Raw genomic sequence first — 57671 nt, forward strand, 5'->3', positions numbered from 1 at the left:
CCAGGTTGTGGCGGATCCGTGGTAGCGCAGCCGAAACAGCGGCATGGTGGTGCCATCGGGTAGTTCGCCGGTGATGTAGGCGAAGGCGCCGTGGTAGCGCACATGGACCGCGGCGAGTTGCGGCCAGCGGTCGGCGGCGTGGGCGGCCAGTCGCTGCCGCAGCGAGGTCTTGGTCGATTCCGGCGGTGCAGCCATGCGTGTCACCCTGCCACGAACGAGCCTGCGGCGTGGCTGCCCGGTTCGGGGTGCCCGTTCGGGCAGAGTTTCTCGATCCGTAATCGTGTTGAGGGACAAGGGAATAACGTCGTGCCGCCGCGCAGTCCGTATGTTGTCATCCTGACCGCTGCGCAGCGGTCGCAGCTGGAAACGATCACCCGCCGATCCTCGGCGCCGTATCGGACGGTGCTGCGGGCACGAATCGTGCTCGCAGCCGCAGACGGAGAATCCAACACCGATATCGCCCGCGCCCTCGGCATCAACGCCGACACCGCGAGAAAATGGCGGAAACGGTTCTGCAGCAAAGGAATCGATGGATTGACCGAACTTCCTCGCAGCGGCCGGCCACGAATATTCACCGCCGAGCAGGTAGCGGAGGTCAAGGCCCTGGCCTGCGAGCTGCCGTCGGTGTCCGGGCTGCCGTTGGCCCGATGGAGCTGCCCAGGGCTGGCCCGCGAAGTGACCGCACGCGGGATCGCCGAGCAGATCTCGGCATCCTCGGTGCGGCGGATCCTGTCTCGGGACGCGATCAAGCCCTGGCAGCATCGCTCCTGGATCTTTCCCCGTGACCCGTATTTCGCACTCAAAGCCGCCCGGGTGCTGGACCTGTACGCCCGGATCTGGGACGGTGAACCGCTCGGCGCCGACGACTACGTGCTCAGCGTCGATGAGAAACCCGGCGTGCAGGCCCGCCACCGCATCTGTCGTAGCCTCCCACCCACCGCCCGGCGGGCGATGCGAGTGGAATCGGAATACCGACGCGGCGGCACTCTCGCCTATTTCGCCGCCTACGACGTGCACCGCGCCCACGTCATCGGCCGCTGCGAGCCCAGCACCGGCATCGAACGGTTCTCCCGGCTTACCGCCCAGGTCATGACCACCGAGCCGTACGCCAGCGCGCGGCGAGTGTTCTGGATCGTCGACAATGGTGCCTCCCACCGCAACTGGGCAGCAGCAGCGCGTCTCAACGACGCCTACCCGAATGCGCACATGGTGCACCTGCCGGTGCACGCGTCGTGGCTGAACCAAGTAGAGGTCTACTTCTCCGTCGTGCAACGAAAAGCGTTGTGCCCCGACGACTTCGCCGACCTCGCTACCGTCGCCGACCGACTGCTCACCTTCCAGCAGCATTACAACAACACCGCCCGACCGTTCGACTGGACCTTCACCCGCGACGACCTCAACCAGCTCCTGCACCGACTCGGACGCCACGACCTGCACGCACCCCGACCGCTCGCCGCATAACCCCCGACGAACTAACGGGCGCACCCACTAGCGTTGGCCCGGCGCCTAGTCGATGTGCTGTGGGCACTGCTGCGCGACAACCGCCCCTTCGACACCAAGCCCCCGAGCGTCAACGGAGTCCCGGCCGCGGCCTGACATCGTCATTGAGATTCCTTCTGGTGGAGCTGGTCTTGTGGTGAGAACTCATCTATCGGGGACTCCACGTCCATATCCAGCACCCAATCGGCGTGTCGCTCAAACACTTCCACCGCAGCGCACGAAAACGTTGCCTACCTTGGTGAGATCACCTCGCTGGGCCTTGGTGATTCAGCCGTCCACTGCGATGTTATCGAGTGGTGGACTCCGCGACGCGGTTATAGGCAACCAAGGTGATCGTCTTCAGCTGCCCGAATACCTTGAGTTGGATCCGTACAGCGCGGTGGTTGCGGATCGCGGTGGCCGAATAGGTGATGCCAACACTACTCCTGCCATTTCCAACATATAGCAGACCCTGGGGCTTGCGGCAAGGCCGGGGTGATGCCGCAGAATAGCCCGCTGAAGTCAGGACCTGTGGAAATGGGAGATGGAATGGCGTGTGCTGTTGTCGACGTACCAGCAATTCAGGGACGTCGAGCCGTTGGTTTGTGGCCGCTACGTCCGCGCCGATGGGGGGTGACCTGTGGCCCCGGGAAACGAAACTCACATCGGAGCTGATGACTTGAACTCCCTGACTGCCAGGGCGTTCGACCTTTCCGACCGCCTCTCCCGCAAGGCCGACCCGGCGCTCATCGCCGCCGACGAACAGCACTTCGCGGCCATCGCGGAAAGTCTCGAGCAGTCTATCGCCGACCTGAACAAACGCCTCGACGCCACCCGCAAGGCACCTGGTCGCTCAGGCCAGGAAGCCACGGAGCGGGACTTCGAGGTCCACTGGCTGACCGCGCGGCTGCGCTCGCTGCGCCGCTTCGGTTTGGACCTGTGCCTCGGACACATCGTCAGCGTAAACGACCCGGAGCCGGTGTACATCGGACGGCTCGGCCTCCTGGACTGCGCGGGAAATCAGCTGCTGATCGACTGGCGTTCCCCCGCGGCCGAACCGTTCTTCGGAGCGACCCACGCCAACCCGATGGGTCTGGCACGTCGCCGCAGGTATCGCTGGACCCGTGGCCGGATCAATGACTACTGGGACGAGGTGTTCACACCGGAAGGGGTCGAAGGGAACGCCGCGCTCGACGACCAATCCGCCTTCATCGCCAGCCTGGGCAGCAACCGGTCGGCCCGGATGCGAGACATACTCGGCACCATCCAGGCCGACCAGGACGCCATCATCCGCGCGGGATCGCGGGGTGCTCTCGTCGTCGACGGCGGACCGGGTACGGGCAAGACCGTCGTCGCGCTGCACCGTAGCGCTTACCTGCTCTACTCCGACCCTGCGCCCCGTCACGGCTTGCTGTTCGTCGGTCCGCACGAGCTCTACCTGGCCTATGTGGCCGATGTCTTGCCCAGCCTCGGCGAGGAGAGCGTGCAACTGTGTACCCTGCGCGACCTCGTTGCCGAGGGTGCGGCGGCAACAATCGAGACCGACCCAGATGTGGCTCGCTTGAAGTCGTCCGTGGAAATGGTGCAGGCGATCGAAACAGCTATCAGGTTCTACGAGGAACCACCCACCAAGGGAATGACGGTCGCGACCGAGTGGTCGGATATCTGGCTAAGCACCGACGACTGGGCCGAGGCGTTCGACGCACCGGAACCAGGGACTCCGCACAACGAAGCGCGCGAGCAGATCTGGGAGCTGCTGCTCACGATCCAGGTGGACAAAGTACGACGGCGATATTCCGGCCACCCAGCTCCGGAAGTCGCTGTTGCAGAACGACGAATTACGCACGACCCTCGACAACGCGTAGCCGATGATCGAAGCAGCGGACCTTGTCGGAGACCTGGGCTCGATTGTCGACGCCTGGCTCGCCGAGCATGCCGACGGGATCGCCTGCGTTATCGGTGATCCGGCGTTCGGCGCGACTCCCCGTGCCCGGTCGCTGACCCCCGAGCTGGCGAAGGGCCTTGAGTTCGACCTGGTCGTGGTCAACCCGGACGCGTTCGGCGAGGGTATCCAAGGAGCGGTCGACCGCTATGTCGCTATGACCCGAGCGACCCAGCAACTCGTCGTCCTCACGAGTTCCTGACGCTGTAGAACCGTCATGATCTTGCACGGTACAGGTGAATCGATGGCCAACTGCTGGTCACCTTCAAAGGGGCCGGTAGGCACTCGATGCCGGCTCGTGCTGTTGACTCCGTCCAATCCCGACCGATGATGAGGAGCGTCCGTGACCGATCTGAAGTCCTTCGCCGACCTGGTGTCACTTGACTACGGCCTGTGCGTCGCTGTCACCCTCCGAGGCGACGGCACGCCGCAGGCCACCGTTGTCAATGCCGGTGTGCTGCCGCATCCGGTAACAGGAACCGACACTGTCGGCTTCGTATCTCCCAGCGCCACCGTGAAACTCGCCAATCTACGCGCGAACCCCACCATCGCCCTCACCATTCGCGGCGGCTGGCAGTGGACCACCATTGAAGGATCGGCCCAGCTGATCGGCCCCGACGACCCCTATCCAGACATCGACGACGAACGACAGCGACTCCTGATCCGCGAAATCTTCGCTGCGGCCGGCGTCACCCATGACTGGGACACCTACGACCAGGTGATGCGAGACAAACGCGGGACTGCAGTTCTCCTCACGCCTAGCCGTATCTACTCGAATCCCGCCTAACTCGGCTTTCGTATTTCTGGCGGTCAAGCGGCTACTGCGGCCCAGGCCAGGTGGACGGTGGGTGATTTCGTGAGCCGTGAGCTGACCTGCGTGGTTGGGAGTAATCGGGCCGCGATGATGGTCCGGCGGAGCTTGACCAGCATGTCCTGGAAGGACGGGGTGGTCTTGGAGCCGTACCAGGGCGAGCGGGCACGATGCTCAGCAACATCGGCGGGGTGGTAGCCGTACAGGACGTACCAGGCGACCACGATGGTGTAGACGTACAAGCCGAACGGGATCGTCCGCTCGACCGCTGGGCGGGTACGGTTCTTGGCCTGGCCGACGCCCAAGGTGCTGGCGGGCTTGTGCGAAGGTGACCTCGATGCTCCATCGAGCCACGTACCGCTGCACCAGATCAGCCGCGCTCGCGTCCAGGTCCGTGGTGACCAACGCTATCTCCAGCCGGTCTCGGGCGTGGCGGACTAAGATCACCCAGACGGTCCGCGCATGGAAGGACCCGTACCACAGGCAGGTGAACTCGGCGATGTGCACGGTCTTCTCAACGCCGCGATCGTAGCGGCGCATCCGGCAGGCGGTGTAGACAGCGCGCATCAGCTCTTTCACGGTGCCGAGCTGCTGTCCTTTCAACCGTGGCCGACCGCGGCCGGTGTACGGCGGCGCCGGCTCGTACAACACCGCGTTGGTGAGGATGCGGCAGGTCCACGACCCGTTTCGGGAAGAGTGCGCAGCGGCTTGCCGTGGTAGGCGCCGTCAGCGACCACATCGATCCTCCGGTCAACGAAGGCGGCGGCCAGCAGCCCGACCAACTCGGCACCGAGCTGGACCTTGGTCGTCTCCTGCTCGGGTCGCCACAGGCGGGCCAGCACCGGCAACGCCACCGGCCGGGCCATGAACGGCAGATCCACCACGATGCACACGACCACGAAGCAGTGCCCCGAGCAACCGGCTTGGGGCCGGTGGCGGCGCCGTCGTACTGCCACGTCGCTCCGAAGAGCTTCTTCCCTGGAAGCGAGCCATTCTCGATACGTGTCGGCGAGTTGATCGTTGCGGGATTGGCCACGTTCGAGCCTGGACAGGGTGCCGGGCCAGACGCCGAGGTGTCGTGCGGCGGCGGTGAGGGTGATGTTGCGGTCTTGCCGGGTCGGGCGCAGGTCGCCGTAGTCGGGGATCCCGACGGCGCGGGTCAGCAACCGATAGACCTCGCGAGTGGTCGCGCGCTTGAGCAGTCGCAGGATTTCCGGTTTGGAGCACCCGGTCTGACTCTGTCGCATGGCAGAGGACCGTGTCTGTTCGTGTCTGGACATGCGGCACAGCGCGATACGGTGCAGCGCGTTGTTGGCGGCACGATCACCTCTGCGGGACAGACTGTGCCGCACGGTTTTTCCAGACGACGCCGGCACCAGCGCTGCTCCGCACAGGGCAGCGAACGATGCCTCGCTCCTGAGCCGTTGAGGGTTGTCACCTGCAGTGACCAGCAGCTGGGCGGCGGTATCGGGACCGATGCCGGAAGCCGACCGCAGTGCCGGGCACAAGACTGCGGTCAGCTCGTCGAGTTGCGGTGAGTGTCGCAACCTGCTGGTCGAGAAAGACAACTCGGTCGGCGAGAACTTTTGCAGCCAACAAAACTCCAGCCGACAACGGATCGCCCTGAGTTCCGGGACGCACTCGTGTCAGCGCGGGGAATCGAGGAGGATCGCATGACAGCTGCGCTGCATCGGGAACACACCGGCCATGATCACGTTGACGGTGAGGGGTGTGGGCATGTGGCGGTGGCGCACGGTGATCACGTCGATTACGTTCATGACGGCTGCCGTCACGCCGCTCAAGGGGCACTACAACGAGCACCGATCCATCGGCGCCGCCCGCCTGGCGCGGGCCCCGCAGCAAGGGGCTTTCAGGCAGGGGCGTGGGCGATGACGAGATCGTCATCGATGGTGACGGTGTCGGCACCGGCCTGACGTAGTTCGTCGGCGAGGTCGGAGGCCGACAGCGTCCACCAGTCGTATTCCGCGGTCGCACGTGCGATCTCGGCGCCGTCGAGCAGGGTGCGGTAGGTCATCGTCCAGCGCAACCGGTCCGCCGCAACAGGCTGGGCGTGCCCGCGGCCTTCGTAGTCCAGGCCACCGATGCGCACGCTGTAGGGGTCGACCTGCACCGGCTCGGTCGCGGTGGCCGGGGGTTGGACGTTGAACACAACCGGCGCGCCCGGCGCCAGCCGCGGCAGCAGTGCGTCGAACAAGCCTTGCCGCTGGGTGGGATCGAGGTGGCCGATCATGTGCATGCCCACGGCGGCGGCGATCCGCTCCGGCAGAACGAGCTCGGTGGCTGCGCACGGACGCACGGTGACCCGGTCGCCGTCGCGGCGGTCGTGCAGCCGCGCCAGCAGCACCGCCCGCAGGTGCGGTGAAGGCTCGGCCACGAGGATCGGCGCGGGTGCCAGGGCGTCGAGCAGCACGTCGGTGCCCAGGCCCGATCCCGCTCCGAACTCGACCACGACTCCGGCGGCGGCGGGGTCGGCGGCGGCCAGGGCCGCGGTCAGGCGGGGCCGCAGCTGCGGCCACATCGGTGCGGCGAGCAGGTGCAGGTACTCCGCGGCAGGGGAGTACTCGGTGTAGGTATCGATGACGCTGTTCCTCCGTGTAAACGCCGGGCTTCCGTGACGACGGCCGTTCGAGCGCGGCCTCGCGCCCAACCCCGGCAAGGTTCAACTGAGAGCCAACCATTGATGAACACAGTTTTCAATAGCCGTGGTGCGGGGACCGGCGGTTGGGTCTGGGCTGCTGCAGCCCACGTGTCTGTGGCATCTCCTCTGGACGTGTCGCGGTCGTGTCGGGTTCGACATCGCGCTAGATCTGTTCGATCGGGCTTGGGCGTTTCGGGGCGCGCCCACGTACTGACGGAAGTTGTGCCCGTGGTGCTGTTCGGGTGATTCGGTCGCGGGGAGGGATGTGCGCGGTTTCCGCGTTGCTGGCGTGATGGCATCGATTAATGTGAGGACGCTCGATCTGGAGTGTGCGACGATCCTGTTCATGTTGATGAACCAGCACCTGTTTGTGCTGTTCGCCGTGACCACGGCGATCGCGATGATCACCCCGGGGCCGGACATGCTGTTCGTCCTGGGCTGCGGAATGCAGGGTGGTCCGCGTGCGGGTCTGCTCGCGACCGCCGGTGTTGCCACCAGCGAGATCATCCATATCGCTGTGGCGGCTGCAGGGCTGGCTGCTCTGTTTGCTGCGGTGCCGATCGCCTTCACCGTGGTGCGTATTGTCGGAGCCGTTTATCTGGTGTATCTGGGTGTCCAGGTCATCCGTCATCGCAAGCGCAGCGAGGCGGACTCGTCGCTGACCGAAGCGAAAGTGTCGGGTCGCCGGGCCTATGTTCGTGGCTTGCTGACCAACCTGCTGAATCCCAAGATGGTCACCTTCACGATCGCTTTCCTTCCCCAGTTTGTGGATCCGCGACTGGGGCATGTTGGGTTGCAGTTCGCGGTTCTCGGTGCGGTTCTAGTCGTGATGGAGTTCCTGGTCGATGGCACGGTTGGTGTCTTGGCTGGACATATCGGCGGCTGGCTGCGGCGTCGGCATGCTGTCCGCCGTCGTATCGATGTCGCGACTGGCGGGATTTTCATCGGGCTCGGTGTCGGGTTGGCCGTCCAACACTGACGCGACCGAGCGTATTCCGGGCTACTCGCTTGTGTGTTCCGGCCTTCTGTTACCGCTTGAGGTGTTGCCATGTGACCGAATCATGGCGTTACCCTCCGATTTTACGCTGATGGATGGTCGCTGGTTTTGCGCTTCCCTCGGGGGTTGGTGAGTTCGTGGGTGGCGCAGCATAGGCCGTCGGGGGTGAGTTGGTGGTTGGTGCGGCGACGGCCAGGGCCGCAGCCTGGTGGAGCGCCGGCGAGCCACTGGTCTTCAGGTTCGGGGTGGTTGTGGCCGGGTTGCGGCGCGGTGAAACAGCTGCGCGCCGAGAGCCTTTCGAGCTGGTCGATTTGGTGAAACAACAATCCCGACGGCATGGCGAGGCAGTCCGATGCGGTGTTCAGTGTCGGCAAGGCCATCGCGATCTGAAATCGGTGCAGGTGTTGCCAGCCATGTGAGGTGTCCTCGACCGCAGCCCGATGTTCGCGGGATTGGTGTTGTCGAGGCTGGCGATCATCTCGGTGCGGCTGTGGACGTTTTGTGGGCGGATGGGGATGCCGAGTCGGGGTAGTGCGTTGTTGACGGTCGTCTGCGCGTGTTCGGGCAGTGCTCGCCGCTGTGGCGCGGTTCTGGTGGTGGCGAACGCGATGAACGGGTTGCGATCTGCGGGATTGTGGAAGACCAACGGGTGAGTGGGATTGTCAGGTCTGTCTCGGTGATCAGCTAGATGATTGATTCCCGGGGTCAGTGGTCGTAGCAGGTGAGAGATCGGTGGATTCGCTCGCCGATGGTGTCGTTGTGCCAAATGGCCGTGGTCATGGCGAGGATGCGTTGCAGTACCCGCACGACAACGCCGTCGGGGGTGCGTCCACCGTGTCGTTCCAGGTCGAGCTGTCCCTTGAAGGTCTGGTTGATCGATTCGATGATCTGGCGGAGCGGTTTGAACAGTCCGGCACCGGGCCGTTCGGGTTCGCCTTTGCGTGCTGGGCGCAGCAGGTGCATGCCCTTGTCGGCCAGTGCTGTCTCGAACTCCTTGCCGAAGTAGTTCTTGTCGCCGATCAGGGTCTGGCCCGGGCGGTGACCGGCAAGTTCGGGATCGACGGTGAGGATGTCGAGCAGTGTCTGACGTTCGTCGGCCTTGGCGCCGACCAACGCGAAGCCGACCGGCAGCTCACCAAGGGTACACACCAGGTGCAGCCGCAGGCCCCAGAAGAAACGGGAATGCGAAGCGCAGTAACCGTATTCGGCCCAGCCCGCCAGATCCGAGCGGCGCACCGTTTCCTTCGATCGGCCGCATTCGACCGGCGTGGAATCGATGACCCACACGTCGTCGGTCCACAGTGTGGTGTCAGCCGACAGCAGTCGGATCACCGACTTGAGCAGCGGCGACGCCTTCCGTAGGCGCTTGTTGTAGCCGGATTGCTGCGGCAGGTACTGGAATAGATGCCCCAGGTGCTTGCGGGCGTGCCGCAACCAGCGGCGCTCGGAGGTAAATCCCAGCAGTGCTTGTATCACCGCCAGGGTCACCAGTTCGGCGTCGGTCAGCTCCGGCTCGAAACCGACACGAGGCCGCCAGGGCGCCAACTCCGGGGAGGTCTTCAACAGATCATCGGTCCTGACATAGAGTGCAGTTGCGAGGGTGTCCAGGTCTTTCGTCACACATTGATCTTCGACACCCTCGCTTCACATCCGCCCCGCGCCATGCGCGAGCATGCCTGTGCGGCAGCGTGTTTCGTAGCATTCCACGCACTCACCCGCCGGTGATCGGTGTCCGTGACCGCGGTGAGCGTGCGTTGCGAATTGATCCCGGCACGGCCCGAGATCCACCGGCCCCTTGGAATCAAACATCTAGTGCAAGTGGCGTTGTGCCAGCAAGAGCCGTTGCGGCGATTGGAGTGGTTTTCCCCGGGATGGGCATCGACCGAGCAGGCCAGATCGCGCCAGGTCGGCCAGTCGATCGCCTCGGCGGGCAGCAGCTCGCGGCGGCGCTGATACTCGCCGGTTACCTGCTTGGTCGAGGTGATCGCTGATGCGGCAAGCAGGATCAGCACGTTGGAGTGCCGCGAGGGCGGCCCGAAACAGGCCGAAATGAAAACCATTGGCAGAAAACGTCTTCGCGCACAGGTCCGGCTAGAGTTGCTGAGGGACTATTCGGCTGCGGGCGCCGGGATCGGCTGTGGGGCGGGCCAGCGGGAGTCGGGTTTTTCATCCGGACCCGATCGGGGGTGACCAGCTGTGTGTCGACGGCTCTGCGATAGCGGCCCCAAACCGGGACGAGGTGGCAACCCAATGCCCGTGCGGTCCTTGGGCGGTGGAACTCGTTGCGAACCATCATGATTGGTCATCGTGGACGCGCAGGTGGGTGATCGCCACCGGTTCGTCGTGATGGAGGACGATGCGGCCGCGGGTCAGCGTGGCCGCTGTCAGTGCGGCATCGGGTGCGGCGGCGAGATCCCGGTGGGGTTCGTTTCCGCGCGGCGTCGCGGGTTGATTCGCTGCGCGCTTTCGATGGCAGCCCCGGATCCGGGCGTAACAGCCAGGTCGTCACAAACTTCAAATCGGCAAGGCTCGACTGGGCAACGGCTGGCTGAAATGGTGCTGCGCCGGCTGCCGCGGCCAGTGCGTCGACCCAGCGTTGCGCGGCGAGAATTTCCGTGCTCGCGCGTTCGGTCGCGACCGTGGTGAAGTCGGGGCCGCAGCGGCGCCAATGGCTCTCGCCGCTCGATCGCGCATGTTCCGGTGGAGATGGCCAACGGGCCACCAGCGGGGCACGCCGACTCGGTCGATCATCGCGCCGAACCTGACCTCGCTGGCCTCGAACGGCTCTGTCGGATCGAGTCCGTTCCTCCGGGTGAGAAGATACATCTGATCTTCGAAGCGTGTCCCGATGTGTTCTTCGAAGAGCGACTGCGGCAGCGTGACGCCACGTGTCCGCGTCTCGTCGCGTGTCGCGGTGTCGTGGACAGGCTCTAGTCGGCGAGTACAGCGTCGCAGTCGAACACCACGCCTTCGAGGCCCTGAGTGTGCGACGGTTCGGTCAAGGGGGAGGGCGTTGGCGCGCCCGATCTCTGATCGCTCGTTGGCGGCGGAGCTGCCGCCTGGACTGTGGTGCGCAGCCCCTCAAATCTGCGCCACAATCCAAGCGGCGGACCGCCGTCCGGACTCGATACGACCACGAATCCGGTGTGGCATGCACCACATCATCTGCTGCCAACACCATTGTGTCAAACGTGAGATGACAGTCACATATGTGACAGGCGCGTGATTACCTAAAGTTTGCTCGTAATCACATCCAGGTCTTGGCATGATCCAGATCACATGCTAGAAATTACAGGCAAACGTGATTGTCGTGAACGGATGTGAACATGACTGCAGAGCGGGACCGAGAGCAGTTGGTGAAAGCCGCAAGGATGTACTTCGTCGACGGTTCTTCGCAACAGGAGGTCGCCGACGCGTTGGGGACGAGTCGGTCGAATGTGTCGCGCATGTTGACCGCGGCGCGGCAGCTGGGGATCGTGCAAATTCGCATCGTTGACACCGCGCAGCGGCGCCCCGACTTGGAGGCCGAGTTGAAGAATCGGTTCGGCCTCCACGACTGTCTGGTCGCCGCCTACGCTCCCGGCGCGGTCCCTGCCGATGCTGTCGCAAAGCTGTCGTCGCAGTGGCTGCTCGACAATCTCAACGAAGGGGAGCGGCTGGCGGTGTCGTGGGGGACTGCGTTGCAGGCGATGGTGTGGGAGACCACCGCGTCACGTCGGTACGATGTCGAGGTCGTGCAACTCGTCGGCGGGCTGTCCTCGGTCAACAACGAGGTCACCGGGCAGGAACTCGTCCGGGAACTAGCCACGAGACTCGGGGCACGATACCGCTATCTCCATGCGCCGGCCCTGATCACCAATCAGGCAACCTTGGGCGCGTTCCTTAGTGAGAAGTCCGTCGCGTCGGCTTTGGATGCCGCGAAGACCGCTGATATCGCGCTCGTCGGTGTCGGCACATACGGCGATAGCTCCTCGGCCGCCGTCATCGATTCGATGGCACTCACGGCCGCGGAACGTGCCGAGTTCGATGCGCTGGCACCGGCTGGCGATATCTGCGCCAGATACTACGACATCAACGGAACGCCTATCCCCTCGGCTGCGGTTACCGACCGCGTTATCGCGGTCCGCCTCGAGGACCTCCGTCGGGTCCCAATGGTTGTGGGGGTGACCTCCGGTCGTGTCAAGGCGCCCGGACTGGTCGGCGCGCTTCGCGGCCGCCACCTCGATGTCCTTGTCTGTGACGAGAGCGCCGCGCGGGCGACTCTGGCGCTCGACTCCGCCACCTCCGCTGCCGGGGAGGATCTCGCCTGATGCTTACTTTCGCTCTAGTCTTCGCCGTCCTATGGGTCGCCCAGATGCTCCTCATGTGGAGGCAGGCCAACGTCTTTCGTCGTGCGGTTACCGCCATGAGCTCGAGGGGCCGCGTTGTGACCGGGATGAATCGACGCCATGGCCTTCGTACCTTCGTCGCCATCGCGGTCCGCGACGGGATCGTCACCGATGCGCGAATCCTGAAGGGTTTCACCGTCTTCGCCAAGCCCACGGCTGCACCCGTCCTGGTCGGAATAGCCGTCGTTGACCTCGCCGGTGGAACTCGCGCCGACGGCATCTCCCGACGTGTGTCCGCCGCCGCGGCTCATGCGTCCTCCCTCTATCTCGCGCACACCGCTCGGACGCGTCCGGTCTCGGTTACGCGCTGATCTGATCCATTCAAGTTAGACAGGAATTCCCCCGCCATGTACACCGCTCTCAACCTGTTGGCCGCAGACCCGCCGAAGCCTCCGGAACCATCCGGCGGGATCAACGGTGTGCTGGCCCGCGCCGCGGAAGCGTTCATTCACGTATTCCAAGAAGGCGCAACACAACTCACGACCATGGCATCTGGCATCCTGCCGCTCCTGGTGGTACTGCTCACTGCTGTCAATGCGCTCATCCGGCTGATTGGCGCACACCGCATCGAGAGATTGGGGGCCATCGCCGGCCGCGACGGTCTCATCTACCTCCCGCTGCGCTACCTGGTCCTTCCCGTGCTGTCGGTGTTCTTCCTGACCAACCCGATGGCGTACACGATGGGCCGGTTCCTTCCTGAACGCCGGAAGGCGGCGTTCTACGACTCGTCTGTCAGTTTCGTGCATCCGATCCTCGGGTTGTTCCCACATGCGAACCCCGGTGAGTTGTTCGTATACGCCGGCATCGCGGCAGGAATTACGAAACTGGATCTGTCGCTTCCGGATCTGGCGATCCGATACTTCTACGTCGGACTGATCGTCATCTTCATCCGCGGTGTCATCACCGATGTCGTCACAGGGATCCTGATGCGCCGGAAGGCCCGCACCGCCGCCGATTCCGAGTCCGCGCCCGCGGCGATCGCCTAGGAGTACCATCATGACCTCCACCTCCACCCCCGCCCCATTGCGGATGAGCGTTTTCGATCGGATCGCGGGTGCTCTGACCACGCTCGGTCGTAAAGTCGGCAGCGTCGTGAACGTCTTCTATCAGGCCGGCCGCGACACCATCGACACCGTCATCAAGAACGTCCTCCCGTTTCTGGCGTTCATCGCCTTCCTCATCGGCTTCATCCAGGCCACCGGTCTCGGCAATCTGATCGCCGAGCACCTCGCACCGATCGCGGGTTCGCTGCCTGGGCTTGTCCTCATATCGCTGATCTGCTGCTTGCCGTTCCTGTCGCCGGTGCTCGGCCCCGGCGCAGTCATCGCCCAGGTGATCGGCTCGCTGCTCGGAGTGCAGATTGGTCTTGGGGCGATTCCCCCGCAGTATGCGCTGCCAGCGTTGTTCGCGATCGACGGGCAGGTCGGCTGCGACTTCATCCCCGTCGGCCTTGCGCTCGGTGAGGCCGAGCCGGAAACCGTCGAGATCGGCGTCCCAGCGATCCTCTTCTCACGACTCCTGACGGGACCGCTCGCCGTCGTCATCGCCTACTTCTTCAGTTTCGGCCTCTACAGCTAGCGGTTGCTTCGGATACCCGTCACCACACACCCACTTGTCACCAGGAGCTTCACCATGACCATTTACAAACCCGTCACTGTCAGCAAGGGGTCCGGCGGTTGGGGCGGTCCACTCGTCATCAAGCCGACCGCCGAGCGTCCCCTTATCTACTCGGTCACCGGTGGCGGCATCCATCCGGTCGCGCAGAGGATCGCCGATCTCACAGGAGGAGAGCCGTTCGATGGGTTCAAGAGCAACGCTCCATTCGAACGGATCGCGGTCGCGGTGATCGACTGCGGTGGTACCGCGCGTGTCGGTGTCTACCCAATGAAGAAGGTGCTGACCGTCGACGTCAACGCCGCGACACCATCGGGTCCACTTGCGAACTTCATCACCGCCGAGCTCTTCGTGTCGGGAGTGGGCACGCAGAACATCGTGGAAGGTGCCTGATGAGCCAGCCGGACACCGCCGACAAGATCCGGTACGACGCCATCGTCACCCACGTGGGGGAGATGGTCCCCGGGTTCGTCGAGCAGGGCATCGTCATCCTTTTCGGTGACCAGGCGCCGCCGGAGCTGCATGAGATCAGCGTGTTGCACAGGCCGACGGTCACGGTCGGTGGCCTGACTGCCGGAGACGTCATCGAGATCGGCGGAGAGCGCTTTCCCGTCCTGGCGGTCGGACACGTCGCCGACCAGAACCTGGTCAACCTCGGCCACATCGATCTGAAGTTCAACGGCGAGGACACGCCGCAACTCCCCGGCGACGTGTGCCTGCCCAGAGCCACCCCACCAGTGCCATCCCCCGGCAGCGCATTCCGTGTCATCGCCGGACCCACCTCCGCATAGAAGCCCCAGGAGAGAAGAACCAGCATGAGCTACACCGCACGCCTGCTCGCTCGACAGAACGAGCTCGGCAGGCCGATCCGCGTCGGACTCGTCGGAGCCGGCCAGATGGGGCTCGGGTTCATCGCCCAGGTCGGCCGCATCCCCGGAATGCACATCGCCGCCGTGGCAGACGTCCTGCCCGGCAAGGCGGAGGGCGCCCTGCGCGAGGCCGGTATCGATCCTGTCACCGGCAGCGACGTCGCGTCCCTATCTCAGGCCATCGTGTCGGGAGCATCGGTCGCAGTCGAGGACGCCGGCCTGCTGAACTCGCTGCCTGTCGACATCATCGTCGACGCCAGCGGAGTCCCCGAGGTCGGCGCCCAGGTCGCCTTCAACGGTCTACTCGCGGGCAAGGACATCGCACTGCTCAACGTCGAGTGCGACGTGACAATCGGCTACGTCCTGACCACGATCGCCAAACAGACCGGGCGCATCTACACCGTCTGCCGCGGCGACGAGCCCGCCGAAGCCAAGCGCCTCGTCGACTTCGCCCGGGACCTGTCGTTCGAGGTCGTGTGCGCGGGTAAGGGGAAGAACAACCCGCTGAACCCGCATGCGACACCGGACAGCCTCGCAGAGGAGGCCGCGTCGAAGCGGATGAACCCAAAGATGCTGTGCAGCTTCGTCGACGGTTCGAAGGCCATGATCGAGATGGCGTCGCTCGCCAACACCACTGGGCTCGAGGTCAGTCGCCGCGGCATGTACGGTCCCGCCTCGACGGTCGAGACGTTGGCGGACACGTTCCGGCCCACCGCCGAGGGCGGCGTCCTCGATCGTCCGGGTGTGGTGGACTACTGCACGGGACCTGTCGCACCGGGCGTCTTCGCGATCGTCAAGACCGACGACCCGATCGTGGCGGAGGAGATGACCTACCTGAAGATGGGTGACGGTCCTTACTTCACGCTCTACCGCCCCTACCACCTGGCCAGCATCGAGGCCCCGCTGACCATCGCAGAGGCCGTCCTCGACGGCGTTCCCAGCCTCGCGCCGGAGTACTGGAACGCAGAGGTCGTCGCCGGAGCCAAGCGCGATCTCAAGGTTGGCGACACGATCGACGGCATTGGCGGCTCCACAGTGTATGGCGTCATCGAGTCCGCAACCGCAACCGAGGCCGAGAACCTGGTGCCCCTGGGCCTGCTGCAGGGCGCCAAGCTCATTCGCGACGTGGCCGCCGACGCGGTCATCACCGCGGACGACGTCGAGCTGCGCCCCGGCACGACCATCGCCGCCCTGCGCCAGCTGCAAGACAAGCTGCTCGCCGGTGCTCCGCTGCCCACCTTCGCGGGTGTCCGCAACGTTGCGTAACCGCCGGATTCGATCGAAGGGTCAGACACCCATGACAACCACCACCGCGACACGGAAGACAACCGTCCGGTTGGCCCAAGACGCCGCACGCGCACGCGAGGTCCTCACCACGATGTGGAAGATCCGCCGTTTCGAGGAGGCGGTCGACGACCTCTTCGCGCGCGGTCTCATGCACGGAACGATGCACCTGTCGATCGGACAGGAAGCCGTGCCCACCGGGGCATGCCTCTCGTTGACCCGCGACGATCTGATCACCTCCACCCACCGCGGCCACGGCCATTGCATTGCCAAGGGCGCCGACCTCAGCCGCATGATGGCCGAGCTTTTAGCCAAGGAAACCGGCTACTGCCGCGGCCGTGGCGGGTCGATGCACATCGCCGACGTCGAGACCGGAAATCTGGGGGCCAACGGAATCGTCGGCGGTGGCATCCCGATCGCCGCCGGTGCTGCGCTGGCACAGAAGATCAAGGGCACTACCGCGGTGGCCGTGAGCTTTTTCGGCGACGGCGCCACCAACGAGGGAGCCTTCCACGAAGGCGTCAACCTCGCCGCCATCTGGCGGCTTCCCGCGGTATTCATCTGCGAGAACAACCACTACGGCATGTCGATGTCGAGCTCGCTGTCCATGAACGTGGCGAGCGTCGCGGACCGCGCCGCCGCCTATGGCATTCCGGGCGCGTCTGTCGACGGGAACGACGTCCAGGCCGTCGCCGATGTCGTCGCAGAGGCCGTCGCCCGCGCGCGGGCCGGTGACGGTCCGACCCTCATCGAGGCCGTGACGTACCGCTACAAGGGCCACTCGAAGAGCGACCAGAACCTGTACCGCACCCGCGAGGAGATCGACGAGTGGCGGGGCAAAGATCCGATCATCCAATTCGAGCAGACGGTTCTCGAGGCCGGAACGCTGACAGAGACCGAGCTCGAGACCGTGCGCAACGATGTCCGAGACGCACTGCGCGCCGCTATCCGCGCCGGAAACGACGCGCCGCCGTCGCGTGCCGACGAACTGATGTCGGCCGTCTTCGCCCCCGTGGAGGTGACCGCGTGAGCGAGCGCAGCAAGCAAACAATCAACACAGCCGCCCCTGCGGTCATGCCGGAGCTCAGCGGCAGCGAGGTGGGGGCATGAGCGCACCCGTTCCCGTCCTGACCGATATGAGCTACTCCGACGCCGTGCGCGACGCGCTCACGATCGCGATGACCGAGGACGACCGGGTGTTCGTCCTCGGCGAGGACATCGGGATCTACGGTGGCGCATTCGGCGTGACGAAGGGTATGTACGAGAAGTTCGGTGCCGAGCGGATCCGGGACACTCCGATCTCCGAACTCGGGATCGTGGGTGCAGCTGTCGGCGCGGCTTTATGCGGGTTGCGGCCCGTCGTCGAGATTCAGTTCTCCGACTTCACCAACCAGGCGATGGATCAGATCGTCAATCAGGCCGCAAAGATCCACTTCATGCTCGGGGGGGCGCTCACGGTGCCGATGGTGCTGCGCGCCCCCTCGGGGTCGGGTACCGGCGCAGCTGCGCAACATTCACAGAGCTTGGAGGCCTGGTTCGCACACGTCCCTGGCCTCAAGGTCGTTCTGCCGGCGACGGCGGCGGATGCCAAGGGGTTGCTGCTGTCCGCGATCGACGATCCCAATCCGGTGATCGTCCTCGAGCACAAGCTGCTCTACCGGACCAATGGACCCGTGCCGGAGGGCAATATCCGCGTGCCCCTGGGCGAGGCCGCCGTGCACGGCGATGGCGGTGATCTGACCATCGTCGCCACCGGTGTCATGGTCGGCAAGGCGCTCGAGGCTGCGAAGTCTCTGAAAGAGCGAGGGATCGACGTCACCGTCGTCGATCCTCGCACCCTCGTGCCGCTCGATGAGAGGGCGATCCTCGACGCCGTGAAAGCAACCGGCCGCGTCCTGCTCGTACAGGAGGCCCCGCTGACCGGCGGATTCGCCTCCGAGATCGCCGCCAGGATCTCGGGCTCGGATGCCATCTACAGCCTGCTTGCCCCGATCAAGCGCCTGTGTGGTCTGGACGCACCGATTCCCTACGCCCCAGAACTGGAGCGGGCCAGCGTTCCCCAGATCGATGACATCATCTCCGCCGCAATCGAAATCGTGAGGAACAGCTGATGCGTGAAGTTCCTCTCGTGATGCCCAAGATGTCGATGACCATGACCGAGGGAACGTTCATCGTGTGGCACAAGGCTGCGGGTGACGTGGTCACATCGGGCGACGTGGTCTGTGAAGTGGCGAGCGACAAGGTCGATATGGAGGTCGAGTCACCCCTCGACGGCACGCTTGCCCGCCTGGTGGCCGAGCCGGACCAGGTGATCGCGGTCGGTGAGCCACTCGCCTTCATCGCCACCGATGCCGACGACATGCTGGAAGGGCTGTTCGATGGCGGCGCGGCACCGGATGCGGCCGACGCCGGACCCGCTGCCAACGCGGCGCAGGCAAACGACGCACCCACTGGTGCCACGCCGCCGTCCCGCCGCGGGCCGCGGCCTGCGGTGCCGCGAGCTCGGCGACGTGCCAGCGAACTGCGGGTCGACATCGACACGGTCACCGGGACCGGGCCCGACGGACTGATCACCGTCGCAGACGTCGAGGCCGCCGACGTCACCGAATCGAGCACTCCGGCTCCCGCAGCCCAGGTCCAGGCAGTGACCGTCGCCACTGCGACTCCCGCCCCTGCGGACTACCACGGATTCGAACGGTTCGGCGAGGTCGAACTGTCCCCGCTGAGCAGGATCAGTCGGATCTCGGGCCCGGCGCTGGCGAACTCCTGGGCGACGATTCCCCATGTGACGCAGCACGACGTCGCGGACATCACCGACCTCGACGTGTTCCGGAGGGAACTCGACGCCGACGCCAAGCGTGAGGGCTACCGGGTCACCCTGCTCGCCTTCGTCCTGAAGGCGGTCGTCTCTGCCTTGCAGGAGTACCCGCGAGTGAACAGCAGCCTGTCGGAGGACGGAAAGTCGTTGGTACTGAAGAGGTACTACCACTTGGGCGTGGCCGTAGACACGGACCAGGGGCTTGTCGTACCTGTGGTCCACGACGTCGACCGCAAGGGCATCTCTGTGCTCAGCCGCGAGCTCGGCGCGATCTCGGAGCGCGCGAGGTCCGGGAAACTCACCGGGGACGATGTCACGGGTGCCACGTTCACCGTCTCGAGCCTCGGCGGCATCGGTGGAACCGCGTTCACACCCATCGTCAACAGTCCGGAGGCAGCTATCCTCGGTGTCTCCAGAAGCCGCATCGAACCGGTGTGGGACGGAGAGACGTTTTGGCCGCGGCTGCAGCTCCCGATCAGCCTCTCGTACGATCACCGGATCATCGACGGGGCGCTCGGCGCACGATTCGCCGCTCGGGTGGCAAGCCTTCTCGGTGACGTCCGCCGGTTGATTCTGTAAATCCGCCGCTACCATCAGCGCCGAGGGTTCGCTGGGCGCGCCAGCCCGCCCGGCGAAACCCCCTCGCCAATCTTGACATTGGAGTCACATCATGATCGAACGCACGGTCATCATCGGATCCGAGCACGGTCTCCATGCACGCCCGGCCGCCAAGTTCGTCCAGCAGGTCAACGTGCTCGGCGTCCCGATTACTATTGCCAAGGACGGCGGTGACCCGGTCGACGCCCGGAGCATCATGGGGGTGCTGTCCCAGAATATCTGCCACGGCGACATGGTGACGCTCGCCTCCGAGGCTCCCGGTGCTGAGGCTGCGCTCGATGATCTGGTCGTGATGCTCACTACCAACCTCGACAACGACGCTCACGGCCATGTCTGACACGCGCAAGGGGTTCGGCGTCAGCCGCGGCGTAACGGTCGGACCGGTCGCCCGGATGGCCGCGCCCACCGTGGTCACCCCCGAGTCCGATCACTCCGGAGATGGCACGCCTGCCGAGCGATCTGCCGCGGCCGCGGCCGCGCTGTCCTCGGTGGCAGACATGCTCGACGAACGCGCCGGTCAGGCGGGCTCGGATTCCGCCGATGTGCTTGCGGCGCTCGCGATGATGGTTCGTGATCCCGCGCTGCTCTCCGCCGTCGATTCGGCGGTCGGCAGCGGAGCATCGGCCGCCGTCGCGATCACCACCGCCTTCGGATCCTTCCGGGCGATGCTCGAGGCGGCCGGGCCCTATTTCGCAGAGCGCGTCAGCGACCTCGACGACCTTCGAGACCGCGCCGTCGCGAAGGTCCTCGGGCTACCGATGCCGGGAATTCCCGACCCCGGCCATCCGTTCGTGCTCGTCGCACACGATCTGGCGCCCGCCGACACCGCCGTTCTCGATCCCGCCAAGGTGCTTGCGATTGTCACCGAAACGGGCGGTCCCAGTAGTCACACCGCCATTCTGGCCAAATCGCTCGGAATCCCCGCCGTCGTGTCTGTCGGTGAAGGCATCACTCTCACAGATGAGGACGTCGTCCTCGTCGACGGCACGGCGGGCACCGTGCAGATCTCCCCCTCCAACGACGAGATCGAGCGAGCCCTCACCCAATACCGCGCGGAGGTCGAGGTGGCGCGGCGCGCGAGTGGACCGGGTCGGACCACAGACGGGACACCGGTAAAGCTGATGGTGAACATCGGTGCGTCGCGTGACCTGGAGACGGCAGCCGCCGCCGATTCAGAGGGCGTCGGCCTGTTCCGCACTGAGTTCCTTTTCCTCGAGCGGGTGACCGCTCCGACCCAGGCGGAGCAGATCGCCGTCTACACGGAGGTGTTCAACGCGTTCGCCGGACGGCGGGTTGTGGTGCGGACCCTCGATGCCGGTGCCGACAAGCCGCTGGAGTTCGCGCAACACGGCCAAGAGCCGAACCCTGCGCTGGGTATCCGCGGGCTACGGACGTCGCGATTCAACCCTGGACTGCTCGGCGACCAGCTCGACGCCATCGCGGCGGCCGCATCGAAGTGCTCGGCGGACGTTTGGGTGATGGCTCCGATGGTGTCGGTCGCCGCCGAGATCCGCGAGTTCGCGGGCAAGGCCCATACAGCGGGGCTCCCGGTGGCCGGCGCGATGATCGAGGTCCCGGCTGCGGCACTTCGCGCATCGGCGATCCTCGAGCATGGGGATTTCGTGAGCATCGGTACCAACGATCTGGCGCAGTACACCTTCGCGGCCGACCGCATGCTCGGCGCCGTCGGCGACCTGCTCGATCCGTGGCATCCCGCATTGCTCGAACTGATCCGGATCACAGCATCAGCCGGACATGCCGTCGGCAAGCCTGTCGCCGTATGCGGTGAAGCCGCAAGTGACCCCGAACTGGCACCGGTTCTCGTCGGGCTCGGTGTGCGGAGCCTGAGCATGGCCCCGTCGGCGATCCCCGCAGTCCGAACCGCCCTCTTGCGGTATCCGATCGAAGCTCTCGAGGACGCGGCCGCACTGGCGTTGGGTGCCGAGGATGGCTCGTTAGCGCGGTCAGCCGCACTGAGCCGACTGGGCCGTGATCGAGCACCGATCGCCTGATCGCCGATTAGGGTGACAAGCATGGGTACGCATACTTCGAGTGGGGCCGCAGCCGTGGTACTGGCGGCCGGTACGGGCAGCCGAATGGGCACAGACGGCAACAAGGCGTACCTTCCTATCGCCGGTCTCGGAATGGTCTCGTGGACGCTGGAGGCGGTCCGCGCTGTCCCGGAGTTCACCCGTACTCTTCTGGTCACCCGCATAGTCGACCTGTCGAACGCAGCGAAGATACTCGATCGCGAGGTCCCGGACCTCGATGTCGAGGTGATCGAGGGCGGGGCGTCGCGGCACGAGTCCGAATACAACGCACTGCAGCACTTAGCACCTGCGATCGAGGCGGGCACGATCGACGTGGTCGTGATCCACGACGCCGCCCGACCGCTCGCAGGCGCGGAAATGATGCGGATGGCCGTGTCGACGGCGCGTAGATTCGGCGGCGCGGTCCCGGCACTCGCAGTCGATGACGTCGTCACAATCCACCCGGATGGCAATGTCACCGACCCCGGGTTCGCAGATCGACTCGTTCGGGTACAGACCCCCCAGGCATTCCACGCAAAGCCACTGCTCGAGGCATATCGGGCCGCCGAGCTTGCGGGATTCGAGGGCACCGATACGTCTGCCAGCGTCGAGCGGTTCACCGACCTGCGGGTGCGGATCTTCCCGGGCGACGAGCGCAACATCAAGGTGACGTACGCACACGACCTATTTCTCGCTGAACGGTTGCTCACCGAACAATTGCGCTAGTTCAATCGACCCAGGAGGTGGGGCAGCAATCGTGGAAGGGCACGAGCACGCGATTTTGACGTGCGATTCATGTGGACTCGACACCGAACATAAATTGACGTACGCAGGTCATGTCCTGGTCTCGACAGTCTGTGGGGCGTGCGGATACACGATCCACCACTCCGACCGCGAACTCAGGAGAGCATATGCGCACGACCTACGATGGCGCGCGGCGCACAAGCCGAGACAGTTGTACCTGCGCTTCCGGCGGCATCCGCTCGCCACGGCCGCTACATTCCCCTTGAAGGTGGCCCGCCTGCCGATCAAGCTTGTCCGTGAACTCATCACGGTTCTGAGGAATTGAACGCCCTCACGCGACCGGGGCTGTGAATGCGGACCGGTCGACCTCTACGAACCGGACACCGCGCTGGGCCCCCATGGCATAGGTCAGCTCGTCCACGTCGTCCGCCGCTGGATCGCTGACGGCTCGATGGAGTACCTCCACGCGAATCATTCTCGGAAACTCGATGGTGCGTAGAACCGCTCGGTCGATAGTGGCTCGGACTACTCCGTCCGCATCGACCAACTTGACGCTGTCGACCAATGTGGTCGTAGGTGCAGCCACATCCACCCCCGTTCCTGCAAACGCTGACAGCTGCCGCCAAACCGCCACCGATGCCACTGGTCGGGAGTTGCTGTCGTATACCAATACCGACTCAGCTGTTGCCCCGGTTTCCTTCAACCATGCGAGCCCCCGCGCGAGGCATTGCGATCGGGTCGCCGGCCCCGGACAGTCGATCACGGTCGCCCGGTGCTGGATCTGCTGGTCACGGAGCCCTCTCCGAACCTCGTGCAGGCGGTCGGCACCCACGACCACAACCGGCCGGATGCCTGCGTCGCTGGCGCGATTCACAGACTCGATAAGCTGCCCATGCGGTTCGACGACTGCGGTGTCGCGCCGAATTCCATAAGACGGTATCGGCATCAGGGCGAATCCTCCGTCTCGCTCCTTCACTGCGCGTGCGTCTCGCCGTAGATGAGGGTGACCACGTCGCCTCGATGCAGGGGTGTGAACCGCGTGTACATCGTCACGATGCTATCGGCCCGTCGGCGACTGACACATCCGCCCCCGACAGGGCCTGCGCTCCCCTTCACACCAGCGCTCCGCCGTGACATCATCTCCGCACACACGTGCAATACATGCACATATGTGATAGAGGAGTGAATGAATGGGTAACCCGCAATACGATCTCGTCCTGCTCGGCGGCGGCAGCGGCGGATACGCGGCCGCCTTGCGTGCCGCAGAACTCGGCAGTCGTGTGGCACTCGTGGAGAAGGACAAGCTCGGTGGGACCTGCCTGCACCGGGGCTGCATTCCGACCAAGGCGCTGCTGCGATCGGCCGAGGTCGCTGAGACGGTCAGGCACAGTGCCAAGTTCGGCGTCGCTTCGACGCTCGACGCGATCGACTTCGCGGGGGTCGACAAGCACAAGCAGAGCGTCGTCGATGGGCTGTTCCGTGGGCTCTCCGGGCTGGTTGCAAGCCGTGGCATTCACGTCGTCGCCGGCACGGGCCGCCTGACCTCGCCAACGCAGGTGACGGTCACCCCCGCAGACGGGCCCGAGACCGTCATCACCGGCGCGGCCGTGATCATCGCGACGGGTTCGGTTCCCAAGACGGTCGCCGGCATCGCTGTCGATCACGAGCGGATCATCGACAGCAACGACGCTCTCGGCTTCGACCACGCGCCCACCTCCGCGATCATCCTCGGTGGAGGCGCAATCGGGTGCGAGTTCGCGACCGCGTGGAACGCGTTCGGCACCAAGGTGACAATCGTCGAGGCCATGCCGAATCTCGTGCCGCTCGAGGACGCCGCGTCGAGTAGGGCTCTCGAGAAGGCTTTCAAGAAGGAGGGAATCTCCACTGCACTGGGCGCGGCAGTACAGCACGCGACGGCGAGAGACAACGGGGTGGAAGTGACGCTCGACGACGGAAGGGTGCTGACTGCCGAGGTACTCCTCGTTGCGATTGGCCGCGCACCTGCCACCGATGGCATCGGACTCGAGTCCGTTGGTGTGACCACCACCCGCGGCTACATCGACGTCGATCCCCTGTGTCGCACCGCGGTCCGGACGATCTATGCCGTCGGTGACGTCATCCCAACCCTTCAACTCGCCCACACCGGATTCGCAGAAGGCATTTTGGTAGCGGAGGCGCTGGCAGGGCTCCAGCCCGACGAGATCGACTACGCCCGGATTCCCCGCATCACGTACTCGCATCCGGAAGTCGCCTCGGTCGGTCTCTCGACTGAGGGCGCCGTTGCTGCCGGCTATGAGGTAGTGGACGTGACCTACGACCTCGCGGGCAACGGGAAGGCGCGGATCCTGGGCACGTCCGGCATCGTCAAGGTGGTCGCCGCGAAGGATGGCCCTGTCCTCGGCGTCCATATGGTGGGTGAGCGGGTCGGTGAATTGCTCGCGGAGGCGCAGCTCGTCGTCAACTGGGACGCCCGTCCCGAAGAGGTCGCGCAGCACATCCATCCCCACCCGACCCTTTCGGAAGCGATCGGCGAGGCGCACCTCGCGCTCGCTGGCAAGCCGCTTCATGCCCACTCGTGAATCCGACGACATGAGTGACGACTCTCAGCCCACCACCGATGGAACCCAGTCGTGCAGAACTTCCTACCACGAGCCTCAACATCCGGCGCAGTCGGCCCCGGAATCAGATAGTTGGACCAGCGTCCGACTTGCGACTAGGATGATTCGCTTGCCCGTCGTTCCAGAAGTCGTTCCACTGGACATCACCGGGATGTGTTCCGGAATCCGCGTGCGGAACCAGCTTCCGGTACGGTCATCGCCATGATGGTGGTGGATCAGCACCCGGCGAGTGGTTTGGATCTCGGCTATGCGCGGGTCAGCTCGACCAAGCAGAGCCTCAACCGCCAGCTGGTCGTCCTCGCAGAGGCTGGGATACTGGGTCCGCGGATCTATGTCGACAAGACTGGCGCGACCGTCGACCGGCCCGGACTCACCGAGTTGCTGGCTTACGCTCGTCCTGGGGATCGGATCGTGGTGCGCAATTTGCGGGAGGTGCTCAGCCTCATCCACGATCTGCGCGAGCAAGGTATTGGGGTGAAATCCCTTGCGGATCCGGTGCCGATCGATACCGCCGACGAGGGCCTGGGCCGGGTGGCGGTGCTACTGCTTGCGTTGTTCGCAGAGATGGAACGCACGTTCACCGCCGAGCGGGCTGCGCCCGCTCGCGCGGTCGCCGAAGCCGCCGGTCGCCGTGTCGGCCGCCCGGTCGCCCACCCAGAGGACAAGATCGAGTACGCGCGGTTGCGGCGGCGCGAGAACAAGTCGCTGGAGGAGATCGCGAAGAAGACTGGGATCCCGAAAACATCATTGCACCGCTATCTCCGATCAGCGGCGGCCGGCGCCGACGTTCCGACCGCTGGCTTGTCCATGGAATCTGCAGCGCAAGTGGTCCGCCTCCCCGACGAGGTGCATCCGGTAATGGTCACGATGGAATACGAGCATGCCGGTGGCGCGTTTCGGGTGTCAGTGATCGGGCGCGTCGCCCGCGCGGGCACCGACTCATGACGGGACAGCACGGTGTCACTTTCCCGAGCAGATGCCCCGAGCCTGCACTGATCGCAGTGGTGAGGCCCGCTTGAGCAACGGCATCACCAGGGCGTTGGTCAAGATCATGCACGATCTGACTCACGATCTGACTCGCCTGACCAGGAGAGGAGCCGAAGGCGCTGCGGACATCGACTGGGGCGCAGCTCGCTTTGTCAAGGGCGATGTCGATGAGAAGTTGCGCGCCGACCGCCGTGGCGGGCATGAGGTCGAACAGGCAGGAGTAGCGCTGACAGCGACGGAGCGCAGGCAGGTATCCGCTCCCGACCCCGCAGTTGGTCATAGTGGGCGAGTGGCCAGCAGCACGGACGAGTTGGCGGGCAATACGCCCGCTTCGCCGCGAGAGTCGGGTGGGATGTTCGGAGGACCTGGTGACCTGGAGGTGACGACAGGGCTGGGCGCGGAAGTCGACAGTATCGTCTCGTTGTCACCCAAATCTGTGAAGAGGATCAAAGACGTCCAAGACGCCGGCTGGACGATTCGCCTCGGTCCGGCCGGCGAGGGTACTCGCACCCACCGCGCGAGCAAGGTGATAGCGATCGCCGAGGATTCCAGCGCGGAGCACAGAGCATCCGCGATCCTTCATGAAGTGGGGCATGCGCATCCAGAAAGTGAGCGCCCGCCGACGGTTGTCACCTATAACGGGGAAGGGCGAGCCCGGTGGGCGGTCAAATGCGCGCAACCGCATTTCCGAGATGAAGGACAGGCGGTCTTCCATGAGGTCGAAGGTCTATACGAAATCGCTGATAACGGAGGGCCCAGAATACTGCCCGCGTCATCGAAACCGCAGGAGTATCTGAGTATTTATGACCAGCACGTGCGCGGCGAGATGACCAAGGAAACAGCGATTCATGAAATGGGACAGAAATATGCCGACGAAGCACAATCTGACGGACGCACCTACCGTAGCCGCTTCGTAGGGATATACGAGGACGTCTTCGATCAAAACCCCATGGACGAAGTCTTCGCGGAACACGGACCGATCAACGTCACGGTGAGCTGGCCCGGCGGAGCTCCGTAGCGTCGATCCAGGGATGGCCGGTGCGGATCCATAAGGCAGGCACCCGAACGGGCTCCAACGCGATCGGCAGGCACCGATGGACTGACTGCACTGCCTCACCCATGCGAACTGTCCGCGCGGCCAGGCCCCCGGCGCGTCCCAGAGGTTTCTCAGCCTGCGAGTCGTTCCAGGGTGAGGTCCAGGCGGGTGTTCATGTCGAGACGGCAGCGCCCGTTGGGGTTGATGTTGGACCAGAACAGCGGGCTCAGTGCGCGGCGTTCGGTGTCGCCGACCAGGTCGTGGAATTCCGGGGCTTCCAGGACGGCTTGCAGCAGAAGGGTATTGATGTGCACCATCGCCGATTGCAGTAGGTGCAAAGCGAGCATCGATACCTCGGCGTGCTCGCGGTCGGCGCCGGTGAGCTGGGAGTCCTTGCCGTAGAACACGACTGTGTTGGCTGAGTTCCAGTTCTCCACCACCTGCAACCCGCTGTTGATCTCTCTTCTGAGTTCTTCCGATGCCAGATAGTCGCAGGCGAAAATCGTTCGCACCGCTCGCCCCAGCTCCTCGAGGGCCTGGTAGGTGGGGTGTTTCGGGCCACCGCGGGTGGACCGCCGCAGGATCGACTCGCTCTCGGCGGTGCCCAGGCGCAGCGCGGTTGCGTATTTGACCATCTGGTCGTCCTGCTGGGCGATGAGTTCCCACCGGATCGGTCGTGTGAGCACCGGTCCCAGCTCCCCGTGCACTGCGGTGTCGTCGGGCCGGTACAACCGGATCGAACCGATGTTCTTCAACCGGGGCAGCAGCTTGAATCCCAGCAGCTCGGTGAACGCGAATCCGACGACCGACGCGCCGTGGGTGTCGACGTAGTTGGCTTCGGTGTCGGTGTCGGTGTCGGTGTCGGTGCGGCAGCAAGCCTTCGATCATCGCCGCGACCTCCGAGCTCGAACACGATTTGAGCTGGGAGTAGATGCAGACGCGGCTGCGTTCGACGTGCCAGTAGATCATCACCCCGGGGCCGCCGTAGCGCTGGTGGTATTGGGGCATCAGGTTCGACTCCCAGGAGCCGAACTTCTTCGAATCGCTGGCACAGGCGGTGCCCGCACCCCACCAGTTCGGATCTCGGGCGGCGAAGGTGGCGTTCACCAGCGTCCTGGTCGCGCCCGCCGCCCGGCGGGCGATGCGAGTGGAATCGGAATACCGACGCGGCGGCACTCTCGCCTATTTCCCCGCCGATGACGTGCACCGCGCCCACGTCATCGGCCGCTGCGAGCCCAGCACCGGCATCGAGCCATTCTCCCGGCTCACCGCCCAGGTCATGACAACCGAACCCCACGCCAGCCCGGGGCGAGTGTTCTGGATCGTCGACAACGCCGCCTCCCACCGCAACTGGGCAGCGGCGCGTCTCAACGACGCCTACCCGAACGCGCACATGGTGCACCTGCCGGTGCACGCGTCGTGGTTGAACCAAGGGGAGGTCTACTTCTCCGAAGGCCACGGTGTCGTGGCACTCACGGTGGCAGACACGAGGTACGGGGTGCCGAGCGGAATCATGGCTCGACTGAGGTAAACCCGGCATAGGTCAGATTCGGGCGCAGGGGGCCGGATGCAAGCGGGGCTCGCGAAAGTGTTCGACCCGTCCCCGGACTTTCCGATCAACCAGAGGAATAGCGCAGGGAACGAATACCTACCCTCCACCAAGCTGGCTGTCATCTTCCCGCCGCCTCCGTGACGCCATGATCAAGAATCCACCCCGGCACCCTGCCTGGAAGTGCTACAGGCCGCTGAGGGTGAGGCGGCTGCTCATGTTGAGTTTGACCTCTCCGTAGGGCAGGACGTGTATCGTCACCCCCCGCGCTTGTCGGCGGCGGTGACGAGGATGTCGCCGGTATCCGGGGTCGTCGATGAGATCTTGGATCATCAGGGTGTTGACGTAGACCAGCGTGCCGTGCCGGACCGCGCCCTCCACCATCGCGTGAACCTCGCTGGCGGAGCAGTTAATCCGCTGCGAGTGGGATCACCACCGAACCCTTCTCCACGCTCCAGTAGATCAGCGCGCCGCGCCCGCCGTAGCGGGAGTGCCACTCGGTGAAGATGTTCTGGTCCCACGACCCGAAATGCGTCGAGTCGCTGGCCACCGCAGTGGAGCCCTCGCCCCACACACTCACTCGGCGAACCCGGAACGTCGCGTTGGCGATCTCGATCGCGATCCGGTGCGCAGTCTCCGGTGTCAGATAGCGGCGGCGCACGTAGCGGATGCCCTCCTTGCTGTGGCCGTGGTCGCCACCGGCGACCGACCGGATGCCGGTGTTGCTGCCGTAGGCATAGAGCCAGAGCAGGAGGCGTTCGGCAAGAACGTCTTCAAGGACCCGGCCCGACCTCGCAACCTGCTCAGGCCCGCCGGCCCACACCGAAGCACCCGGGGTGCGTGATTCCGGGCCGACTGGTTCGGTGTGTGAAATTCGGGATGCGCCCCGAGTTCAACATTCTCGGTTTTCCGGTACCCATGCGCAGCCCCCGGAAGTAATGGCACCTGTAAGTCCGGCTTCCGGCAGGCTTTGGGCCGAGTTAACGTGCTACGCGACAAGCAAATTCGATGACAGGACAGATCATGAAGAAAACAGTTGTCGGTTGTGCGGCCGTGGTGGCGTTCGCCCTCGGGGGCGGTACGGCAATGGGTTCCGCTGCGGCGTCGCCCGGTATTGCGCTGGAACCGGCCCCGGCGAACACATCGGAGATTGCGGTTGCCACCGCCGCTGGTACAGGATCTGTCAATGCCGCGGTGCAGGTGCTCAAACTGCTGGGAATCACCTCAATGTGCACCTTCTCCGCCAACTATCAGGGGTGCAACGGGCAGATGTGGTGACCGCCGCGTAGCGACCGGCCCACCCTTGTAGCTAACCGTGTGCGGGAGAATCGAATACTGCCGCACCTTTCTCTCAGCGGGTGGGCTCGCCTAACTATTCGCGCTCGGCAAGGCCGCTGGTGGCAGCGACTGTCCAACTGCAAGATCATCGACAAGGCGTTGAGAACGCCGCCTGCCCTAGCGACACCGACCGCGCGCTCAACGACACGTTGCGCGGCATCAACTGTGCCGCCCTCAAAACTCCTAGCTCAGCATCGGTGTGCGGACCCGACATGCTCCACGAACGACACCCGGCCACGGTCCTTCCGAGTCATCTGCACATCCACCGCGTCAGACGCAGTCCGCACCCTCCGTGCATATGCCACGCGCCGGACCTTACCTGGCGAGTAACCCAACCCCCTCGCAGGCAGCAAACCACAGGTCAAAACGGTCATCGTCCGACTTCGCGACGAAAGACGTCCCTAGCCGGGCCAGGATGGGGCACCGAACCATCACAGCAGCGCTGCCCTTCTGTATCAGACGCGCTGCCGCACCATCTTTCAAGGGATGGCTTGCCACCACGCACCCGGCCCGGCCTCACTGGCCGGTCCCCGATGAGGCGACCACCTGGTATTGGAGTCCGGGGTCGATTCGATCCAGATTCAGTTGATGCTGCAGGCCACCGGGTGGTGGCTGTGCGTGCAGCGGGCAGCGTACTCGGCCGGAGTGAGATAGCCGAGCGCCGAGTGGCGGTGCCGTAGGTTGTGCTCGGTCTTGAAATCGCCGATCACGACCCGGGCTTCGAGCAGGCTGGTCCAGTGGTTGCGGTTGAGGCACTCGGTGCGCAGCCGACGGTTGAACGACTCGATGTAGCCGTTGTTCCATGGCGTGCCGGGTGGGATGTAGACCATCCCCACCTTGTTCGCGCAGAACTGTTGCAGCGCAATCGAAATCATTTCCGGCCCGTTGTCCATCCGCAGCATCCGCGGAGGGCCACCACTGCTGGTGAACACTTTCTCCAGCTCGGCGACCAGCCGCTCGGCGGTGATCGACCGCTCCACCAGGTGCAGCAGCGACTCCCGCGTGTGCTCATCGATCATCGACGCGATCTTCACCGCCCGCCCATCGACGGTGGAGTCGAACTGAAAGTCCAACGCCCACACCACCTTCGGCGCATCCGCATCAACCAGCGGTGCAGTCGAGCAGCCAGCCCGCTTACGCGGGTGATGAGCGCGCACCTGCAACCCTTCCTCGCGCCAGAGCCGGTGCACCCGTTTCTTATTCACCCCGCTGCCCTCGTCGAACCGTAGCGCCGCCCACGCCCGACGGAACCCGTGGCCCGGATATTTCACCGCGTAGGAACGCAGCCAGGCCCGCAAACCGGTGTCCGGATCGGCCTGTGTCTGCGCGGTCGGCAGCCGCCGATACGTGGACCGATGCAGCCCAACCACCTTGCACGCGAACCGCTCTGACATGCCCATCACCTGTGTGAGCATGTCCACCGCCCGCCGCCTGGCGGCCGGGCTCAGAATTTTCCCCGAGCGATCTCCCGCAGCGCGTCCTTCTCCAGCTCCGCGTCCGCCAACAGCCGCTTCAACCTCGCGTTCTGCTCACGCAGCTCCTTGAGCTCCTTCGCGGCATCGGTGTCCACCCCTCCGTACTGGCGGCGCCAGTTGTACAACGTCGCCGCCGACACCCCCAGATCAGCCGCGATCTGCTCACCGGTTTGCCCGGCAGCAGCCAGCTCGTCGGCACGGCGCAGCTTCCGCACGATGTCCTCCGCGGAATGCCGCTTACGTCCTGCCATGTCCCTCAGTGTCCCTTCCAGCCCTGACCAGGGCCAACAAGGACTCTAATACCGAGCGGTCTCATTCATTGGGAACAGGCCATCACAACCTGCTCACATCTGCCGTCGCTCACCGGTAGTTTTTCCGACGTCGCTGGCACAAATGCCCGCATCACCGATCTGAGTGTCTCCGTTGCCAATACCGACGGGAAACGGATGTTGTGGATCTGCTTGTTCTGGCACGCTTCCCTAACTCAGGCGCTGCTTAAATTTGGCTCAGTAGAGAATTCGACGAAGGATAGTTCTGTAATGCGTATTTCTCGCAATCCGGTATCTGCATCTTTGGCAGCCGGTTCATCTGCACCACCGACACACTCGTCGGCTGTGAACACATCTCGGCCAACGGCCCCTGAAGCGAGTAGCACAACTGCGCATCAACTGGGGTGTGCGCTCGTTGATCTACTTTCCCACCCGGGTGATGCTGGTCGCACCTTCTGGACACCTGCAGCTATGGAGGCTATGCGATTCCCCTCATATCGTGGAGGCCGGACCATAGAGGAAGGCCAGATGGCGGAGAAGAGACGCAAGTTCGATGCGGACTTCCGCGAGGGAGCGGTGCGGATCGTGCGGGAGACGGGGCGCCCGGTCGCGCAGGTCGCCCGTGAGCTGGGGATCAACGAGGGCACGCTGACGACCTGGATGGCGCGGGACCGGCAGCAGCGTGACGGTGCGGCCGGTGACCGGTTCAGTGAGTCCGAGCGTGAAGAGCTGCTGCGGTTGCGGCGCGAGAACGCCGAGCTGGCGATGGAGCGCGATGTGCTCAAGCGATCGGTGGTCCTGTGGGTGAAGGAGGCGACCAAGTGAGCGTGGCCCGGTTCATCGCCTCCCAGAGGACCGAACACGGTGTGCCGCACGCCGTTTGCTGCCGCGCTCTCGATGTGTCCGAGTCGTGGTTCTATAAGTGGCACGACCGGCCGCCGACACCGCGGCAGCAGCGGCGTGCGCAGCTGACCGAGGCGATCCGCGTGATCTTCGATGCCTCGGGCAAACCTACGGCAGTCCCCGTATCGGCGACGAGCTGCGTGAGAATGGCTGGCAGGTGTCCGACAACACCATCGCGCAGATCATGGCCGAAAGCGGCTGGGTTGCAAGGAAAGTCAAACGTAGACACAGCCTGACCAGGCCGGGGAAACGGGCGGTGGCGCCGGATCTGGTGCGCCGGCAATTCACCGCCGTCGCGCCGAACGTGCTGTGGTGCGGTGATGTGACCGAAATACCGACCGAGGAGGGAAAACTGTATGTGGCGTCGGTGGAAGAACGGTTCTCCGGCCGCCTGCTCGGCTACGCCACCAGCGCCCATCACGATGCCGAATTAACCTGTGCCGCACTGCAAATAGCTGCAACCATCCGCGGCGGGGACATCGACGGAGTGATCTTCCACTCCGATAGAGGCAGCGAATACACCGCTGCGGCGTTCAACCGGCTCTGCCGCGCCCTGGGCGTCGTGCAATCGATGGGCCGGGTCGGATCGGCCCTGGACAACAGCCCCGCCGAGGCGTTCAACTCCACCCTGAAAGTCGAGTTCGCCCACCGGCACCGGTTTCGCACCCGCGCCGAGGCCCGGTTGAAGATCGTCACCTGGATCACCGGGTTCTACAACCCAGCCCGCCGTCACTCGCTGTGTGGCGGGAGATCGCCGATCGACTACGAGACCCACATGGCCACCGTCCGAGCGGAGGCCGCAGCAGCCCTGTCACGAGACGAGGCCGCATAAAGGAACTCTCCACACTTCGAGGGGATTGACAGCTACGACGGCAAGAAACGATCTTGAGACTGTGAATTGTTCGGTTGCATTGACTACAAGGCGGTAAAAGTATGAAATCCATTCTGCTGGTGTTTGCGGTTGCAGGTGTTTCGTTGGCTGGAACAGGTCAGGCATCAGCGGCGCAGGAGGAAGTCGCCCATTCATCGACCGGAACCAGTACTGAGAGTTTTCTGCATCAGTTTGTAAGTGGTCTGAGCAATACGGGCAGCAGCAATTCGGGCAGCAACTGCATACCCCCGCTCTGCGACGGACCGAGTGTACCAGTGCGATGAGCGCGGTCTACCGCGCGAGTCAGTTCCGTTCCTCAACCACGACGGTGAGATACGTCGAATTATCCATTCCGCCAGCGCAATTAATTCAGCGAGCGTTTCTGGATGGTTGGCCTGTCGGAAGATATTGACGTGCACTGAGGTGATCTCAGCAACGTAGGCAACGGTTTTCGTGCTCGGCGACGGAAGTTCTTGGGCGACACGCCGTTTGGGATGCTGGAGTTGAAGGTGGAGTCCCCGGTAGATGGGTTCTCACCACAAGATCCGCCCGCCAGAAGGACTCCACGTGATCGCCTATCCTGCCATGCTCGACGTTCCCCGGGAACTGGTCGGGTACGGTGTCGCGGCTGCTGGCCGCCGAACGCCGGGCGCGGGCTACCCGGCGGGGCAGCCGGGCGCTGACCTGCTGGAAGCAGGCGCTTTTCCTGGTGGTGTGGTTCCGCAAGCAGGAAGACCTCGCGGTGCTGGGCGCGGGATTCGGCATCAGCCGGGCCACGGCCTACCGGTATCACGACGAAGGGATCACCGTGCTCGCCGAGCAAACCCCGGACCTGCATGAAGTGCTGACCCACGCGCACGAGGAGGGCTTCGCGTACGTGATCCTCGACGGGAAGGTGTTCGACGCCGATCGCTGCAGCGAGCAGACCACCAGCGTGCGCGGGAAGTAGATCGACCTCTGGTATTCCGGGAAAGCCCACACTCACGGCGGCAACGTCCAAGCACTTTCTGCACCAACGGGATTGCCGCTGTGGGTCGCCGATGTCGAGCCGGGTTCGGTACACGACCTGGTCACCGCGCGTGAACAGGTCCTGGCCGCGCTGTACTGGGCAACATCGCAGCTGGATCTGCCGACCCTGGCCGACGGCGGCTACCACGGTGCCAGCATCGGCGTGCACACGCCGATCAAACAACCCACTGACGGCCGGGCACTGGATCCGGACAATCGCACCTACAACGCCCTGCTGCGCGGGCTGCGCTGCCTCGGCGAACGTGGCTTCGCCGTCCTCGTCGGCCGCTGGCGCGCCCTACGACATTTCACCTGCAGCCCAACCAAAATCGGCACCATCGTCAAGAAAGTTGGTGAGATCACTTCACTCTCTGAGGCTGAATGCTGCACGTGACCACTGCTCGCGCACAGCAGGTGCTGTGACTGGATATGGCCAACCTCACCCGGCCAACAGCAAACGAATCAACCCAAGTCCGAGACTACTCTGCGACCAGCCACCTGTCTTCGTCATCGAGGCGGGAGAACCGTACCAGCTCAACGCGAAACAATGCCCGCTGCGTCCATAGCCTCATTCGCCAGTCACGCCGACATGAAATCACCCACAGCTCAACACCGCTCGATATTCAGCGCTCAGCACCGGATCAGGCGAATCTCAACCCCCGCTAGACACACCGTCCCCACCTTCGCTGCGACAACATCAAGAACATGTATTCTACGAATACGCGCAGGTCAGCAGCCTATTCCGCCATCAATGGTCGGTAAATTCGAGGCGGCCCAAGTCTTCCCGGCACGGTCCGAGCTTGGGTTTCGGCCCGCCCGACTGGCCGCGGGCATGGGCGGCGGCCATGCCGTCACGGGTGCGCTCCGACATCAGGGCATGCTCGAACTCGGCGATTGCGCCGAGGACTTGGAAGAACATGCGTCCGACCGCGGTGGATGTGTCTGCCCTGGTCGAGTACCACCAGGTCCACACTGCGGACCTGCAGTGTGTTGGAAAGCTCGATCAGGTGCGCAAGGGTGCAACCGCCGCGGTCGAGTTTGGTGATCACCAGCTGACCGTTCGGCCGGTTCGCTACCAGCAGCGCCTTGCCGAGTTCGGGGCGGATGGCGAGTTTGCCGGATGCCTTGTCGAGGAAGATCTGCTCGCACCCGGCGGCGCTGAGCGCGTCGCGCTGGGATCAGGGTGCCGGTCAGCACTGGACACGCGTCCAGCACTCGCCCTTGGTTCTCGCGCGGATCCGGACCCAACACAGTCCCACGACATCGACCTGCAACGACGGCTACGGACCGTCTCTGAAGAACTGACCGGCGAGACACTCCCACTCGACTGATCGATAAGGGTCGTGCACCCACTCCGTTGGGAATCGGTACCCGATGCAGCGGCGGAAGGTGTTGCGAAGGAAGCGAATCCGATGGCGCTACCCGGGGGTGCGACATTGCCGGCCGCATGTTGAATCGTGCGGTACGGCCGGTTGCCTCGACGGGCGGGAACAGGCATCGCCCTCAATCGCGACCGCTGATCACGCGGTCAGGAATCGAAGCTGTGTGCCCCTTGACGATCTCGGTTTGTTCCGAGTTCTCGAGAAGTTCTGTGATGCTGCGAATCGCTCCGCTGCTGATCGAGTTTCGGCGGCGGACGAGATGTACCGGGAGTATGAAGTCCGTGCTGTCGACGTCCAGTAAGTGCAATCGCCCCGCCCGTAATTCGGGTTCGATGCCGCTTTCGGGGAGGAGCGCGAGGCCGAAACCTGCTTCGACCATCCGTGCCTGTGCTATCAGGCTATCGATCGATACAACCTCGGTGGTCGCGAGTAGATCGGCACCCAGGATCTGCGTCAATGCGGACGAGTAGGGTTCGCGGGCCTCGCCGGGCCGCGGGGGAAAGGTGATCCAGGGTCGTTCGGCCAATTCGCGTGCCGAAATTCTGGCCCGCCTTGCCAGTTCGTCGTCCGCCGCACAGACCGGCACGAGCCGCTCGTCGTAAATTCTCCGCGATTCCAGATCGGGGTGGGTATCGAGGTCGTAGCGCAAGCCCAAAGTCGCGTCACCGCGGCGAACCAGCTCACTGACTCCGGTGCTCGTCGCGGTGCGCACGCGAAGCCGAACGCCGGGGTGCGAGCATCGAAAGTCGCGAAGCCGAGCGGCCAGTTCGGTGTTGGCGAGGGTGCCGACGAATGCCAGTGTCACCTCACCGATGGTCTCGTCCTGCAATTCACGGATGGCGTGGACGCCGTCCTGCACGGAGACGACCAGCTTCTCGGCGTGCGGCAGAAAGGTGTGTCCGGCGACGCTGAGGACGACACCACGGCCGACGCGCTCGAACAGCGGGGCACCCAGTTCCCGTTCGAGCAGATGGATTCTGCGTGTGATCGCTGGTTGGGAGACGTGCAGCAGCTCGGATGCGCGAGTGAAACCGCCTTGGTGGGCGACGGCAAGGAATGCCTCAACCTGATCGAACTGCATACCAATCAGGATAGCTGATCTAATACATCATATCTATGCATTAGACCTATGGTTAGGTTATTCGTACGCTCACTAAATGGGACCCCGAAGCCGGAACGAATTCGCCTCCGCAGAGTTGAACGATGAAGGGGACGCTGCACAAGAGCGCGAAATGTTCCTGCTCGACCCTGGTGTGACGTACCTCGATCACGGTGCGTTCGGCGCGTGTCCGCGTCCGGTGTTCGAGAAATACCAGGCGTGGCAGCGCGAGCTGGAGCGCTCACCGGTGGCTCTGCTCGGGCGTCGGATAGAGGACGAACTCGCCACGGTTCGTGCGCAGCTGGGCGCCTACGTCGGGGCCGACGTGGACGAACTCGCTTTGATCCTGAACGCAACAGTGGCGATCAACACAGTGCTGCGCTCGATTCCGCTGACCAGCGGTGACGAGATACTCACAACGGACCACGAATACGGGGCGGTGCAGAACCTGCTCGACTTCATCGCGCGGCGGACCGGCGCCCGGATCGTGCGTGCGCCGGAGACATCAGCCGACGCGATTTGGGCGTCGGCCAGCGCTCGTACGAAAGTTCTGGTCGTCAGCCACATCACCTCACCGACTGCGGTGCTGATGCCAGTGCGGGCATTGTGCGAGCGGGCACGCGCTGCGGGTGTGGTGTCGGTGATCGACGGTGCGCACGGTCCGGGGCAACTGATGCTGGATCTGCGGTCTCTGGGTGCGGACTTCTACGTCGGCAACTGCCACAAGTGGTTGTGTGGTCCCAAAGCCGCGGCGTTTCTGCACGCGCGCGCGTCCGTCCAGTCGATGATCGAACCGCTCGTTGTCGGCTGGGGATATGGTGACTCGCCCTTCGAGCCGGGCCAGGATTGGCGCAGCGCCCGTGACCCGGCGGCATACCTCGCTATCCCGGCAGCGATCGATTTCGTTCGCCAGCACGGGCGCAACGCCGAATGCCGAACCATTCTCGACAAGGGGCGGCGCTTGCTCCGCGCGTCCGGATTCGAACCGTTCGCGGACGAGGGGCGGATTCAAATGGGCTACTTTCGCGTGCCGCCGTGCGACCCGATCGTGGTGTGCGCCCGGCTCAGGGCCGAGTTCGGGATCGAAGTTCCGATCCGAGTGTGGCGCGGCGACCCGATGCTGCGGGTGTCGGTCGCGCCCTACAACACCATCGCGGATTTGCGACGGCTCACCACCGCTCTGTCGATGATTTTTCCACAAGCCCGACTCAACGATGAGGAAACGACATGACACTGCAAACAAGCCCCGCGTCCGGGCCGCCGTCGGACGGAAGACTGCGCCGGGATGTCCGTGTCGTCGGGCTGTTGTTCACGTCGATCGGCGCCATGGTGGGATCGGGTTGGTTGTTCGGTGCGCAGAGCGCGGCGAATACCGCAGGCCCGGCGGCGATCGTTTCCTGGGTCATCGGTGGGTTCATGATCATGCTGATCGCCCTTGTCTACGCCGAGCTCGGGACCATGTTTCCGGTATCGGGTGGCGTCGTGAGATTCCCGCATTTCGCGTTCGGTTCATTCGTGAGTTACGGTTTCGGTTGGATTCTGTGGATCACCTGCGGATCGGCCGCGGCCATCGAGGTCGAGGCCGCGATGCAATACAGCGCGGTCCGCTTCGGATTTCTCATGCACGTTGTCGATGGCGTTCCAGTGCTGACGTTCCCCGTCGGATTCATCGTCGCCGTCATTCTTTTGGGCATTCTGTGCGTACTGAATATGCTCGGCATCAAATGGTATGCGCGCGCGAACAATGTGCTGGTCTGGTGGAAACTCGCCGTCATTGTCCTTGTCATCGTTGCCTTACCCGTCACTGCATTTCACATCGGAAACTTTCACGAGATCATTGGTCATGACGGCCGAGGAGGATTCGCACCCTTCGGTGTCGGCGGAGTGTTGACCGCGGTGGCAACCTCGGGCATCGTGTTCTCGTACCTAGGATTCCGCCAAGGTATCGATCTGGCAGGGGAGACCGACAACCCGCGCCGCAACATCCCGATCGCGGTGGTCGGATCGGTCTTGATCATCGGCACCCTCTACGCGCTGCTGCAGATCGTTTTCATCGGATCGCTCACACCGAGCGCGCTCGCTCAAGGCTGGGGCCACATCCTGCTGTCCAACGGCGCGAACAGCGCATTCGGCCCGCTCGCTGCACTGGCGACGATTCTCGGTTTGAACTGGCTCGCTGTCGTGCTCTACATCGACGCGGTGATTTCCCCAGGTGACAGCGGACTGATCTTCGCCACAGCCACCTCACGGGTGACCTACGCCATGGCTCGCAACAAGAACGCTCCAGCGCAACTGGCCCGGCTCAACGCACGGGGCGCGCCGTGGATCAGCCTGCTGCTCACCTTCGTTGTCGGCGTGATCTTCTTCCTGCCCTTCCCGGGTTGGCAATCACTGGTCGGCTTCGTCACCGGAGCCACCGTCCTGTCTCTCGGCTCGGGCGCGCTGGCGTTGGCGGCGTTTCGCCGAGGACTTCCGGAGTATCCGCGCGCATTCAAATTGCGCGGCGGCGACTTAATACCGTTCCTTGCATTCTACTCGTCGAATCTCATCACATTATGGACGGGATGGCCTACTAATTGGAAATTGTTCATTGCCGTTCTGATCGGCTACGCAATATTCGCCGTAACTCAGCCTTTCATCGAGCGTGGCCCGAAGCTGAATTTGAAATCATCCGCGTGGTTCATACCATGGCTGGCCGGACTCACCGTGATCAGTTACTTTAGCGATTTCCCTGACACGCAAACCGATGCGGGAAACACCGGACAGATCGGTTTGAACTGGGGATTCATCGTCATTCTGATGTGGACCACGGTGATCTATATATGGGCCGTCAGATCGCGGCTTCCTGCCGAGAAAATGAAGCAGATGATCGAGTCGGGTTTCGTCGGCGAGGAGGACTCGATGGAACACATTCACGATGCAGCGGAGGATGAGGGCAAATCACGCCCGCGGATATAGATGTGCAGGACCGATAAATAGTGAAAGGGGAGCACGTGATCAAAAACGCAGCCGATAACCGAATCGATTCTGTCCAGGACTACCCGACACGGACTAGGACGGAGGATTCGCTTTTCGGCCGAATCCAGCAGAGCGGCACAGAACAAATAATGTTCTGCAGCGATGTCGAGAGTGGACTCCGGTCGATCATCGTCATCCATGACACCACATTGGGCCCGTCGCTCGGCGGTGTACGGATGTGGCCCTACGCTACCGAGACGGCCGCCCTCGACGACGGGCTGCGACTGGCGCAGATGATGACGTTGAAGGCCGCCGCGGCGGGACTGGACCTCGGCGGCAGCACCAATATCGTCATCGGCGATCCAGCGCACGACAAGACCGAGGCTCTCCTGCGCGCCCAAGGCCGGTTCATTGCCACACTGGGACGCCGCTTCATACCCGTCAACGATGTGGGCACCACCCAGGCCGACATCGAAATCATCGGTCGCGAAGCCACACCCGTGTGTGACAACGGAGATCCCTCGCCCTACACCGCTCTTGGCACGCTCGAAGCAATCCGCGCGTGTCTGCGCGTGAGCACCGGCTCGAGCTCATTGCGCGATGTGACGGTGGCAGTGCAGGGTGCGGGTAACGTCGGCTCGGCACTGACAGAGTTGCTGACGGCCGAATCGGCGAACGTTCTGGTCGCCGATATCGACCCGAGCCGATCCGAACAACTCGCGCAACGCTTCGGTGCGACGGTCATCGCGCCTGAACAGCTGGTCTCCACGCAATGCGACGTCCTCGCGCCCTGCGCGCTGGGCGCGGTTGTCACCGACGAATCGTTGCCGCGGCTGAACTGCTGCATCATCGCAGGCGGAGCGAACAACGTGCTCGCCGACGAAAAGCATGCCGCACAGCTGGACACCCGCGGCATCCTCTACGCCCCGGACTTCCTCGCCAATGCCGGCGGACTCATCTACCTCGAGGAACAACTACTCGGTCACGACGAGAAACGGACCGAACAGCGGGTCCGCAGTGTCGCCCAACTCGTCACCGCGGTGATCGAACGAGCCCGAACCGAGGGCATCACCACCGTGCGAGCCGCAACAGATATCGCCGAAAATCGACTCGCCACCCGCCGCCACGTCCGTCCAGCCTTCATACGGTGACCACTGTCTGAGGTGATCTCAGCAACGTAGGCAACGGTTTTCGTGCTCGGCGACGGAAGTTCTTGGGCGACACGCCGTTTGGGATGCTGGAGTTGAAGGTGGAGTCCCCGGTAGATGGGTTCTCACCACAAGATCCGCCCGCCAGAAGGACTCCACGTGATCGCCTATCCTGCCATGCTCGACGTTCCCCGGGAACTGGTCGGGTACGGTGTCGCGGCTGCTGGCCGCCGAACGCCGGGCGCGGGCTACCCGGCGGGGCAGCCGGGCGCTGACCTGCTGGAAGCAGGCGCTTTTCCTGGTGGTGTGGTTCCGCAAGCAGGAAGACCTCGCGGTGCTGGGCGCGGGATTCGGCATCAGCCGGGCCACGGCCTACCGGTATCACGACGAAGGGATCACCGTGCTCGCCGAGCAAACCCCGGACCTGCATGAAGTGCTGACCCACGCGCACGAGGAGGGCTTCGCGTACGTGATCCTCGACGGGAAGGTGTTCGACGCCGATCGCTGCAGCGAGCAGACCACCAGCGTGCGCGGGAAGTAGATCGACCTCTGGTATTCCGGGAAAGCCCACACTCACGGCGGCAACGTCCAAGCACTTTCTGCACCAACGGGATTGCCGCTGTGGGTCGCCGATGTCGAGCCGGGTTCGGTACACGACCTGGTCACCGCGCGTGAACAGGTCCTGGCCGCGCTGTACTGGGCAACATCGCAGCTGGATCTGCCGACCCTGGCCGACGGCGGCTACCACGGTGCCAGCATCGGCGTGCACACGCCGATCAAACAACCCACTGACGGCCGGGCACTGGATCCGGACAATCGCACCTACAACGCCCTGCTGCGCGGGCTGCGCTGCCTCGGCGAACGTGGCTTCGCCGTCCTCGTCGGCCGCTGGCGCGCCCTACGACATTTCACCTGCAGCCCAACCAAAATCGGCACCATCGTCAAAGCCGCACTCGTCCTCACCCATTTCGAACACGGACGACTCACATGAAAGTTGGTGAGATCACCTCAATGTGAAAGCGCAGAGCCTGGTACAAAGAGTTCGACCAGAACGAACTTCACAGGAGCACTGCACGCGATGAGTGTGACACATGGCGAGCGGAAGCTCGGAAGCGAGCGGTTCCATAACGGCGATTCCAGATCAGGCCGAGACGAAACCGGCAAGTCCGATGATCAGCACGAAGGTGAGGGATCGGCGTCAATCCGCAGCGCTCGATGCGCACAATATCCGGTCTCGCGCCGCTTGGTTGGACGCCGCAAACATATACGAAATATTCTGCCACTAGAATTCCAGCTGTTGTGCGGTGTCCCCAGTTTTCGGGGCACCCTTTTCTTGGTCTGTCGACCAGGATTGCCGACTCGATAGCGTATCGACGAATGGCGCCCCTCGCCGTTCGGAAGGATAGAACCCATGCGTACTCCTCTTCGTGCCGGATTCCTTATCGGCACGCTGCTGATGGCTCCCATGGTCGCAGCCATTCCCGCCTCGGCAATTTCCCTCGAGCCCGCCGAGTCCGCCGAACAGGTGACCCCTATCTGGCAAACTTGCCCCACGCCGACTCTCGACCCCGCCTGCTACCTCGTCTCGCTCTCCGCTAGTGGTTCGGGCCGGTTCGGGCCTGCGTAGAAGTAGGTGGCGGCGGTCCTGGCGACCTGCCGCTACTCGTGTCGAAGCCGTTGGTTGATCGCGGCGATATGTGTGGCCTGGTCGCCGCCGTTATCGGATCTCGATCGTCGGACCGACTTGCAGCCAGTGATAGCCGTCAATGGCATCGTGCCGGTAATTGTCAAAGAAGTACGCAGCCTCATATTCGGCAGGAGTGACGTAGGCCCAATGCAAAAGTCGCCATACCTTTGATTGTGGGGAATCGGCGCGGGTTCGCCAACACCTTCCGGTGTTCTTCCAACGCTTGTAATTCGTGTGATCACGGCCTCGGTCTGCTCGCCTCGTTTCAGGCGCTTCAACTCCTTGTGAATCGGCCCGTGCAACCGGTCTCGCTGTGCCTACCGCGCGGGAGCGCACGATAACGGCGCGAGGAACTAGGCCGGTTCCGTGTTCGGTCGCGATAGCGCAGCGTAGTCCGATGGCATTGATACGCTCCATCGACGCGTTTACCAATTGCACTATGGGGCTGAATTCTTGCTGCTAGCGATCGAAAACGAGATGAGGGGATAGGTGCGGTCGCGGCACGCTCATGCGCGAAAGCGGGGCATGCCCGAATGCCGCCACAACCGAGATCGGTTGTCGATAATTGTTCGTACAATCCTGAATGCATTCATTGAGCCGGGTTATTTCCATTCAGTTGGACCGGCAGCGCCTCAGTTGTTTATCGTAGCCAACGGGTTCGCTTAGTTGCGCAATCGTGAGTTCGTCGCCGAGGTGGACGAGTTGGGCGATGGTGAGCCGGCGTACCGAATATCCGGGATACGGATAGAGCAACAATGATGTCGGTGTGTATTCGCCGCGGTAGTTCAACGTGCGTACGGTAACTTCCGCCGCACCGCCGGATGCGAGCCTGCCGCCGAGGTCGACCAATCGAGCACGATCACCGGGATAGAACACATCGACCGGCCGGAACAGGTAATCCCACCGGACCCATGGGGCAGGTTCGGTGAGCCAATGGGAGATGGTGGCGTGCTCGAGTTGCACGATAGCCAGATAAGTCCCGGCACGGCGGTGAGCTTCGCGCAGCCCGACGTGTTCGAGAGTCGGTGCCAGCGGGGGCATGGTGTCCGAGGTCGTGTCTTCGATCAACCACCAGGCGCCGCGGGTTCGTTCGTCATCGCGAGCCCGCATGGTGATCCGCCATTGGCCTTGTCGTGTGGACCCACTGGTCACTACCACGTCGAACTGGAGCTTTTGACCCGGCACCGGACCATAGAGCAGATCGAGCACCTCCACATGTCGATCGAACTTCGAAATCCGATGGAACAGTTCAGCAATGGAACGTCGCGGCACATACTCTTCGACCTCGACACCGCTTAGCCGCCGAAGGCCGATGGGCTGGCGGATCAGCTGCGTATCGAGTTCCCAGATCAGACCAACCGCCGGGCGTAGCGGGGGAATCGGCGCCGCGGCGGGACCGAGCCACAGTCGCACCGCGTGCACATCGCCGGCCGGACCGAGCACCCGTCGCAGCATCAGTTTGTGCGGCCCGGCTCCGGTCGGGATGGTCAGATCCATGTCCTCGTTCCGAAGGTTCACCAAGCGGATCATCCCGGTGATATCGCGGGTCGTGAGAGCATCATAGAGCGCCGGACTCTTCGCCAGCAATCGCTGCACAACACGATCGCAACTGGCGAAACTACGCGACGCATCCCCAACCGAAGCCACCGAAACGACCCCCGGGGCCAACATCTCCACCGTTGCCCACGGAATCATCACACCTCCAGCCGCCCTGACCGTTCCCATGCGACTTGTCTGCATGTCGGTTCAGAATTCCCAGATAGGGAAGGTGTCGGCATCGGGTACTGCTATGTAAGCAGCCGAGTTCATTACATAGGTACGCAGGTGACCTGACCCCATGACTTCGGTCCGGGCGCACCGCAGACACATAGGACCTTTTGACTCGACACGTTCTCACCCGGTGCAGTTCGGATGAGCGGTGGCGAGATGTGATCACCCAACCCGTGGCGACGGCTCTGCCGCGCACCGGCAAGCGGGGACATCGGTTCACTTCCCGACGAAGGCATTGGGGGCGGGACTCCATGGGTTCGGCCGCGACCTGTGCGCCCTCGACTCGTCGGGCCCAGCGAATTTCGTCGGAATCGACTGCGATTTGCGTGGCTGCTGTTGGCGCCGATGCGTCAACCACGACGCCCGGCGCAGTGACATGCTGCTGCGCAATGTATTCAGGGCAACCTCCGCGCCGACGACGCCACGATCAGTACCAGTACGGCGAACACGATCGACAACGTGCCCTGGATGAAGCTGGTTGCGCACGATCGCGTTCAAATCGTCGGCGGTCTGCGCCGTCGGGTACAGGTATTCATTTTGCCCGGCCGCGTCTTGGGCTTATATCTCCCGCCAACCAGCTCATCGATGAACCGCCAACAGCTTGGCCAGCTCGATTATGTCGTCGAGTCCAACACGGACCTCCGCCACAAACAGCAATCATGTATGACCCCCAACGCTCACCAACTCAAGGTGGGCCAAACTCAACCTGTCAGACCGGCCATATATCAGGTTGACGTAGGCATTCTCGGCTGTGGAGGCTTGGGCGGAGCGTCGGACTGTCTGCGATCCGGGTCCAACGCCCGGCTGATGGCGGCGATGCCGAGTCGTATGCGTGCGGTGTGTGGACGGCGCTGTGGTGCTGCCTGATGATTCGTTTCTGCAGACTCTTCTCCACTGCCTGGTCGGCCGTTCCCGACCCGGTTCGGGCGGCTGTGGGCGAAGGTGGGGATCTGGCCCCTGTTACTTTAGGTGCAAGGTCTCAATCTCAAGGCATCGTTGATGGGCCGGTGCGGTTCGTCGGTGGTGGTTCATAAGCACGGAGAGGTCGGATGAGGTCGCACGAGAGGTACTCCTGGAAGGATCTGACAGTTTCAGCGCGCATCCGGGAGGCCGCGATCGAGTTGTTCGCCGACCGTGGCGTTGAGGCGACTTCTCTTCGAGACATTGCTGATCGCGCCGGCATCTCGATCGGGGCGGTTCAGCACCACTTCGGCACCAAGGACCGACTACACGCTGCCATTGGCGATCATGTCCTGAGCCTCATGGAAGCCGAGTACGGCCGATTGCTGCTGACGAACGACCCGATCGATGCGCAGCGCGAACTTGCTGAGGCGGCGACCACGTTTGTGCGCGATCACTCGGATGTGATGCGCTTTATCGCCCGCGGTGTGGCCGATACCGACCAGCAGGCGATCCGGATCTTCAATTGGATGGTTGACTCGGCGCATCGGGCGTGGGCCAATCTCGTCGACTCCGAACTCACGGCGCCGGACGTCGACGCGGAATGGATGGCGCTGCAGATCGTCCTGGCGCTACTTGGTACCGCGTTGATGGGTAAAGCCGTTGAGGAACGACTCGGCGCCCCTCTGACCGATCCGATACAGCTGCAACGATGGCATCGTGCGCGAACCATTCTGTTTGCCCGTGCGATCCGGTGAGTGACGACCGGGCGCTTCGCGTCTCGTGGAGCGCTACAACGGCCGATGGTGTTGGTCTGGCAGGTCGGCTCGGGGGGCGAATACGGTTCCGTCCCCCGGGGGCGGCACGGAACCTGGTGCCAGGCTTTTGGCGTCGTTGTCATCGCGCTGTTTGGATCGTTCAGGCCGAGTCGAGGTGTTCTCCTTCAATCGTCGGGGTAGCGGCTGCATCGTGTTTGGTGCGAAGACTTCGGCTGGAACGTCGGGTTGTGTAGGGGTATTCGTCCACGGAGTCGTCAGCGGTCTGTCGGTTGGCTTTCGTACCGGAGTTCCGATCCGATCGGTTTTGGTCGGCGTTGTTTTCGGCGCCTTTGTATTTTGTGATCGTTGCCGCTGGGAGCGCGACCACGGGTTGCCGGTATTCTGTTGCTGCGCTGGGGAAGCCGATCCGCGCTCGGCCGGATCGAGTTGCTTCGATTCTTGCTGGACCGAATATGTCTCGGGAGACGGCAACAAGCGCATCGGGTCGGACGAGAACTCATGATGATAGGTATCGATGGTGTTGTTGCGCGGCTCAGGGTGTCTCCCGTCGTCCGTCGCCGTGGCAGGGGGATGAGGTCCGGCAGTGTGCCCAGAGTTGTCGAAGGAGAGGGTGGCCGGTTGCCGCTTCGAGTCATCCGGGTGGGCACCTGTCGTCGGATGTTCTTCCGTATCGGTGATTCGACTAGCCGTCGCGTGTGCGGGCACATTCGGGCTGAATGAGTGTTCACCGGTGGCCGTCGGGGTGTGGGTGTGGGCCGTTCCAAGACTGTTTGCAAGCTGACCGATGCTTCCATGACTGGACGCTTTTCCTGCTGCGGTTTCCGCGGACGGCCGCTCGTGGTCGAGGGAATGTTGTGGAAAGCGATCGCTGGCGTCGGCCCTTGTCGCAGCGGGCGTGAACGGGGCTGCAGTGCGGTCTGCCGGAGCTTCCGTTCGCCAGTCTGAATCGGAGAACGTGTCGAACGACCGCTGCATGGCGTGGGCCTCCACGAGAGTATTCTTCGATGTTGCACCGCCAGCGTTGTCATCCTCAGCCCATGTCGCACTCGACGTGGCGAAGTCGAGCAGCGAGACCTTGTCGGCGAACGCCGTGGCATGCTGCAAGACGTCGTCAGCGTACGTTTGCAGAATCTCTGCATGCCGTCGCACCTCGTCCGGTTCGATATGGAGCGGCAGGATCGCTGAATCAGCCGACGACGGTACTCCGAGGGCGTGGCTGACGATGTCATAGGCGACACCGTGAATCATGTCGTCGATGGTGCGTTCGAAGGGTTCGATAGCCTTGCCGACCACCTCCGACAGGAAGTACGACATCAGCGTCTGTTCTAAGGCATCACACAATTTTCGAGCAGCGGCAGAGATAGCCGCCTCCAGTGCTGCCGTTATTCCGCCAGTGGCAATCGATGTCGCGATGAGGGTCGCGTAGGATGCCGCCAGCGCGGCAAGTTCGGCCAATACCGCGACTTTCACGATTTCGATGATCTCGGCTGCTGCATCCAACGCGAACGCCACCATTCCACACGCGCGGTCGAGTGCGGACATATGGGTGACCGACATCCTGCCCCAGGCAGCGACCAATTGCTCATATGAATACCCCGAATATACGGAGTTCATATCTTTGATTGTGGTGGTTGCCGACTCGTATGTATCGGCTACGGCGGAGGCGAAGGTGCGCACGTGATGGGCGAGCTCGCGGACGTGATCCTCGTTTATGTCCGGGTAGGGGACACCAACAATATTAAGGAACAATGCAACTTCGTGCGGGATTTCTATAGCCATGAAGCGCCCGCCATCGGGCCGCCAGGATCATAGCGACAGCAATTGATGTTTCCGATCGGCGGCTTACTGATCAGGTACCGATAGCGGATCGCAGTCATCATTAGCGACGGGTTCTCGAATGAAGTGATTCCGGCCGTGTGTCGGGCTCCTGGACGAGCCGGCTCTGAAGGCTCGTCGGCACCAAGGCGGCAATGTCCGAGCGCCTATTGATCGATAGCCTTTGAAAAATCGACGCCGCTTGGGCGTCGAACGTACGAAACGAGCGTCCGCGCCGCACTGTGATCGAGGAGTTCGTCCAGCCGGCCGCTACAAGGTGAGCCACCTCCTTCTCTGCACTCGACAACGTGTCCCCGGTGGAAGGGGCGTGCTGTAGCACCAGATGGTCGACAGGCAGCTTCCCCACCGACAGCGTCCCGGTCGCCAAGCCTGCGACTTCTCCGAATTCCGGCCGTAGCATTCTTCTTTCTTTCTCGGCGACATCGAATGACTTGTCACCCAGAACTTTCCGGTCCGCTGCTGCGGCTTGGTCGCTGTCGGTGGCGAACGGGCCCAGGTTCGTGATGGTCACCCCCGGCCTCTGTCGCAAAGTGGTCGCGCGGCCGATGAGCCGAGCAACCTCCACTGCCCACGCCGACACGTCGTCGATTCGTCCCTGGTCAACCAAGCCGGACTCGACGATCCGTGCGAGTACCCACGTGCGGATGTGTATGGCCCACACGGGTCCCCATCGGTCAGCCATCGCTATCTGCTTCATCAGTGCTGAATGCACCGCGTCCAAGGCCTGCCGGGTATCGCCGTTCGTGGTCAGCGCAATAGTCCAAGCCAGTTCTGGCCACGACTGTGCCCAGCTAGCTCCGGATCGGCTGGCATTGGCGTGATGACGTTCGGTGATATCGAGCGCTTCCCCAGGTGTTCCGTAGAACCCTGAGGCCAAGGCCTCGAACAGCTCACTCATTGCTGCGCTACTGAAATCGCGACGGGTGGCGAAGTTGTCTTGAGCCCGCCTGAGTACGCTTACCGCGCGTACGTCGCGGTGGATCAGCATGAGTTCGACACCCCAGGCGAATTCGGCGGGAGCGGGAAACCTGAAATCGGATTCGGGAGTCTTTCTCCAGTCTGCCCTCAAGACTCGATTCGGAAGGCGGAGACCTACGCATTCGTCGAGCAGACGTTCCGTGTCGGCTGGCATGTCCTGGAGCAGGCTGATCCAGCTCATTGTCAATCCGGAGACTGATTCGAGCGATTGGGAGACGATACGACCGGTCCCGTGAAGGATGTGCTGACAGTTGTCCATTACCAAGATCGCCTGCAGTTGCGTGCCGATCCCACGCGTGCGTCTCGAGGTGTTGATCAGACAGTTCCGCGTCGGGCGATCAAAAAAATCTCCGTCGGCAATCGACTCCGGCAGCGCAACTTCGATCGCGCTCTTGTGAGAGCTCTTTGCCACTCCGGCCGGCCAACGCCAGAAAATGGGCACGCGATGAGTCTTGCGATATACGGTGAGCGCTTCCGCAACAAGCCGAGTCTTCCCGATTCCGCCTCGGTTGACAAGCGTGATCAGGTGAGCTGAACATAGCGGCAGTGTCCGGGTTCTGTCCAATTCATGCTGCCGACCGACGAAATCCCCGCCAAGCATTAGCGCCACCGATTCTTTGCGATTAGCAGAGCCACAACTTACACTCGCTTTTGGTGCTCGTTCACACAGTCTCCAGCCTCTCAGGCGCCGGTCATTGCACGTCGGTATACCGGCCCGCGGCCTGAGAGGTGGTGATGATATGTCGGAAACTAACGACTCATTCTCCTTCAGCAGTCTCATGCGCGCTACGACAGTACAATATTACTGTAACAGATATGACCATATTAGGGCGATTCTTGGGCGCAAGCTATCTGTCTCGAAGTCGCCATTGTCTGACCTATCCGAATCCATGCAAAGAAGCACCTTTGCGCGAAACGGTCGAGGCCTCGAATGCGAACTACTTAGCCGCGTGCACAGTTTGCTGGAGGTTAATATTCAATAGGCGTGGCTGGCTCTCTTTGCCTGCAGTTCCATGCCTTATCGGACGCAACTTACGTACTGTAAGTATTCGAAAATCTGACACTGGTTCGAATTCTGGCTTATTAGTTGCTTGGTTTACCTGCCTTGCAAACCTGGAAATATCGACGCATGCAATGCGGTGAATATTGCTTGAATATCAAGACGGCACGCACCCGCAGGTTATCTGGACAAGCGATCGTCGTCGAGGAGGCAAGGTGTCCATGGCTGCGAATGCCGTCGTCGGCCCGCCGGCGACAATGACAGCACTGAAAGCCGATATTTGAGAGCGGTGTCGACCGGAGCGCCCTGGCACAACAAGACCACCCGGCATACAGGTGTCAACCTATGGCCCCGGCACCCCTCAGATGATTGGGGGAGTCGGTGTAGGCATGTGGGCGAATATGACATCTCACTTCGGGCCTCTCATGCGACGTCGACGACCATCAGCCTGACAGGACTTGCTGATGTGCGCATCAGTAGCTGCTAGGTAGTAATCGTTGGGTGCGTCCACCGAGGCGCTACTCACGGCTGGTCAGACCGCAGGTCTGCCTGGCGCCGTTCTCGACTCCGAATCCAGCGCATGGCTTCTGTTTCGACCTCGTCCATACGTTGGTGTGGTATGAAATCCACGATGTCATGGCGAGACCCGACCATGAGCTTCTGGAAGACCGCAGCCAATTGAGCGTCGACCGTACGCATAGACGTTCCTCGGCGGGTGGCGATCGCTGTATTGGTCAACCCCGCAGCTGCCAGCAGTGCAACGTGTTGTTCCGACCTCGACAGCTGGCTCCACGGCGCGTCGTCATAGGGTGCATCCGCGCTGGCCTGCTGTCCACTGGTGTCCGGGGCACCTCCTACGAGTTGCCAGGCAGCCTGGAAGTCGGCATCTATTTGAGAACCTCGATCGAACGCAACCTCGAACGCCTTATCCCCCAGTAATCCTCGGGCGAGCCCGATTGCATGCGCGGTTCGGTCAGCAAAGTCCGTCAAGGCTTGCATTCCTAATCCAAGCTCGTCACGCAACGCGTGGATGCCACCGACCACGTAAGCGATCTGGGTGGCCACTCCGGCGAGCTCGGCGCGATCGCTGTCCGTGGGTGTGGCGGTAATGCACTGGGCCAGCGCCCACACGCGTAGCAGGGCTATCATCCCTACCTGATTGCCGATCGACAGGCGATGTGCCGGCTCCTTCTCGAGCAAATCCATTGCTGCAGACCCATCGCCGCGCTCGACCGAAGCGAGCGCAGCGGCAACGTCGGCCCACATCATCGTCCACTGTGACCCGGAGGTGCGAGCACGATCAGCAAGCTGCCGGATGGTTTCGTCGGCACGAGGTGAGGCGCCGAGCAGTGCAGCGGCGGCACCAGCAGCCGACACGTCGCATTGTGTGGCGAATCCGAACTTCCGTTCGCGCAGATACTTTTCGTGAGCGCGGGCCAGGACGGTGACCGCCCGGACGTCCTTTCGGCTGAGCCACAGCTCGAGCCCCCATGCGAATTCGACCGCAGGGGGGAGGGGGGCATCGACTTCGGCAGTGGTCTGCCGATCGTCCGGCCCCAGGTGGCAGGCGGCGAAGCATGCATCGAGGAACCGTTCGGCATCATCGCGTATGCCCTGCTGAACAGCATCCGCAGCCAGGAGCGCGGTGGCCGTGACCTGCAATGTGGTCTGTTCGAAGGTGAAAAGGTTGTCAGCTGCCAGCGCTCGCTCTGTCCACAAACGGAGCTCCCGAAGTGAACTCATCACCGACGGGATCGGAAGCGAATGCAACGCAACACACATCTCCAACACGACGGTAGATGCACCGGGCATTGCGAGGCCGGATCGGATCGCGGTCAAGATGTTGGGCCATGCCGCCCGCGTCCATGCAAACGATGACGCTTCCTGTGGGCCAACCCAATTCGTCGCAACCTCTTCGAGCGTGTCATGGTAGTACCGCAGGTGACGCTTCGCCAACCGCGTGATCTCGTCAGCTTCGGGGCTGCGTTCAGCCCAGCGTAGACGGGCATAGACATGCAGGCACTCCAGAAGCGAATAGCGCACGGTGGTGTCTTGGATATGGACCGAGACCAGCGATCGATCGACCAGCAGATGCAGCAGATCTTGAATCTCACTGCGCAGCAGTCGTGCCGACGCATCAGGCTCTGCGGACTCGCCACGATCGGGCTCATCTGAGCACACCGATTCGATGGCCTCGAGCTCCACGCCAACATCGAAACCGTCGTCGGCGGAGCCCAGCACCGTACCGACGGAGAAGATCGACATTCGCTCGAACAACAGGCGCTCCCTATCGCCGCACAGATCGTAGGACCAAGCGATCGCGTCGCCGATACCGCGATGTCGGCTGTCCGCGGCGGCGCCACTGTACAGCCAGTCCATACGTTTGTCGGGAGAGTTCCTGCCGTCCAGTTCTCGGACGATTGCGCCCAGGGGGCGCCGGAGCAATCGAGCGGCGGCCAGTCGGATGAACAGTGGGGTGTTTTGCATGTGGCGGCAAATCTCCGCCGCGGCGGAGATTTGATCAGCGTTGCGGACAGGCCGGCCGAGAGCCTCCGCGCGGTGTACGAACAGCGCCAGCGCATCTTCCGCTGACAGTGGTGGTATCCGGACGAGATACTCCTCTGTGCAACCGAACGCTTGACGACTCGTGGCCAAGATTGTCAGGCTCGGCACCGCGGACAGTAACTCCGCGATGATTTTCCCGGCTCCGGCGATAACATGTTCGCAGTTATCGAGTACCAGCACTGTTCGCGAGCGTCGTCCTGTCTTGCCCCTGCGTGAAAGCACGTCGACTACCGCATCGAACGCTGACGTCGCCGACAAATCCCCAACGACCACCGAATGGGCGATCTCGTCCAACACCATGGAATGGTCGCTACTTCTGGGCAATCGGGCGAGTCGGACCCAGTACGCCGGCACCGATCCGGCCTTGTGATACCGGCGGACGATCTCTGCGGCCAGCTGAGTCTTGCCGATCCCGCCCAGCCCTGTCAGCGTGATCAACCGCGCGGACCCCAGCAGCAGACTTAGGATTTGATCCTGCTCCGCGTGGCGGCCGACGAAATGGCTAGCCGCTACGGGCGGATCGGTGCGTCTCCTTCCCGTCATAGACACAGAGACTAACGGCTTGCCCGTAGCTGGACCCTTCCCGAGAGTGGCAAAAAAACGGCGCTGAGCTGCGGTAACGGCACTACCTAACCGCTACCTATGCGCGTGATTCACCTGTACGAGCATCCTGGCCACTCGGATGCTCGCCGGGTTCTTGTGGTTCTCGACGAAGAACTGGTCCACGTCCGCAGCGAGGGCGAGGTTGGCCTGTCTGGAAACTGGATCCTGATCAGTTGTCGAGGAGGGAAGTGGCCGCAAATGACCCCGCGGACGGCTGAGGCGGGATACCTTCCCGGATGATTGCGCGCCATCCCCAATCGCTTTCCGCGGTGAATAACTGGCACGGCACCACGATCAGCCACCTGACCTACCTCACGCGCCCTCCCGTGTTCGTGGCACAATTTTTTCCAGGTGGCCATCGCATCCGAACACATTGCGAAATTCCAGCCAGCCCCGCAGAACCTGCGTCCTTACATTGGATCGGGTCATGACCGCGGCGGTATTACTTAACGTCTACCGATGTGCGGGGTCGGCGGGCGATGTTCGTATTGGGATACGAATCTTCTTCCTCGAAGCACGGTACTCGCGGAACAAGATCGAATCTTCTGTTGTGGGATCGAATCCGGCGGGAGTCAGGTGATGCAGTCGAGTGCTGCGTTGTCACCTTGGACCAGCAGAGAAGGGGTGCAACGTTGATCGCGGTAATGACGAGGGAGCCCGTGCTAGTAGGGAGGCTTCTTGTCGGATCTCCGATGAGATCGGATTTGCGGCACAGCAGAAGCCAGCTGACGATCAGGCGTCTGGAGACGGCGGCCAAGAGGCAGCTGTCACTGATGGTGGAAAGCCTTATCCGCGACTACAGGTTGCCGATCACGTTATGACCACATCGCGGGTTGAGCGTAATCCCACCGAACTGTTGCGCCGGGAACGGCGGGTGGCGGTACATATCGGACAGCTGCGTGTCGGCGTGGCTTGCGCATTGATTCTCTGGCGGAGCTGTGGAGTCAGGGCAGCGTTGCTTGCAGGGCTTCGCAGGCTGACCGAAATTGATCTGTCGGTGTCCGAGGCGGCAGGACGAGAGACACACCGCGCTTGGCTGTATAGGTGGCTCGATCCGGACCACCGGTCGCTGGACGCAACAATCCGGCGGTTCGGCGCGTGGGGCCGAGCAACCCGCCGACGACGGTGGGCCCTGCGGGGTCTGCTGGCCTTCGTCGTTCTGATAGTTGTCCCGATAGTGATCGGTGCGGTGGCGACGGCCCAGACCGACACCGGTGAGCAGGTGTCTTCGGTCAGCAGCGGACTTAGTTGGATGGGCGTCCACGACTCCCAGGGCGTCCAACTATCGAAGTACTCCTTTGTCACCAACACCGGTGGTGTAATGCATCTCGGCAATACCATCATGTCGACGCCATTACTGTTGTTGTATGCAGGCTGGTATGTCATCCAGACGTCGGCGATTTGGTTCATCGGGTGGGTGTTGAGCTTCGCGTGGCTTAATTGGCTCGGTTCGATACTGCGCGAGGTGGCTGTCAATCTCACCGCTCAGATCGCCACGTCACTGATGTTGGTGACTGCCGGTACCATTGGCGCCTTCTTCGTTGCATACTTCGTGACGCGCGGGTTCTACGCGAAGGCGGCCATGCAAGTGGTGAGCATGCTTGCGGTGGCGATATTCGGTGCTCTGTTCCTGGCCGACCCGCTCGGTGACGTACTGTAGTCGAATGGGTTGCTGGCCCAAGGGCGCAATGTTGGTATAGCGGTTGCTGCTGGGCTCAACGGCGACGATAGCCCTGACCCGAGCGTGCTGGTCGAGACCCTGCAGGCCGAGATGGCCGATAACTTCGTGCGAAAGCCCTTGCAGGTGTGGAACTTCGGGCACGTCGTCGATGAGCGGCCAGCTTGCCAGGCCATATGGACGGCCGGCACAAACGCCGGCAACGGCGACCAGATCAAGAACGGCATGAAAGCGTGCGGTGACACCGCCGCATATGCCGCGGCCGACAATCCGAACGTGGGACAAATCGCAACGGGACTGATTCTGCTACTTGCCGGAGTTGTACTCCTGGGGTTCGCCGCCTATCTGGGCCTGAAGGTGATCAAGGCCGCAATGGAAGCGGTCTATCACGGGATTCGGGTCATCTTCGGATTCGCCGCCGGTGGGTTCATCTACGGACCGACACAAACTGCGCTGATCCGCGATGTCGTGGACAGTTTCATCGCCGCAGGGCGCATGGCGGTATTTACCGGCTATCTGGGTATCGATATGCTCATTCTCGGCGATCTATTCCGCCAGGCGAAGGGCCAGGTCATGGCCGTGCTCGTCATGGCCACAATCGTGCAGATCATCGCTGTCGTCCAGTTACGGAACTTGAGCCACAGTCTTGACGGCGCCAACGACTGGGTCGCCAACCAGGTGGCATTGGCCACCCAGAACGCCGGTACCCGAGGTGGGAGTGGCGGCGGAGGTGGTCGGGCGCTCGGTATGGGACAGGTCGGCGTCAATCACACGATGAGCGCGATGGCGATGCTTGGCGGGCTCAGCACCATAGCCAACTCGCCGTTGCCCGAATGGATTGCAGCCGGCACTCCGGGCTGGTTGCATCCTCAATCACGAATGAAGAAGAAGAAGGAGAAGGCGCAGGGCGACTTCTGGACTGATCCTGAATTGGCAGCAGGCTACAGCCAATCCTATTCTAGTCGTATAACATTCTCCCGAATGGCCAAGAAAGCTGCTATGTCATACGGAGAGATACATATCTCGGCGCCGGCGCCGCTGCACGGGCAGTCCTCGACAATGGTGGAACCCTAGCTGACGTGCGTGGAGCTCTGGCAGGAGCCGGTTTTGAAGACGAACGAGTTATCGGTAATACCCATAAATCTTTGGGAATTACCCTCGGAAATGCTGCAAATTATTCCCTGTCCAACGACCGTGTCACCCAGATGGTGGCAGCGACACAGCGCCTTCAATCATCGGCACGACGGGTAGTGCACAACGATCCGAATCAGTCATTCGAAGAAGTGGCAGCCGACATCGCGACACTGAGGTCATCTGCGTTCCGATACCGCCGGGACAAGTCGCAGGACGGTGACATTCATCTTTCCGCAGCCCAGAGAGATTGGGCCGATGCGTATATGAATAATGATACCGCATTTCTGGGCTCGGGCCAGCGCGACGCCATGAAGGATCTAATGGAGCGGGCTGGTGGCGATTCTGGGGCATACGCGATAGCGCATCTTACACCAGATGATGCGAAAAGCATTCGTGCCTGGATAGGTGCACAGCAAGCCAATAACACCTACAAAAGCGTGGAGAAGCTGATCGCAGATCCCACTAACTAGCGGCTCCTTCACGACGTCAATCTGAACGTGGCAGCCGTGCAAGAAACTGAGTCTTATGCGACCGGCGCTCCTTTGCCGCCTTCGAATTCCCTGGAGCCAATGAGTGGCACGGCACCTCCGAACTGGGCAAGAAACTTTTCTCCGATAAGAAGGCTAATACGATAACGGCCGCCGCCTCTTGGGTTGAGGACACAAGCTGGCCACTACAGTTTGCATAGAAATAGATCATGAAGATCTGTTGCAGGCGGCGCACTTGCCAGGAAAATAGTGGGTCCGACTCTGCATTCTTCCGCAAGGGAGCGAGTTTGCAGTAAGGAGGAGAAATCGGTGTTTGATCGCAGAACGTTACGAAACTTGGCCATACTACTGGCACTCTTCGCGCTCAGTATAGGATTACTATTTGCTGTGCAGTTTCTTATCGGCTTTATGCTGGGTCTATTCGAAGGCATTGTTGGCGGTCAATACGGGTTGATCTTCTGTGCCCGAATTAATACGGCAACTGCACTCATGTGAGTGGGTGGCCGCGGCAGCGGGAGTGCGATTGACGGGACCCGTGAATCGGTCAACCGGTTGTGAGAGCCGGTTATCGGTGGCTGGAGGTTGCAGCGTATCCGGCTGGGTCTGGTAGCCCGGGGCGGAATGGCTGGGCGCCGTCATCGCTGCGGCGGGTGGCGCGGGCCATCACGTGATGATCGCGCATATCGAGGCCCTGCGTGTGAGGCTGAGTTGAGTGCATTGGTTCACAGCAAATCGGCCTGACGCGGGGCGAGATAGGGATCGATATTTCATGACCAGCACGAGGGCGTCGAGGGTCACCGACCACAATGGCAGATGGGTTCTGTGGCGCGCGGTGACGAACCGAAGCGGCGGCGCGTGTTCAGCGCTTCGGACAAGATCGCGCATTTGCAGGCCTATGAGCAAGCGGTCGAGCGTGGTGAGGACGGGGTGTATCTGCGGCGCGAGGGCCTGTATTCGTCGTTGATCAGCGAGTGGCGTAAGCAGCGTGACGCTGGGTGCTCGAAGGGCAAGAAGCCGGGCGAGAGGGTCGGGAAGCTGACTGCCGAGCAGGCCGAAATCGCGCGTCTCAAGCGGGAGAACGATCGTCTGAACAGGCGGTTGGCGACCACCGATTGGGCATACTCGATACCGCCCGCGCCAGGCACCCACACCGCTTCGCCACCACCACCGCACCGAAGATCCTCGACCTACCCGACAGCGTCTGGATCAACCGACCCGCCACCCAGGAGACCGATACACAAGCGGTATAACACACCCACCGGTCTCATTCGGCTTGAAAAATTCCGGGAGAGCAGCGGTTGCTGCTGGCGCTGGACTTCGCCGGTGAAGTAGTCGATGTGCTTCCCCAACCTTTTCGTC

Annotated in this window: 44 protein-coding genes and 8 pseudogenes; 34 read left to right on the forward strand and 18 right to left on the reverse strand. The window is 63.0% G+C overall.

The features are described 5' to 3' along the window. Positions 1 to 195 (reverse strand): annotated as a pseudogene (locus tag ACIBG0_RS38130) (hypothetical protein); the annotation flags it as partial. Positions 196 to 306: 111 nt separating this feature from the next. Between ACIBG0_RS38130 and ACIBG0_RS38135 the strand changes: the two are divergent. The 3 genes and pseudogenes from ACIBG0_RS38135 to ACIBG0_RS38145 all read left to right on the forward strand — a co-directional run bounded on the left by ACIBG0_RS38135 (position 307) and on the right by ACIBG0_RS38145 (position 4208). Further along, positions 307 to 1461, forward strand: coding sequence for an IS630 family transposase (locus ACIBG0_RS38135; protein ID WP_397039857.1), 1155 nt, complete (start codon positions 307 to 309; stop codon positions 1459 to 1461). Positions 1462 to 2158: 697 nt separating this feature from the next. Beyond that, positions 2159 to 3623, forward strand: a pseudogene (locus tag ACIBG0_RS38140) (HelD family protein). A gap of 141 nt (positions 3624 to 3764) precedes the next feature. Continuing rightward, on the forward strand, positions 3765 to 4208 hold the full coding sequence (locus ACIBG0_RS38145; protein WP_397039859.1) for a pyridoxamine 5'-phosphate oxidase family protein: 444 nt from the start codon (positions 3765 to 3767) through the stop codon (positions 4206 to 4208). Between the two features lie 23 nt (positions 4209 to 4231). Here ACIBG0_RS38145 and ACIBG0_RS38150 read toward each other — a convergent pair whose 3' ends face one another. From ACIBG0_RS38150 to ACIBG0_RS38170, 5 genes and pseudogenes are all read right to left on the reverse strand, one after another. Beyond that, positions 4232 to 4537 carry a hypothetical protein gene (locus tag ACIBG0_RS38150; protein WP_397039861.1) on the reverse strand — a complete coding sequence of 102 codons (306 nt, stop codon included), beginning with the start codon at positions 4535 to 4537 and terminating at the stop codon, positions 4232 to 4234. 294 nt (positions 4538 to 4831) lie between these two features. Beyond that, a complete protein-coding gene (locus ACIBG0_RS38155) occupies positions 4832 to 5479 on the reverse strand; it encodes a hypothetical protein (RefSeq protein ID WP_397039955.1) in 648 nt (215 codons plus the stop codon). A gap of 47 nt (positions 5480 to 5526) precedes the next feature. Next, positions 5527 to 5719 (reverse strand): annotated as a pseudogene (locus tag ACIBG0_RS38160) (transposase); the annotation flags it as partial. Positions 5720 to 5878: 159 nt separating this feature from the next. After that, entirely contained in the window at positions 5879 to 6010 is a 132-nt protein-coding gene (locus ACIBG0_RS38165) for a hypothetical protein (RefSeq protein ID WP_397039956.1), read from the reverse strand. Between the two features lie 92 nt (positions 6011 to 6102). Further along, on the reverse strand, positions 6103 to 6900 hold the full coding sequence (locus ACIBG0_RS38170; RefSeq protein ID WP_397039864.1) for a hypothetical protein: 798 nt from the start codon (positions 6898 to 6900) through the stop codon (positions 6103 to 6105). Between the two features lie 256 nt (positions 6901 to 7156). Between ACIBG0_RS38170 and ACIBG0_RS38175 the strand changes: the two genes are divergently transcribed. After that, complete coding sequence (locus ACIBG0_RS38175; RefSeq protein WP_397039865.1) at positions 7157 to 7870, forward strand: LysE family translocator; 714 nt, start codon at positions 7157 to 7159, stop codon at positions 7868 to 7870. Between the two features lie 723 nt (positions 7871 to 8593). Here ACIBG0_RS38175 and ACIBG0_RS38180 read toward each other — a convergent pair. Together ACIBG0_RS38180 and ACIBG0_RS38185 are read right to left on the reverse strand one after the other, a co-directional pair. Continuing rightward, the gene (locus ACIBG0_RS38180; RefSeq protein ID WP_397039867.1) at positions 8594 to 9508 is read right to left on the reverse strand and encodes an IS982 family transposase; all 915 of its coding nucleotides are present in this window, start codon (positions 9506 to 9508) and stop codon (positions 8594 to 8596) included. Then, positions 9505 to 9948 carry a hypothetical protein gene (locus ACIBG0_RS38185; protein WP_397039868.1) on the reverse strand — a complete coding sequence of 148 codons (444 nt, stop codon included), beginning with the start codon at positions 9946 to 9948 and terminating at the stop codon, positions 9505 to 9507. The genes ACIBG0_RS38180 and ACIBG0_RS38185 overlap by 4 nt, the downstream gene beginning before the upstream one ends. Positions 9949 to 11214: 1266 nt before the next feature. Between ACIBG0_RS38185 and ACIBG0_RS38190 the strand changes: the two genes are divergently transcribed. The 13 genes from ACIBG0_RS38190 (at position 11215) to ACIBG0_RS38250 (ending at position 22235) form a co-directional block, all read left to right on the forward strand. After that, positions 11215 to 12198, forward strand: a complete 984-nt coding sequence (locus tag ACIBG0_RS38190; RefSeq protein ID WP_397039870.1) for a sugar-binding transcriptional regulator — start codon at positions 11215 to 11217, stop codon at positions 12196 to 12198. Next, positions 12198 to 12587, forward strand: coding sequence for a transcriptional regulator GutM (locus tag ACIBG0_RS38195; protein ID WP_397039872.1), 390 nt, complete (start codon positions 12198 to 12200; stop codon positions 12585 to 12587). The genes ACIBG0_RS38190 and ACIBG0_RS38195 overlap by 1 nt, the downstream gene beginning before the upstream one ends. Before the next feature lie 36 nt (positions 12588 to 12623). Continuing rightward, positions 12624 to 13262, forward strand: a complete 639-nt coding sequence (locus ACIBG0_RS38200) for a PTS glucitol/sorbitol transporter subunit IIC (RefSeq protein WP_397039873.1) — start codon at positions 12624 to 12626, stop codon at positions 13260 to 13262. Positions 13263 to 13272: 10 nt separating this feature from the next. Then, the gene (locus ACIBG0_RS38205; protein WP_397039875.1) at positions 13273 to 13854 is read left to right on the forward strand and encodes a hypothetical protein; all 582 of its coding nucleotides are present in this window, start codon (positions 13273 to 13275) and stop codon (positions 13852 to 13854) included. A gap of 54 nt (positions 13855 to 13908) precedes the next feature. Continuing rightward, on the forward strand, positions 13909 to 14283 hold the full coding sequence (locus ACIBG0_RS38210) for a hypothetical protein (protein WP_397039877.1): 375 nt from the start codon (positions 13909 to 13911) through the stop codon (positions 14281 to 14283). Next, positions 14283 to 14681 (forward strand): PTS glucitol/sorbitol transporter subunit IIA, encoded by a 399-nt coding sequence (locus ACIBG0_RS38215; protein WP_397039879.1) that lies wholly within the window; start codon positions 14283 to 14285, stop codon positions 14679 to 14681. The genes ACIBG0_RS38210 and ACIBG0_RS38215 overlap by 1 nt, the downstream gene beginning before the upstream one ends. Positions 14682 to 14705: 24 nt before the next feature. Continuing rightward, positions 14706 to 16025: an NAD(P)H-dependent oxidoreductase gene (locus ACIBG0_RS38220; RefSeq protein ID WP_397039881.1), complete on the forward strand. Its 1320-nt coding sequence runs from the start codon at positions 14706 to 14708 to the stop codon at positions 16023 to 16025. Between the two features lie 31 nt (positions 16026 to 16056). Next, complete coding sequence (locus ACIBG0_RS38225; RefSeq protein WP_397039883.1) at positions 16057 to 17073, forward strand: thiamine pyrophosphate-dependent dehydrogenase E1 component subunit alpha; 1017 nt, start codon at positions 16057 to 16059, stop codon at positions 17071 to 17073. A gap of 76 nt (positions 17074 to 17149) precedes the next feature. After that, on the forward strand, positions 17150 to 18154 hold the full coding sequence (locus tag ACIBG0_RS38230) for an alpha-ketoacid dehydrogenase subunit beta (protein ID WP_397039884.1): 1005 nt from the start codon (positions 17150 to 17152) through the stop codon (positions 18152 to 18154). Further along, positions 18154 to 19440 carry a 2-oxo acid dehydrogenase subunit E2 gene (locus tag ACIBG0_RS38235; protein ID WP_397039886.1) on the forward strand — a complete coding sequence of 429 codons (1287 nt, stop codon included), beginning with the start codon at positions 18154 to 18156 and terminating at the stop codon, positions 19438 to 19440. Before ACIBG0_RS38230 ends, ACIBG0_RS38235 begins: the two co-directional genes overlap by 1 nt. 91 nt (positions 19441 to 19531) lie before the next feature. Beyond that, complete coding sequence (locus tag ACIBG0_RS38240; RefSeq protein WP_397039888.1) at positions 19532 to 19816, forward strand: HPr family phosphocarrier protein; 285 nt, start codon at positions 19532 to 19534, stop codon at positions 19814 to 19816. Beyond that, a complete protein-coding gene (ptsP, locus tag ACIBG0_RS38245) occupies positions 19809 to 21491 on the forward strand; it encodes a phosphoenolpyruvate--protein phosphotransferase (RefSeq protein WP_397039890.1) in 1683 nt (560 codons plus the stop codon). The genes ACIBG0_RS38240 and ptsP overlap by 8 nt, the downstream gene beginning before the upstream one ends. A 21-nt stretch (positions 21492 to 21512) precedes the next feature. Continuing rightward, positions 21513 to 22235 carry a 2-C-methyl-D-erythritol 4-phosphate cytidylyltransferase gene (locus ACIBG0_RS38250; RefSeq protein ID WP_397039892.1) on the forward strand — a complete coding sequence of 241 codons (723 nt, stop codon included), beginning with the start codon at positions 21513 to 21515 and terminating at the stop codon, positions 22233 to 22235. Positions 22236 to 22584: 349 nt separating this feature from the next. Here ACIBG0_RS38250 and ACIBG0_RS38255 read toward each other — a convergent pair whose 3' ends face one another. Continuing rightward, complete coding sequence (locus tag ACIBG0_RS38255) at positions 22585 to 23199, reverse strand: 2-C-methyl-D-erythritol 4-phosphate cytidylyltransferase (protein WP_397039894.1); 615 nt, start codon at positions 23197 to 23199, stop codon at positions 22585 to 22587. Positions 23200 to 23443: 244 nt separating this feature from the next. Here ACIBG0_RS38255 and lpdA point away from each other — a divergent pair, with 244 nt between their 5' ends. From lpdA to ACIBG0_RS38270, 3 genes are all read left to right on the forward strand, one after another. After that, on the forward strand, positions 23444 to 24832 hold the full coding sequence (gene lpdA, locus ACIBG0_RS38260) for a dihydrolipoyl dehydrogenase (protein WP_397039896.1): 1389 nt from the start codon (positions 23444 to 23446) through the stop codon (positions 24830 to 24832). Between the two features lie 240 nt (positions 24833 to 25072). Next, entirely contained in the window at positions 25073 to 25816 is a 744-nt protein-coding gene (locus ACIBG0_RS38265) for a recombinase family protein (RefSeq protein WP_397039898.1), read from the forward strand. 70 nt (positions 25817 to 25886) lie between these two features. Continuing rightward, positions 25887 to 26876, forward strand: a complete 990-nt coding sequence (locus tag ACIBG0_RS38270; RefSeq protein ID WP_397039900.1) for a hypothetical protein — start codon at positions 25887 to 25889, stop codon at positions 26874 to 26876. Between the two features lie 149 nt (positions 26877 to 27025). On the opposite strand, the pseudogene ACIBG0_RS38275 reads toward ACIBG0_RS38270, so the two are convergent. Then, positions 27026 to 28016 (reverse strand): annotated as a pseudogene (locus ACIBG0_RS38275) (Tn3 family transposase); the annotation flags it as partial. On the opposite strand from ACIBG0_RS38275, the gene ACIBG0_RS38280 reads away from it, so the two are divergent. Then, positions 27952 to 28425, forward strand: coding sequence for a hypothetical protein (locus tag ACIBG0_RS38280; protein ID WP_397039958.1), 474 nt, complete (start codon positions 27952 to 27954; stop codon positions 28423 to 28425). The pseudogene ACIBG0_RS38275 and the gene ACIBG0_RS38280 overlap by 65 nt on opposite strands. A 354-nt stretch (positions 28426 to 28779) precedes the next feature. On the opposite strand, the pseudogene ACIBG0_RS38285 reads toward ACIBG0_RS38280, so the two are convergent. Continuing rightward, positions 28780 to 29266, reverse strand: a pseudogene (locus ACIBG0_RS38285) (Tn3 family transposase); the annotation flags it as partial. Positions 29267 to 29451: 185 nt separating this feature from the next. On the opposite strand from ACIBG0_RS38285, the gene ACIBG0_RS38290 reads away from it, so the two are divergent. Continuing rightward, on the forward strand, positions 29452 to 29721 hold the full coding sequence (locus ACIBG0_RS38290; RefSeq protein WP_397039902.1) for a hypothetical protein: 270 nt from the start codon (positions 29452 to 29454) through the stop codon (positions 29719 to 29721). 641 nt (positions 29722 to 30362) lie between these two features. Here the strand turns inward: ACIBG0_RS38290 and ACIBG0_RS38295 are convergent. Further along, positions 30363 to 31507, reverse strand: a protein-coding gene (locus ACIBG0_RS38295; protein WP_397039904.1) for an IS3 family transposase whose coding sequence is annotated in 2 segments (ribosomal slippage) — positions 30363 to 31231 and positions 31231 to 31507 — 1146 coding nt in all. Because the reading frame shifts where the segments join, the coding sequence is not laid out codon by codon here. 546 nt (positions 31508 to 32053) lie between these two features. On the opposite strand from ACIBG0_RS38295, the gene ACIBG0_RS38300 reads away from it, so the two are divergent. From ACIBG0_RS38300 to ACIBG0_RS38310, 3 genes and pseudogenes are all read left to right on the forward strand, one after another. Beyond that, positions 32054 to 32350: a transposase gene (locus tag ACIBG0_RS38300; RefSeq protein WP_397039906.1), complete on the forward strand. Its 297-nt coding sequence runs from the start codon at positions 32054 to 32056 to the stop codon at positions 32348 to 32350. A 97-nt stretch (positions 32351 to 32447) separates the two neighbouring features. Then, a complete protein-coding gene (locus ACIBG0_RS38305) occupies positions 32448 to 33260 on the forward strand; it encodes an IS3 family transposase (RefSeq protein ID WP_397039909.1) in 813 nt (270 codons plus the stop codon). 606 nt (positions 33261 to 33866) lie between these two features. Further along, positions 33867 to 34701, forward strand: a pseudogene (locus ACIBG0_RS38310) (transposase family protein). Between the two features lie 354 nt (positions 34702 to 35055). Here ACIBG0_RS38310 and ACIBG0_RS38315 read toward each other — a convergent pair. Beyond that, positions 35056 to 35446: pseudogene (locus ACIBG0_RS38315) on the reverse strand (recombinase family protein). 364 nt (positions 35447 to 35810) lie between these two features. Next, positions 35811 to 36770, reverse strand: coding sequence for a LysR family transcriptional regulator (locus ACIBG0_RS38320; RefSeq protein WP_397039911.1), 960 nt, complete (start codon positions 36768 to 36770; stop codon positions 35811 to 35813). Positions 36771 to 36846: 76 nt separating this feature from the next. Here ACIBG0_RS38320 and ACIBG0_RS38325 point away from each other — a divergent pair, with 76 nt between their 5' ends. The 5 genes and pseudogenes from ACIBG0_RS38325 to ACIBG0_RS38345 all read left to right on the forward strand — a co-directional run bounded on the left by ACIBG0_RS38325 (position 36847) and on the right by ACIBG0_RS38345 (position 42521). Further along, positions 36847 to 38019, forward strand: a complete 1173-nt coding sequence (locus ACIBG0_RS38325) for an aminotransferase class V-fold PLP-dependent enzyme (protein ID WP_397039913.1) — start codon at positions 36847 to 36849, stop codon at positions 38017 to 38019. Next, entirely contained in the window at positions 38016 to 39746 is a 1731-nt protein-coding gene (locus ACIBG0_RS38330) for an APC family permease (protein ID WP_397039915.1), read from the forward strand. Before ACIBG0_RS38325 ends, ACIBG0_RS38330 begins: the two co-directional genes overlap by 4 nt. Positions 39747 to 39781: 35 nt before the next feature. Next, positions 39782 to 40897 carry a Leu/Phe/Val dehydrogenase gene (locus tag ACIBG0_RS38335; protein WP_397039917.1) on the forward strand — a complete coding sequence of 372 codons (1116 nt, stop codon included), beginning with the start codon at positions 39782 to 39784 and terminating at the stop codon, positions 40895 to 40897. 156 nt (positions 40898 to 41053) lie between these two features. Beyond that, positions 41054 to 41885 (forward strand): annotated as a pseudogene (locus tag ACIBG0_RS38340) (transposase family protein). Between the two features lie 420 nt (positions 41886 to 42305). Further along, on the forward strand, positions 42306 to 42521 hold the full coding sequence (locus tag ACIBG0_RS38345) for a hypothetical protein (protein WP_397039919.1): 216 nt from the start codon (positions 42306 to 42308) through the stop codon (positions 42519 to 42521). Positions 42522 to 43193: 672 nt separating this feature from the next. Here the strand turns inward: ACIBG0_RS38345 and ACIBG0_RS38350 are convergent. Next, on the reverse strand, positions 43194 to 44321 hold the full coding sequence (locus tag ACIBG0_RS38350) for a GAF domain-containing protein (RefSeq protein ID WP_397039922.1): 1128 nt from the start codon (positions 44319 to 44321) through the stop codon (positions 43194 to 43196). Positions 44322 to 45400: 1079 nt separating this feature from the next. Between ACIBG0_RS38350 and ACIBG0_RS38355 the strand changes: the two genes are divergently transcribed. After that, on the forward strand, positions 45401 to 46009 hold the full coding sequence (locus tag ACIBG0_RS38355; RefSeq protein ID WP_397039924.1) for a TetR/AcrR family transcriptional regulator: 609 nt from the start codon (positions 45401 to 45403) through the stop codon (positions 46007 to 46009). Positions 46010 to 46042: 33 nt separating this feature from the next. Here ACIBG0_RS38355 and ACIBG0_RS38360 read toward each other — a convergent pair whose 3' ends face one another. From ACIBG0_RS38360 to ACIBG0_RS38370, 3 genes are all read right to left on the reverse strand, one after another. Continuing rightward, complete coding sequence (locus tag ACIBG0_RS38360; RefSeq protein ID WP_397039926.1) at positions 46043 to 47809, reverse strand: hypothetical protein; 1767 nt, start codon at positions 47807 to 47809, stop codon at positions 46043 to 46045. Between the two features lie 100 nt (positions 47810 to 47909). Next, positions 47910 to 49286 (reverse strand): hypothetical protein, encoded by a 1377-nt coding sequence (locus tag ACIBG0_RS38365; RefSeq protein WP_397039927.1) that lies wholly within the window; start codon positions 49284 to 49286, stop codon positions 47910 to 47912. Between the two features lie 1080 nt (positions 49287 to 50366). Continuing rightward, complete coding sequence (locus ACIBG0_RS38370; protein WP_397039930.1) at positions 50367 to 52952, reverse strand: LuxR C-terminal-related transcriptional regulator; 2586 nt, start codon at positions 52950 to 52952, stop codon at positions 50367 to 50369. A gap of 1237 nt (positions 52953 to 54189) precedes the next feature. Between ACIBG0_RS38370 and ACIBG0_RS38375 the strand changes: the two genes are divergently transcribed. From ACIBG0_RS38375 to ACIBG0_RS38385, 3 genes are all read left to right on the forward strand, one after another. Beyond that, a complete protein-coding gene (locus ACIBG0_RS38375; RefSeq protein ID WP_397039932.1) occupies positions 54190 to 54672 on the forward strand; it encodes a hypothetical protein in 483 nt (160 codons plus the stop codon). A gap of 84 nt (positions 54673 to 54756) precedes the next feature. Then, positions 54757 to 55764, forward strand: a complete 1008-nt coding sequence (locus tag ACIBG0_RS38380) for a hypothetical protein (RefSeq protein ID WP_397039934.1) — start codon at positions 54757 to 54759, stop codon at positions 55762 to 55764. Positions 55765 to 55769: 5 nt separating this feature from the next. Continuing rightward, a complete protein-coding gene (locus ACIBG0_RS38385; RefSeq protein WP_397039935.1) occupies positions 55770 to 56294 on the forward strand; it encodes a hypothetical protein in 525 nt (174 codons plus the stop codon). Positions 56295 to 57671 lie beyond the last annotated feature (1377 nt).

This window comes from Nocardia sp. NPDC050630, assembly GCF_044457245.1.
Classification (GTDB): Bacteria; Actinomycetota; Actinomycetes; order Mycobacteriales; family Mycobacteriaceae; genus Nocardia.

Coding starts and splice junctions, on each gene's coding strand:
- ACIBG0_RS38155 (WP_397039955.1), bottom strand. CDS start 5,479: ATGCGACAGAGTCAGACCGGGTGCTCCAAACCGGAAATCCTGCGACTG.
- ACIBG0_RS38165 (WP_397039956.1), bottom strand. CDS start 6,010: ATGAACGTAATCGACGTGATCACCGTGCGCCACCGCCACATGCCCACA.
- ACIBG0_RS38185 (WP_397039868.1), bottom strand. CDS start 9,948: ATGGTTTTCATTTCGGCCTGTTTCGGGCCGCCCTCGCGGCACTCCAAC.
- ACIBG0_RS38190 (WP_397039870.1), top strand. CDS start 11,215: ATGACTGCAGAGCGGGACCGAGAGCAGTTGGTGAAAGCCGCAAGGATG.
- ACIBG0_RS38195 (WP_397039872.1), top strand. CDS start 12,198: ATGCTTACTTTCGCTCTAGTCTTCGCCGTCCTATGGGTCGCCCAGATG.
- ACIBG0_RS38200 (WP_397039873.1), top strand. CDS start 12,624: ATGTACACCGCTCTCAACCTGTTGGCCGCAGACCCGCCGAAGCCTCCG.
- ACIBG0_RS38205 (WP_397039875.1), top strand. CDS start 13,273: ATGACCTCCACCTCCACCCCCGCCCCATTGCGGATGAGCGTTTTCGAT.
- ACIBG0_RS38210 (WP_397039877.1), top strand. CDS start 13,909: ATGACCATTTACAAACCCGTCACTGTCAGCAAGGGGTCCGGCGGTTGG.
- ACIBG0_RS38215 (WP_397039879.1), top strand. CDS start 14,283: ATGAGCCAGCCGGACACCGCCGACAAGATCCGGTACGACGCCATCGTC.
- ACIBG0_RS38220 (WP_397039881.1), top strand. CDS start 14,706: ATGAGCTACACCGCACGCCTGCTCGCTCGACAGAACGAGCTCGGCAGG.
- ACIBG0_RS38225 (WP_397039883.1), top strand. CDS start 16,057: ATGACAACCACCACCGCGACACGGAAGACAACCGTCCGGTTGGCCCAA.
- ACIBG0_RS38230 (WP_397039884.1), top strand. CDS start 17,150: ATGAGCGCACCCGTTCCCGTCCTGACCGATATGAGCTACTCCGACGCC.
- ACIBG0_RS38235 (WP_397039886.1), top strand. CDS start 18,154: ATGCGTGAAGTTCCTCTCGTGATGCCCAAGATGTCGATGACCATGACC.
- ACIBG0_RS38240 (WP_397039888.1), top strand. CDS start 19,532: ATGATCGAACGCACGGTCATCATCGGATCCGAGCACGGTCTCCATGCA.
- ptsP (WP_397039890.1), top strand. CDS start 19,809: ATGTCTGACACGCGCAAGGGGTTCGGCGTCAGCCGCGGCGTAACGGTC.
- ACIBG0_RS38250 (WP_397039892.1), top strand. CDS start 21,513: ATGGGTACGCATACTTCGAGTGGGGCCGCAGCCGTGGTACTGGCGGCC.
- ACIBG0_RS38255 (WP_397039894.1), bottom strand. CDS start 23,199: ATGCCGATACCGTCTTATGGAATTCGGCGCGACACCGCAGTCGTCGAA.
- lpdA (WP_397039896.1), top strand. CDS start 23,444: ATGGGTAACCCGCAATACGATCTCGTCCTGCTCGGCGGCGGCAGCGGC.
- ACIBG0_RS38265 (WP_397039898.1), top strand. CDS start 25,073: ATGATGGTGGTGGATCAGCACCCGGCGAGTGGTTTGGATCTCGGCTAT.
- ACIBG0_RS38290 (WP_397039902.1), top strand. CDS start 29,452: ATGACAGGACAGATCATGAAGAAAACAGTTGTCGGTTGTGCGGCCGTG.
- ACIBG0_RS38300 (WP_397039906.1), top strand. CDS start 32,054: ATGGCGGAGAAGAGACGCAAGTTCGATGCGGACTTCCGCGAGGGAGCG.
- ACIBG0_RS38320 (WP_397039911.1), bottom strand. CDS start 36,770: ATGCAGTTCGATCAGGTTGAGGCATTCCTTGCCGTCGCCCACCAAGGC.
- ACIBG0_RS38325 (WP_397039913.1), top strand. CDS start 36,847: ATGGGACCCCGAAGCCGGAACGAATTCGCCTCCGCAGAGTTGAACGAT.
- ACIBG0_RS38330 (WP_397039915.1), top strand. CDS start 38,016: ATGACACTGCAAACAAGCCCCGCGTCCGGGCCGCCGTCGGACGGAAGA.
- ACIBG0_RS38345 (WP_397039919.1), top strand. CDS start 42,306: ATGCGTACTCCTCTTCGTGCCGGATTCCTTATCGGCACGCTGCTGATG.
- ACIBG0_RS38350 (WP_397039922.1), bottom strand. CDS start 44,321: ATGCAGACAAGTCGCATGGGAACGGTCAGGGCGGCTGGAGGTGTGATG.
- ACIBG0_RS38355 (WP_397039924.1), top strand. CDS start 45,401: ATGAGGTCGCACGAGAGGTACTCCTGGAAGGATCTGACAGTTTCAGCG.
- ACIBG0_RS38360 (WP_397039926.1), bottom strand. CDS start 47,809: ATGGCTATAGAAATCCCGCACGAAGTTGCATTGTTCCTTAATATTGTT.
- ACIBG0_RS38370 (WP_397039930.1), bottom strand. CDS start 52,952: ATGACGGGAAGGAGACGCACCGATCCGCCCGTAGCGGCTAGCCATTTC.